34 protein-coding genes (1 of these 34 running past the window's edge) are annotated in these 41,302 nt (G+C 65.0%); 15 read left to right on the top strand and 19 right to left on the bottom strand.

Features of this window, described 5'->3' with window-relative positions; all coding sequences use genetic code 11:
• Nucleotides 1-428: 428 nt before the first annotated feature.
• The 6 genes from DIE17_RS01710 to DIE17_RS01680 form a co-directional block, all read right to left on the bottom strand.
• A complete protein-coding gene (locus tag DIE17_RS01710; protein ID WP_124920616.1) occupies nucleotides 429-785 on the bottom strand; it encodes an addiction module antidote protein in 357 nt (118 codons plus the stop codon).
• Nucleotides 786-787: 2 nt separating this feature from the next.
• Entirely contained in the window at nucleotides 788-1,084 is a 297-nt protein-coding gene (locus DIE17_RS01705) for a type II toxin-antitoxin system RelE/ParE family toxin (RefSeq protein WP_059449128.1), read from the bottom strand.
• Between the two features lie 503 nt (nucleotides 1,085-1,587).
• The gene (locus tag DIE17_RS01700; protein WP_124920615.1) at nucleotides 1,588-2,691 is read right to left on the bottom strand and encodes a hypothetical protein; all 1,104 of its coding nucleotides are present in this window, start codon (nucleotides 2,689-2,691) and stop codon (nucleotides 1,588-1,590) included.
• A gap of 55 nt (nucleotides 2,692-2,746) precedes the next feature.
• A complete protein-coding gene (locus DIE17_RS01695) occupies nucleotides 2,747-3,784 on the bottom strand; it encodes a DUF4062 domain-containing protein (RefSeq protein ID WP_124920614.1) in 1,038 nt (345 codons plus the stop codon).
• 499 nt (nucleotides 3,785-4,283) lie between these two features.
• Nucleotides 4,284-4,862, bottom strand: coding sequence for a chromosome partitioning protein ParA (locus DIE17_RS01685; RefSeq protein WP_260439189.1), 579 nt, complete (start codon nucleotides 4,860-4,862; stop codon nucleotides 4,284-4,286).
• A 34-nt stretch (nucleotides 4,863-4,896) separates the two neighbouring features.
• Nucleotides 4,897-5,526, bottom strand: coding sequence for a TetR/AcrR family transcriptional regulator (locus DIE17_RS01680; protein ID WP_124920630.1), 630 nt, complete (start codon nucleotides 5,524-5,526; stop codon nucleotides 4,897-4,899).
• Between the two features lie 477 nt (nucleotides 5,527-6,003).
• Between DIE17_RS01680 and DIE17_RS01675 the strand changes: the two genes are divergently transcribed.
• From DIE17_RS01675 to DIE17_RS01645, 7 genes are all read left to right on the top strand, one after another.
• Entirely contained in the window at nucleotides 6,004-7,170 is a 1,167-nt protein-coding gene (locus DIE17_RS01675; protein WP_124645823.1) for an efflux RND transporter periplasmic adaptor subunit, read from the top strand.
• A complete protein-coding gene (locus DIE17_RS01670) occupies nucleotides 7,167-10,337 on the top strand; it encodes an efflux RND transporter permease subunit (protein ID WP_124920612.1) in 3,171 nt (1,056 codons plus the stop codon). Before DIE17_RS01675 ends, DIE17_RS01670 begins: the two co-directional genes overlap by 4 nt.
• Complete coding sequence (locus tag DIE17_RS01665; RefSeq protein ID WP_185735355.1) at nucleotides 10,337-11,803, top strand: efflux transporter outer membrane subunit; 1,467 nt, start codon at nucleotides 10,337-10,339, stop codon at nucleotides 11,801-11,803. Before DIE17_RS01670 ends, DIE17_RS01665 begins: the two co-directional genes overlap by 1 nt.
• A 129-nt stretch (nucleotides 11,804-11,932) precedes the next feature.
• A complete protein-coding gene (locus DIE17_RS01660; RefSeq protein WP_124570004.1) occupies nucleotides 11,933-13,267 on the top strand; it encodes a paraquat-inducible protein A in 1,335 nt (444 codons plus the stop codon).
• 39 nt (nucleotides 13,268-13,306) lie between these two features.
• The gene (locus DIE17_RS01655; protein WP_124920610.1) at nucleotides 13,307-14,902 is read left to right on the top strand and encodes an intermembrane transport protein PqiB; all 1,596 of its coding nucleotides are present in this window, start codon (nucleotides 13,307-13,309) and stop codon (nucleotides 14,900-14,902) included.
• A complete protein-coding gene (locus DIE17_RS01650; protein ID WP_124920609.1) occupies nucleotides 14,899-15,600 on the top strand; it encodes a membrane integrity-associated transporter subunit PqiC in 702 nt (233 codons plus the stop codon). Before DIE17_RS01655 ends, DIE17_RS01650 begins: the two co-directional genes overlap by 4 nt.
• A gap of 105 nt (nucleotides 15,601-15,705) precedes the next feature.
• A complete protein-coding gene (locus DIE17_RS01645; RefSeq protein ID WP_260439188.1) occupies nucleotides 15,706-16,167 on the top strand; it encodes a TetR/AcrR family transcriptional regulator in 462 nt (153 codons plus the stop codon).
• A 163-nt stretch (nucleotides 16,168-16,330) separates the two neighbouring features.
• Here the strand turns inward: DIE17_RS01645 and DIE17_RS01640 are convergent, their stop codons facing one another.
• The 8 genes from DIE17_RS01640 to DIE17_RS01605 form a co-directional block, all read right to left on the bottom strand.
• A complete protein-coding gene (locus DIE17_RS01640; RefSeq protein WP_124484811.1) occupies nucleotides 16,331-17,056 on the bottom strand; it encodes an OmpW family protein in 726 nt (241 codons plus the stop codon).
• 119 nt (nucleotides 17,057-17,175) lie between these two features.
• Complete coding sequence (locus DIE17_RS01635) at nucleotides 17,176-18,231, bottom strand: amidohydrolase family protein (protein WP_124484812.1); 1,056 nt, start codon at nucleotides 18,229-18,231, stop codon at nucleotides 17,176-17,178.
• 45 nt (nucleotides 18,232-18,276) lie between these two features.
• Nucleotides 18,277-19,341 (bottom strand): 4-hydroxy-2-oxovalerate aldolase, encoded by a 1,065-nt coding sequence (gene dmpG, locus DIE17_RS01630; protein ID WP_124920629.1) that lies wholly within the window; start codon nucleotides 19,339-19,341, stop codon nucleotides 18,277-18,279.
• Between the two features lie 11 nt (nucleotides 19,342-19,352).
• On the bottom strand, nucleotides 19,353-20,300 hold the full coding sequence (locus DIE17_RS01625; protein ID WP_124920607.1) for an acetaldehyde dehydrogenase (acetylating): 948 nt from the start codon (nucleotides 20,298-20,300) through the stop codon (nucleotides 19,353-19,355).
• Entirely contained in the window at nucleotides 20,297-21,097 is an 801-nt protein-coding gene (locus DIE17_RS01620; protein ID WP_260439187.1) for a 2-keto-4-pentenoate hydratase, read from the bottom strand. Before DIE17_RS01620 ends, DIE17_RS01625 begins: the two co-directional genes overlap by 4 nt.
• Nucleotides 21,098-21,132: 35 nt before the next feature.
• On the bottom strand, nucleotides 21,133-22,899 hold the full coding sequence (locus tag DIE17_RS01615; RefSeq protein ID WP_124920605.1) for a bifunctional 3-(3-hydroxy-phenyl)propionate/3-hydroxycinnamic acid hydroxylase: 1,767 nt from the start codon (nucleotides 22,897-22,899) through the stop codon (nucleotides 21,133-21,135).
• Complete coding sequence (locus DIE17_RS01610; protein WP_124920604.1) at nucleotides 22,896-23,906, bottom strand: VOC family protein; 1,011 nt, start codon at nucleotides 23,904-23,906, stop codon at nucleotides 22,896-22,898. The genes DIE17_RS01615 and DIE17_RS01610 overlap by 4 nt, the downstream gene beginning before the upstream one ends.
• 16 nt (nucleotides 23,907-23,922) lie before the next feature.
• A complete protein-coding gene (locus DIE17_RS01605) occupies nucleotides 23,923-24,786 on the bottom strand; it encodes an alpha/beta fold hydrolase (RefSeq protein WP_124920603.1) in 864 nt (287 codons plus the stop codon).
• 155 nt (nucleotides 24,787-24,941) lie between these two features.
• Between DIE17_RS01605 and DIE17_RS01600 the strand changes: the two genes are divergently transcribed.
• Nucleotides 24,942-25,643, top strand: a complete 702-nt coding sequence (locus tag DIE17_RS01600; protein WP_124519548.1) for a TetR/AcrR family transcriptional regulator — start codon at nucleotides 24,942-24,944, stop codon at nucleotides 25,641-25,643.
• A 92-nt stretch (nucleotides 25,644-25,735) separates the two neighbouring features.
• Here the strand turns inward: DIE17_RS01600 and DIE17_RS37775 are convergent, their stop codons facing one another.
• Nucleotides 25,736-26,050, bottom strand: coding sequence for a hypothetical protein (locus tag DIE17_RS37775; protein WP_260439185.1), 315 nt, complete (start codon nucleotides 26,048-26,050; stop codon nucleotides 25,736-25,738).
• Between the two features lie 171 nt (nucleotides 26,051-26,221).
• Nucleotides 26,222-26,971 (bottom strand): TetR/AcrR family transcriptional regulator, encoded by a 750-nt coding sequence (locus tag DIE17_RS01590; RefSeq protein WP_124484818.1) that lies wholly within the window; start codon nucleotides 26,969-26,971, stop codon nucleotides 26,222-26,224.
• A 149-nt stretch (nucleotides 26,972-27,120) separates the two neighbouring features.
• On the opposite strand from DIE17_RS01590, the gene DIE17_RS01585 reads away from it, so the two are divergent.
• The 7 genes from DIE17_RS01585 (at nucleotide 27,121) to DIE17_RS01555 (ending at nucleotide 36,262) form a co-directional block, all read left to right on the top strand.
• Nucleotides 27,121-27,429, top strand: a complete 309-nt coding sequence (locus tag DIE17_RS01585) for a hypothetical protein (protein WP_124519454.1) — start codon at nucleotides 27,121-27,123, stop codon at nucleotides 27,427-27,429.
• 12 nt (nucleotides 27,430-27,441) lie between these two features.
• A complete protein-coding gene (locus DIE17_RS01580) occupies nucleotides 27,442-28,512 on the top strand; it encodes a VOC family protein (protein WP_124920602.1) in 1,071 nt (356 codons plus the stop codon).
• Nucleotides 28,513-28,548: 36 nt separating this feature from the next.
• Nucleotides 28,549-29,505 (top strand): fumarylacetoacetate hydrolase family protein, encoded by a 957-nt coding sequence (locus DIE17_RS01575; protein ID WP_124920601.1) that lies wholly within the window; start codon nucleotides 28,549-28,551, stop codon nucleotides 29,503-29,505.
• Complete coding sequence (locus DIE17_RS01570) at nucleotides 29,502-31,496, top strand: acyl-CoA synthetase (RefSeq protein ID WP_124920600.1); 1,995 nt, start codon at nucleotides 29,502-29,504, stop codon at nucleotides 31,494-31,496. The genes DIE17_RS01575 and DIE17_RS01570 overlap by 4 nt, the downstream gene beginning before the upstream one ends.
• A 115-nt stretch (nucleotides 31,497-31,611) precedes the next feature.
• On the top strand, nucleotides 31,612-32,349 hold the full coding sequence (locus tag DIE17_RS01565; protein ID WP_124484823.1) for an OmpW family protein: 738 nt from the start codon (nucleotides 31,612-31,614) through the stop codon (nucleotides 32,347-32,349).
• 54 nt (nucleotides 32,350-32,403) lie between these two features.
• Nucleotides 32,404-35,382 (top strand): molybdopterin-dependent oxidoreductase, encoded by a 2,979-nt coding sequence (locus DIE17_RS01560; RefSeq protein ID WP_124920599.1) that lies wholly within the window; start codon nucleotides 32,404-32,406, stop codon nucleotides 35,380-35,382.
• Between the two features lie 10 nt (nucleotides 35,383-35,392).
• The gene (locus DIE17_RS01555) at nucleotides 35,393-36,262 is read left to right on the top strand and encodes a 4Fe-4S dicluster domain-containing protein (RefSeq protein WP_124920598.1); all 870 of its coding nucleotides are present in this window, start codon (nucleotides 35,393-35,395) and stop codon (nucleotides 36,260-36,262) included.
• Nucleotides 36,263-36,401: 139 nt separating this feature from the next.
• Here DIE17_RS01555 and DIE17_RS01550 read toward each other — a convergent pair whose 3' ends face one another.
• The 3 genes from DIE17_RS01550 to DIE17_RS01540 all read right to left on the bottom strand — a co-directional run.
• Entirely contained in the window at nucleotides 36,402-37,847 is a 1,446-nt protein-coding gene (locus DIE17_RS01550) for an NAD-dependent succinate-semialdehyde dehydrogenase (protein WP_124920597.1), read from the bottom strand.
• A gap of 182 nt (nucleotides 37,848-38,029) precedes the next feature.
• Nucleotides 38,030-39,358, bottom strand: a complete 1,329-nt coding sequence (locus DIE17_RS01545; RefSeq protein ID WP_185500285.1) for a cytochrome c — start codon at nucleotides 39,356-39,358, stop codon at nucleotides 38,030-38,032.
• 16 nt (nucleotides 39,359-39,374) lie between these two features.
• A protein-coding gene (locus DIE17_RS01540) for a xanthine dehydrogenase family protein molybdopterin-binding subunit (RefSeq protein WP_124920596.1) crosses the window boundary here: on the bottom strand, nucleotides 39,375-41,302 show its 3' portion. 292 nt of this gene lie beyond the right edge of the window; the window shows 1,928 of its 2,220 coding nt (coding positions 293-2,220); its start codon lies beyond the right edge, outside the window; the stop codon is at nucleotides 39,375-39,377.

The following is a 41,302-nucleotide window of genomic DNA, read 5'->3' as shown; positions in this document are numbered from 1 at the left end:
GAACCGGCCAGCATACCGAGGTCAAAACACGACATTTCTAAGTAGCCAGAACACGACATTTCTAAAAAGCTACTACACACCAGTAATATCGATAATTCACGTTATGTCAACTACGAGGGCTGACCAAACCGATGCCCCGATTCGGCAAAAACTGACGCCCGACGAAATGCTCGCTTGGCTCGGCGTGCACGCGTCGCATTACCTTTCGAGCCAGCGCAACCTCGTGCACTACGTGCGTGGCAGGAACGTCGTCGACGCGATTCGCGCGCGAAGCACGACGGCCCATTCGCCGCCGCCCTCGCGCGGTGATTGAACGACTGGCTCGACGAAGAAGTCGTGAGCTTCGATCCATACGCCATTCCGCCGGCCCAGCCGGCTGCATAGACCACGGTGGACCGGCGCGACATTCGCGGTCGGCCCCGGTGACGCTACGCATGCGCCGCAGTGCGGGCGCGCGTTCGTGTCGGAGCTGGCTCCGGCGTCGCTTCGGCCGCCGACTGTGCCGGCGCAACGGTCAGATGCAATCCCAACGCGCCGACAACCTTCATGATCGTTGCAAACTCCGCGTTCCCACCTTCCGACAGCGCACGATAGAGTGCTTCGCGCTTTACGCCGGACTCGCGCGCCAGCGCGGTCATGCCGCGCGCTTTCGCGACGTTCCCGAGCGCGGCCTGGATCAGGCGCGGATCGCCATCTTCGAACGCTTGCGCCAGGTAGTGACGAATCGTTTCCTCGTCCTTCAGGTACTTCGAGCCGTCGAATTCGGCCAGTTCGCTGATTTTCATCTTCAATCCTCCAGTTCACCGGCGATTTGCTTCGCCGTCTTGATGTCCTTCTTCTGCGTCGACTTGTCCCCGCCGCACAACACCACGACGATGATTTTTCCGCGCCGCACGAAGTAGGCCCGGTATCCCGGCCCTACGTCGATCTTCATTTCGTTGACGCCGTCACCGACTGCGCGCCACTGGCCGAGGTTGCCGAGCTTCGCCCGCTCGATGCGCAGGCTGATTGCCGCGCTGCCGACCGGATCGCGAAGCCCATCGAGCCAGCTATCAAATTGGGGGGTGGTCAGGACTTTGAACATGAATGGATTGTAACCTATAGGGGACACTATAGCTACTGCTTCGTGCGGTTCGCCTGATCGGCGCTCGCCACTGTCGGACGCGGCGAGAGGCGGCCGAACCCGCGGCCGCTCGCGCATCATTTCCGCACGGTTTTTCGCGTTATGCGTAGGGGCGCGTAGATGCGCCTACACCGGGTTGCCTGTTGACTGGCCGCCGAGCCGTGCGACGCGTCAGCGAAGCCGCTGTAGGGCTGATGGCGCGCAGATCGAGCCCCCTAGACGGACGGCTGGGGGTATCGGCCCGCCGGCAGCGCCGGCGCAGCTGCGCAGTCCCCTCCCCGCCTGCAAGCTTCATTTATCAGGGCACTTTCTATGCACCTGGGCGGTTCCCAGCGGCCACCTCCTGGCGCGGGCTGCGGCCGGCTTCACCGTGCGGAATTTCTGTGCACTTCCCTGCATACTTTTTGCACCGTGATGCCGCCGCCATGCACGAAGCGGAAACATCTGCCCCTTCCGCTTTAGTCTCATTCAAACGTGAATTGCCCTTCGTATTTGTATATTTTCTTCAGCGCTGCCTGCGCCCCTTTCATAATATGTTCGTCCCCGTTCATGTAGCGAATCAGATCAGCATTCGACGACATTAGATGCAATTCAATATCCCCTTCCTTGCCCCTAAATACCTGGAGTTTGTCTGACGAATAATCCTCCCAATCCAAGAGCATCCACCATATCTCCGAATCAAGTTCTTCGCGAAATCTCGGCAATAGAACATCGGTTTTTGCTGGGGACGACAATACATCAGTGTAAAATTCTTTCAGCTTGTCGCGCGCGATTATCTTGTTTGCCTCGTGCAACCTGCCAAAGTCTTCCAAAATGCGTGGAAATGCTTTCTTCGTGCAAAAAATGATATTTGAAGAATCGTTCTTGCCATTGAATATGTAGCTTCCCACATAATGAACAATATCCAATTCTTCGGCGGAGATTTCGTCTTCAGTGAAATTCAGTTTTACGAATTGGGTTTCTGCCAAGGAAACGAGGTTGAATTGATAAAATCGCGGCTCATCACGCTTCACTTTCCCCCTTGTCTCCAACTCATAGAACTGCGCTTTCATAAGCGACATCACGGAACCAAACATCGAAGCATCACCTTTCGGAAATCCCTCCTGATCTTTTTTGTTCGCGCCATTCGCCATTTCCTGAAGAGCGAAAACTCTATAGTCAGGATCAGCCATCACCTCCGTGACGCCGTGCTTTTCCGCATTTTCATGGTAATAGTCGGTCCATGTCGGCTTCTTCATTATGAAATTCATCGCAGGACTATCCGACCAAAAATGAACTGGGTCGGCGGTCATGTTGGGGTCATCTCGCTTTACCGGACGCGTCAAAAATGTCCAATTTGCATGATCAGATTTTTTGCAGCTTATTATTAATGCCGTAATGGCTTTCACATCGCCGGCGCCAACCCGATAAGCAATGATATCCATTTCGCGAGGTTCGTCTCGGTCCGAGTCAATGTAGTATCTATTGCTTATTATTGTCCATCCGGCCTTCTCCAAAATGGCGACCGTCTCTGCCTCCAGCGGGAATCCTGTTCTCTTAATTCCATCAATATAGTATTTGAGTTCCATCGGTGTATGCGGTAAATGTTGTTGACTAATTATACGAGCGCATGCCCATAAGCCATCAGCCTGCGGCATCTTCCGACGGAGCGCCACTTGATCGACGAATTAAACGCGTTTCGCGCATCAAGCGTTCGCCTGCCTTGGTGATTTGCCAAAACAACGCATACGCACCACTGGTGCTTTCGGAGTAGCTCGTGTTAACCAGTCCATACTCCTTGAGCTGGAGCGCAATTGTTCTGAATGCCTGCTCTTCAACGACTGGCGAATATCCATCCCGATCTGCGGCCTTGAGGGCATACGCCCCCAATTTGGCATTTACCAGCTTGTCGTTAGGAATAGACTCTAGAAACGGTGATATTCCCGCGAAAATTGAGCGCCACGTCATGGTCGCCGTATGATTAAATTTCGTTGCCGTTCCAGTCTTAGAATACCGCACCTCGAACGAAAACTTATCATCGAGGCTAGCCATATCCCTGCCTTTTTCTTCTCTCTTTGTCGCAATGGAAATCTGCGTCTCCAATGTGGCCACTTGCTTAATCAGCCTTTCTCGTTCGTTCCGAAGATTATTGATTTCCAAAAGAATTTCTGCGCTCGCGGCTTGACTGGCTCGAACCCAGCCAACAGCTGGGTATAACATGATTGTTTTGTTTAGACTGAGTGCAACTGCGCCCGGCAATTCCTTTGCATCGGTCCAATACTTAACCAGCCTCCCGCTTGAGACTTTTTCAATAAATACCTTCAATTTTTCCCGTCGAGTCGGGTCTTGCTCGGATTTGTCGAATGATATGTCGTTCGGCTTTCCGTGGATTAGGGCGACAACTTTGATTCCTTTTGATGCCGCGTAATCGAATTCCTTTTCCGTATAACTGATGCCATCCGGCGCCAGTGATCCGTATCGATTTCCGATTATCAGTATGTAGTAGTCGCAGTCATCGATTACCCTTTTTATAAACTCCCACTGCTGCTCATCCGCAGCCGGAAAAAGCTCCATTCCGGCCGGGATGCAGTCCATTTCCATAAGAGCTTGGATGACGTGTTGTCGTTCGTCCTTCAAGTCCGTGTACGTCGAACTAACAAATACCTGATATTTTTTCTGCATGACCCCTCGCCACCAAGACCCCGTAACGTCTGCAGTGCCGGGGCGCCACTGCCCGAGCACTGCGCGACCCTCTCGACACTATCGAGTCGATAGTAGGATGATATCGGTTTGGTGGCTCGAGTTCGATACTGACTAACTTGGATGCAGAGCCGGCACCCAAATAAAGATCGAAATGATTGCTATTTGCGCTCGTTCAATAAGCGCGCGGCAGCCATCGCAAGAGCTGCGTTTCTCGAAATGCCCGACGCGCGCGCAAAGTCATCAAGACGCTGTAATAGGGACGGATCGATATCAATACTGATTTTCCTTTTCATCTGACGGGGAACCGTACAATTTACGCCTAGCGTAGGCGGCCGGGCGTCTGGTGCTCCGTGGATGAATGAGTCGATGGCAGATGCCGCCAGCATCGCGGGCCTTCTCGTTACTGACATATGAACCCCTATCGTCTTGGTATCGCTTCGGTTGCTGGTTGACCGCGGCTCGGTGTCGGCCGGCTAGATTACGTTGAGCGGTGCCCAATTACTCCAAACACCGCGTCTTGCAGTCGCTCAATTTCCGCGCACGCAGTCGTATCGCGGCGCCCCATTTCCTCGACGTGCAAACCGGCCGCGCTGGCGTTGGCGTACACCTTGCGCCGATACAAACGGCACGGCAGGAGGTCGAATGCGTCGTCGCTGGCAATAACCGCTTCCGCGTCGCCGTTGTCGGCGCCCTGGTAGTCCGCCGCATTCAGGAAGGCGAGCGCGCGGACCTGGTTCACCTTGCGCGCCTCGCCGAGCAGCTTCGTCATGTCGTCCAGCGCCCACATATCGAACGAGCGTGGCATGACCGGAATTAGCACCACGTCGGCGACCGCGAGCGCGGCACGAAATGCGGTCGAATCGCGCGCGCCGATATCGATCACGACGTGGTCGAATTTACCCGCGTTCGCCTGGATCGTCCGGTGCAGTTCCTGGCCGTCATCGCAGAACAGCGACGCCAGGCCAGCGCGGCCGGCATCACTACGCGCCAGCGCGGCGCCGGCGCTTGAGCCTTGCGGATCGCCGTCGACCAACCACGCGCGCTGGCCCGCCAGCATGACGCCGAGCGAGAGTTGTACGGCGACCGTCGATTTACCTACCCCACCCTTCGGTGAAGTCGCCGGGCGGCAATGGTCGGTTCGCCACGTCCTTTGCTTCGGCGCGCGTCAGGCCTAGCGTCTGCAACACCATCGCCGCGGCCCGCTCGGGGAGCCGGCCTTCGTCTCCCGCCGGCTTCCTCGCTTCGCCCTCAGCCGTGTCGGCCGCATAGCACTCCGCCGCGATCGCCGCCAGGATCGTCCCCGTCATCGCGAGCACGCTCATGAACGGATCGCCGACGACGAAGCGGCGTGCCGCGATTCCGCGCTCGCTGTCCCGCCGCAAGTGCCGGCCCAGCCCGTGGTCGAGCGCACGCGCGGAAAAGCCCTCCCGCATCAGGAACCGTCCCCAGAGCCGCTCGCGGCGCGCGCGCATCAGCGTATGACGCACGCAAACCGACACGACCTCGGCCGGATCCGACAAACCGCTCGCAAGACGCTCGAGCCCGTCCGCGAAATCGTCGAACACCCACTCGGTCAGCGCGGCGAAGATGCCGTCCTTCGATTCGAAGTGGTAGTAAAACGAGCCGAACCCCACATCCGCCGCCTCGGTGATCTCGCTGATCGCGACGTTGTCCCTGCCCTTTTCCGCCATCAGGCCGAACGCCGCCCGCAGCAAGCGCATACGTGTCGCCTCCTTGCGCCGGGCGCCGCGCGGTTGACGCTGTTCCGCTCCGGCCACTGACGCATTCGGGCGACGCGGCCGGACCGGTTTGTCGTCCACGAGCGCACCTTCCCTTTCCATAAGAATTTTCTGCATGACGCAATTCTAGATGACTCACTCATACTTGACAACATTATCAGTTATGAGTCTAATCTCGAAAATAGCAGAACCGGTTCCTGTCCGGACACTGTTCCGGACCCACGCCAGCGAGCGTCGGTGACGCGCAGGCGGCCCCGTCGGCACACTCGGCGGCCATCGTCGTGCGCAAGCCGTGTCATGTCGGCAATCGGAACGATCTGCACCTCGAACATCGGAGTACTGATTGATCGTCATGCGCACCGTCGGCGGAGACGCCCTCGCGCGCCTGCATAAACCGGGGTGACCCGCCGTGGTCGCCGAACCATTTTTAGTTTGACCCTCACTTGTCTTGGAAACATCGTGAAATCACCCGGACTTGACGCGCGGACTTCAACGCGCCCGTTTCTGACACGCATCGCGCCACCGCTTCGGCGCGCCCCGATCGCATTCGCCTGCTGTGCGATTCTTCTCGCGGCTTGCCACTCGCACGAGGCCCCGGCGCCCGAACTGCAACCGGTGGTCGCGCTGCCGGTTCATGCGGACAATGGCGCCGTGCAGCGCGTGCTGCCCGCGCAGGTTCAGGCGCGATATTCGACGCCGCTGTCGTTCCGGGTCGGCGGCAAAATCGTCGAGCGGCGCGTGCGAATCGGCGACACCGTCAAGGCCGGCCAGACCCTCGCGATGCTCGATCCGGCCGATCTGCACAACACGTTGCTGAACGCGCGCGCGCAGCTCGATGCCGCCGAGCATCGCCTCGCCTATGCGAAGCAGCAACTGGATCGCGACCGCGCGCAGGCTCAGGCCAACCTGATCGCGCCCGCGCAGCTCGAGACAACGCAGGACGCGTATGCATCGGCGGTCGCGCAACGCGATTCCGCGCTCGCGCAAATGGCGCTCGCGGGCGATCACCTGCGCTACGCGACGCTGGTCGCGGATCACGACGGCGTCATCACGTCGGAGGATGCCGATACCGGGCAGAACGTCGAGCCCGGTCAGGCGGTGTTTCATCTGGACTGGAGCGGCGACCTCGACATCGTCTGCGACGTCGCGGAGCGCGATCTGCGCGATCTCGCGGTCGGCCGCACCGCGCACGTCAGCCTGACGGCACTGCCGGGCAAGGTGCTCGACGCACGCGTGCGCGAAGTCGCGGCGGCCGCTGATCCGCAAAGCCGCACCTGGCGCGTGAAGCTGACGCTGGTCGCGCCGGGGCCGGACGTCCGCTCCGGGATGACCGCCAGCATCTCGTTCGACGGCGCCGCCGACACCGCCGTGGACCACGCGATCACGCTGCCGGCCACCGCACTCTTCCATCGCGGCGAAGCGCCGGCGGTCTGGGTCATTCGCAAAGGCAGCGACACGCTGGAATTGCGCCCGGTAACGGTCGGACGCTACGACGAGCGTACGGTCACGGTCACGTCCGGCCTCGCGGAAAACGAGCGCGTCGTGATGCAAGGCGTCCATACGGTGAGTACCGGCCAGCACGTGCGCGTGGTGCCGCCGCTGCATGCGGAGGACTTCGCATCATGAACGCTCCAGAACACCGGTCCTCGATGGACGGTGCGCTCGGCGCACAAAGCGGTGCCGCGTCGCGCGATGACGGCGGTTTCAATCTGTCGGCATGGGCGCTGAAGCATCAGCAACTGGTGATCTTCCTGATCGGCCTCGCGACGATCTTCGGCATGATCGGCTATACGCGCCTCGCGCAATCGGAGGATCCGCCGTTCACGTTCCGAACCATGGTGATCCAGACCTATTGGCCTGGCGCCACGGCGCGCGAAGTGCAGGAACAGGTCACGGACCGGATCGGCCGCCAGCTCCAGGCCGCGCCTTACGTCGATAACATCAAGAGCTATTCGCGCCCCGGCGAGTCGATGATCTTCTTTGCGATGAAGGATTCGGCGCCGGTCGACCAGGTGCCGGAAACCTGGTATCAGGTGCGCAAGAAGGTCGGCGACATCCGGGCGACGCTGCCGAAGGGCACTGTCGGCCCGTTCTTCAACGACGAATTCGGCGACGTCTATACCAACATCTATGCGCTCGAAGGCGACGGCTACTCGCCCGCGCAACTGCACGATTACGCGGACAAGCTGCGCACCGTGCTGTTGCGCGTGCCGGGTGTCGCGAAAGTCGACTACTTCGGCGACCCCGCCCAGCACGTATTCGTCGAGATCTCGAACGCGCAACTGACGCGGCTCGCGATCACGCCGCAGCAGCTCGCGCAGGCCATCGACGCGCAAAACGCCGTCGCACCGGTCGGCACGATCACGACATCGGACGACCGCGTATTCGTGCGGCCGAGCGGTGCGTTCAAGGACACGCAGGCGCTCGCCGACATGCTGATCACGGTGAACGGCCGGACGTTCCGGCTCGGCGACGTCGCGAAGGTCACGCGCGGCTACGACGATCCGCCCGTCACACAGATGCGTACGAACGGTCACGCGGTGCTCGGCATCGGCGTCACGATGCAAAAAGGCGGTGACGTGATCGACCTCGGCAAGGCGCTCGACGCGAAGGCAGCCGAGCTCCGTGCCGGCTTGCCGGCCGGACTGAAGCTGGCCGCGGTGTCGAGCATGCCGCATGCCGTCAAGCACTCGGTGGACGACTTCGTCGAAGCGGTCGGCGAAGCCGTCGCGATCGTGCTCGTCGTCAGCCTCGTGTCGCTGGGCCTGCGCACCGGCATGGTCGTCGTCATCACGATTCCGATCGTGCTCGCCGTGACGGCACTGTGCATGCACGTGTTCGGCATCGGCCTCGACAAGGTGTCGCTCGGCACGCTGGTGCTCGCGCTGGGGCTGCTGGTGGACGATGCGATCATCGCCGTCGAAATGATGGCGGTGAAGCTCGAGCAGGGTTGGAGCCGCGCGCGCGCGGCGGCCTTCGCCTACACGAGCACGGCGTTCCCGATGCTGACCGGCACGCTCGTCACGGTATCCGGCTTCCTGCCGATCGCGCTCGCGAAATCGAGCACCGGCGAATACACGCGGTCGATCTTCGAGGTGTCCGCGATCTCGCTGATCGTGTCGTGGTTTGCGGCCGTCGTGCTGGTGCCGCTGCTGGGCTACCACATGCTGCCCGAGCAGCAGCATCACGACGCTCATGCACATGGGCAGGACGTTTATGAAACGGGCTTTTACCGGCGGCTGTCCGGATGGATCTCGGCGTGCATCGAGCGCCGCTGGGTGGTGCTGGGCGTAACGGCCGTGCTGTTCGCGATCGCGATGGCGGCATTCACGCGCGTGCCACAGCAATTTTTCCCGAACTCGGAGCGCCCCGAGCTGCTGGTCGACCTGCGGCTGCCGGAAGGCGCTTCGTTCGACGCGACACTGCGTGAGGCCACGCGGCTCGAGAAGGTGCTCGACGGTCGGCCCGAAATCGATCACGTCGTCGATTTCGTCGGCACCGGTGCGCCGCGCTTCTACCTGCCGCTCGACCAGCAGCTCCAGCAGCCGAACTTCGCGCAGTTCGTGATCACGGCCAAGGACGTCGAATCGCGCGACCGCTTGTCGCATTGGCTCGAGTCGACGCTGGCAAGCCGCTTCCCGACCGTGCGCACGCGCGTCGCGCGCCTCGAGAACGGGCCGCCCGTCGGCTTTCCGATCAAGTTCCGCGTGAGCGGCGACGACATCGCGACCGTTCGCGGCATTGCCGAAAAAGTGGCGGACAAGATGCGCGCCGATGCCCGCACGCGCAACGTGCAGTTCGACTGGGACGAGCCGGCGGAGCGATCGGTGTCGTTCGAAATCGATCAACTGAAGGCACGCCAGCTCGGCGTGACGTCGGAAGACGTGTCGAGTTTCCTCGCGATGACGCTGTCCGGCTATACGGTTACGCAGTATCGCGAACGCGACAAGCTGATCGACGTCGACCTGCGCGCGCCGAAGCGCGAACGGATCGACCCGTCGCAGCTCGCCGGCCTGGCGATCCCGACGCCGCACGGCCCCGTGCCGCTCGGCACGATCGGCCACGTGCGCGACACGCTCGAATACGGCGTGATCTGGGAACGCGACCGCCAGCCGACCGTCACGGTGCAGGCCGACGTTCGTGGCGAAGCGCCGAGCATCGGCGTGACGCGCGCCATCGACGGCACCCTGGCGACGCTGCGCGCCACGCTGCCGACCGGTTACCGGATCGAGGTCGGCGGTGCAGCCGAGGAGAGCATGAAGGGCCAGACGTCGATCAACGCGCAGATGCCGCTCATGATCATCGCGGTGCTGACGCTGCTGATGATCCAGCTCAAGCGCTTCTCGCGCACCTTCATCGTCGTGCTGACGGCCCCGCTCGGCCTGATCGGCGTGGTCGCGGCGCTGCTGCTGTTCGGCAAGCCGTTCGGCTTCGTCGCGCTGCTCGGCGTGATCGCGATGTTCGGAATCATCATGCGCAACTCGGTGATCCTGGTCGACCAGATCGACCAGGACATCGCGGCCGGGCAGCCACGCTTCACCGCGATCGTGGGCGCGACCGTGCGCCGCTTCCGGCCGATCATGCTGACCGCCGCGGCCGCCGTGCTCGCGCTGATTCCGCTGTTGCGTTCCGGCTTCTTCGGCCCGATGGCCACCGCGCTGATGGGCGGCATCACGATCGCGACGGTGCTGACCATCTTCTTCCTGCCGGCCCTCTATGCGACCTGCTTCAAGGTGCGCAGCGACGAACGCGAGTCGCACGCAATGGACGTCGCGTCCTCGGAGACATGCTGATGAAATTTCCCCTTACCACGTCGGTGCTCGCCGCGAGCGCGGCGCTCTGCCTGAGCGGCTGTGCAATGGCCCCGAGCAGCACGCCGCCCGCGATGCCGTCGCCGGCGCACTACGGCGCGACGCCTCAGGCGCCGCGCACCGCCGAAGCGGCAGGCGTCGCGCAGCAGTTCGACGTCGGCGCCGCGCCCGTCCCGCAATGGTGGCGCCTGTACCGGTCCAGCGCGCTCGACGCGCTGGTCGACGAAGGCCTGCGCGCGAACCCGACTCTGGCCGCGGCGGAAAAGACGCTCGCCGCCGCGCAGGAGGAGCTGCGCGCGCAGATCGGGGCGTCGACGCTGCCGTCGATCGACGCGAACGCGCAGGTGGCCCGCACGCGCACGCCCGACATCTCCGGCGCGGGCGCGCAAAGCCTGCGCTACAACGTCTTCGTCGGGCAACTGCAGGCGCATTACACCTTCGACCTGTTCGGCGCCACGCGATATGCGAACGAGGCGAGCGCCGCGCGCGTCGACGTGCGCGGTTGCGAGCTCGAAGCGGCAAGGCGTGCGCTGGCGGCCAACATCGTCGGCACCGCCATCCGCGCCGCGACGCTCGACCGCCAGATCCTGCTGACGGAGCGCCTGGTCGCCGTTGCCGAGGCATCCGCGCTCGAAGACCAGCAGCGTTACGCGCTCGGCGCGGTGTCCCACGTGCAGGCGCTGGCGTCGACGCAGGGCGCGGCGTCGCTCGCCGCGACGCTGCCGCCGCTGCGCCAGCAGCGTGCGAGCGCGGTTCACTCGCTGGCGATCCTGCTGGGCCGCACGCCCGACGCGCCACCGCCGGTCCCCTCCTACACTGGACTGTCGCTGCCGGAACACGTGCCCGTGGTCGTGCCGTCCGACCTGCTGAAGGCACGGCCGGACATCCGCGCGGCCGCGGCAGCCGTGAAGGCGGCATCGGCGGACGTCGGCGAGGCGACCGCCCAGTTGTTCCCGAGCCTGTCGCTCACCGCGACGATGGGGCGCGGCGGCTTCAGCTGGCCAGCGCTGTTGTCGGGCGCGGGCGGGCTGTGGGCCGTCGGCGCCGGGCTGTCGCAGCCGATCTTCCACGGCGGTGCGCTGCTGGCTCACCGGCGGGCGTCGCGCGATGCGTACGACGCCGCGGTGCTGCAGTACAAGGCGGCGGTGCTGTCCGCATTCGGCGATGTCGCCGATTCGCTCGCCGCGCTGGACAACGACGCGCAAGGACTGGCCGCGAACGAACTCGCGGCGCGCGCGGCAGGCGAGGCTTTCCACGAAACGGCGCAACGCCGCACATTGGGTGCCGTTCCGATGTCCGCGCAACGGTCGAGCGAACAGCTCTATCTGAACGCGGAACTCGATGCGGTGCGTGCCGCGAGCCGCCGGATGACCGATACCGCGGCGCTGCTGCAGGCAATGGGCGAACTGCCGCCCGCCACCGGCACGACGGTCGCGGCCCGGCAATAGCCGCTGCTTGCGTCGATGGACCGGCTGCGCGCCTTCGGGCCGCACCGGTCCGCAGTCTCGAAGCCCGATGCCCGGCGTACCGTGCATCGCGCGGCGCCGGGCCTTCATTACCCGCATGGTTGATTCCCGATGAAATCCGACAACCTGGTCGCTTGCCACGAATGCGACCTGCTGATTCAGCGTCCGCCGCGCCTGCGCGCGCTCACGGCGCACTGCCCGAGATGCCACGCGCGCGTGAGCGGTGCGGCGCACGGCCGCCGCTCGCTCGACCGGCTGTGCGCATTGACGGTCGCCGCGCTGGTGACGTGTTGCGTCGCGCAGGCCTTTCCGATCGTCGCGCTCGATGCGGCCGGCATCGCGTCGCATGCGACGCTCGGTGACGCGGTTCGCGCGCTATGGTCGAACGGTCAGCCGCTGGTGGCCGCGCTCGTGTTCTGCACGACGATGCTGTTTCCGATACTGGAGCTCGCCGCATGGCTGTACCTGCTCGCGCCGTTGCGCGCGGGCCGCGTACCGCGCCACTTCGCGCAAGTGCTGCGCGGCATTCACCGATTGCGGCCGTGGAGCATGGTCGAGGTGCTGATGCTCGGCGTGCTCATCACGATCGTCAAACTGACGAGCCTCGCACACGTGCTTGCCGGGCCCGCGCTATTCGCGTTCGCCGGGCTTACCGTGATGCTCTGCGTGCTGTCGACGATCGAACCGGCCCGACTGTGGGAAGCGCACGACGAACTCGTCGCACTGCGGCCAGGCGATGCCGAGCGTGCGAAACCGCCCCGCCCCGACACGACGCGACATGCGGCGCCCCGGGCCGCGGAAAGCAGCGGATCGGCGGGCATGACGGCCCGCGCCGCGGGATGGATCGCCTGTCACCTCTGCGCGCGCGTGCAGCCGGCACACACATGCGGCGAGCGCTGCACGCGCTGCGGATCGCCGCTGCACGCGCGCCGTCCGCACAGCATCGCGCGCACGGGCGCGCTCGTCGCTGCCGCTGCGTTGCTCTATATCCCGGCGAACCTGTTGCCCGTCATGCACGCGACCTCGCTCGGCCGGGCCGAGGACGACACGATCCTCGGCGGTGTCGCGTACTTCTGGACGTCCGGCGACTGGGCACTCGCCGTCATCGTGTTCATCGCGAGTGTGCTCGTGCCGATGCTCAAGCTTGCGGCCCTCGCATTCCAGGCGATCGCCGCCCATCGCGGCGTGCGATGGCGGCCGCTCGAACGAGCCCGGCTGCATCGGCTGGTCGAGCGCGTGGGGCGCTGGTCGATGCTCGACGTATTCGTCGTCGCGCTCACGATCGCGCTCGTGCATTTCGGCTCGTTCGCCGACATCACGCCCGGCCCCGGCGCGCTCGCGTTCGGCGCCGTGGTCGTGCTAACCATGTGCGCGTCGATGCAGTTCGATCCGCGGCTCATCTGGGACGGCGCGCCCCGCCCCGCCGCTGCCCATCACCAACCTTGAACCGGCGCAAGCGCCCGCTTTATTTCGAATTCCAAAACGATGTCTTCTTTCGATTTTTCGCCACCCGAGATCCGGCCGCGCAGCCGCTGGATCCCGTCTCTCGTCTGGATCGTGCCGCTCGTGTGCGCGCTGATCGGGCTGTCGCTCGTGATCCGGACCGTCACCGCCAACGGTCCGACGATCACGGTCACGTTCGCCAACGCCGAGGGCCTCGAAGCCGGCAAGACCAAGGTCCGCTACAAGGATGTCGATATCGGCACCGTCCAGACCATCACGCTCACGCCCGACTTCAAGCGCGTGGTCGTCGGCATTCAGCTGACGCACGAGGCCGCGCGCTTCGCGAACCGCGACACGCGCTTCTGGGTCGTTCGACCGCGCGTCGGTGCCACCGGCATTTCCGGCCTCGGCACGCTGCTCTCCGGCGCATTCATCGGCGCGGATCTTGGCCGCTCGTCGCAGAAGCAGACCGATTTCACCGGTCTCGAGACGCCGCCCGCCGTCACCGCGGACCAGCAGGGCCGACGCTTTCTGCTGCACGGCGACTCGCTGGGCTCGGTCGACATCGGCTCGCCGGTGTTCTACCGGCATGTGCAGGTCGGTCAGGTCGTGGGATTCTCGCTCGACAAGGACGGTACGGGCGTCGACGTTCAGGCGTTCGTGAAGGCGCCCTACGACAAGTACGTCGGCGTCAATACGCGCTGGTGGCACGCGAGCGGCGTGGATCTTCGGCTCGATTCGAGCGGCCTGAAACTCAACACGCAGTCGCTGGCGACCGTGATCGTCGGCGGTCTCGCGTTTCAGTCGCCGCCTGGACAAGCGGACGCGCCGCAGGCAGCCGACAACACGCCGTTCCGGCTCGCCCCCGACGAAGCCGACGCGATGCGCGACCCCGACGGCACGCCGCTGATGGTCGTCATGCGCTTCGACCAGTCGCTGCGCGGGCTGTCGGTCGGCGCGCCAGTCGATCTGCGGGGCATCGTACTCGGTCAGGTCACGAACATCGGGATCGAGTACAACGAACACACGCGCAACTTCAGCATGAAGGTCGCGATGGCGCTGTATCCGTCGCGACTGAGCCGACACAGCGATACGGCGCTGCCCGCGCCCGATACGGCCGGCGGCCACGAACTGCTCCAACACCTGGTGCTCCAGGGGCTGCGCGGGCAGTTGCGTACCGGCAGCCTGCTGACCGGTCAGCTCTATGTGGCGCTCGACATGTTCCCGAAGGCGCCGCACGCGAGCGTCGACGCGCGCCGCACGCCGGTGGAACTGCCGACCGTGCCCAACACGCTCGACGAACTGCAGGTGCAGATCGCCGACATCGCGCGCAAGCTCGATCAGGTGCCGTTCGACCGGATCGGCAACAATCTGAACGGCGCGCTCGCGCATGCGAACCAGTTGTTCGGTCACCTCGATGAGCAGGTCGTGCCGCAGGCGCGCGACACGCTGGCCGCCGCGCAACGCACGTTCAGCGCGGCAGAGTCGACGTTGGGGCAGAATTCGCCGATGCAGTCGGACGTTCATGAGGCGATGCAGTCGCTCACGCAAACGCTGCAGTCGTTGAATGCGCTTGCGGACTATCTGGAACGTCATCCCGAATCGCTGCTGTTCGGCAAGAAGGGAGGCCGGCAATGAAAGCGCGTTCGTTTGGTCGTCTCCGTATGCCGGCGCGCATCGCGACGTGCGTCGCACTCGCGGTGCTGAGCGCGTGCGCGTCGCCGCCGGTGCATTTCCATACCCTCGCGGTGGCGGACGATGCGGGTGCCGAGGCCGCCGCATCGCATCCCGCCTGGCTGATCGACATCCAGGCCGTGCACGTCGCGGCGCCTGCGGACGGCAACCGGCTCGTCGTGCAACGCGGCCCCGATCGGACCGACATCCTGGAGCAGGAGCGCTGGGCCGCGCCGCTCGGCGACGAGATGCGCGGCGGACTGTCGACGCGCGTCGCGTCCCGGCTCGGCACGATCGATGTTCATCGCGTCGCCCACCCGGACGGCGCGCCCGTCTACCGGGTCGCGGTGGACGTCCAGCGAATCGAATCCTGGCCGGCATCGCACGTGCTGCTCGATGCAACGTGGAGTGTGAGTTCCGGGTCCGGACAGCCGGCACTGACGTGCCGCAGCATCGTGCGGTCCGGTGCGTCGACGGGCTACGAAGCACTCGTCGACGCGCAGCGTCGCGCGCTCGATGCGCTCGCGCTCGGGATCGCCGCGGGCATTCGCGCGGCGGCTGCGCACGCCGCGCCACCGGCAGATTGCCGCGCGGGCGCACCCGGGCGCCCGATCGCACGCCCCGCTGTCGATCGCGGCGCGCCGGACGCGCTCGACGATTGAATCGGCGCCGTGACGACGCGACATTTCCCGCGGCGCGACGTTGCGCCACTTCAATCATTTCCACCGCACGGACAGCACAGGATGAAAACCGCCCGCCTGACCCGCATGCAGCGCCGGCTCGACACCCGCGAACGGCTCATAGCCGCCGCTCGCGAATGCTTCATCGCGAAGGGCTTCGCCGATACGACCGTTGAGCATATCGTCGAGCGCGCGGGTTACACGCGCGGTGCGTTCTATGCGAACTTCGGGCACAAGCGCGAGCTGTTGATCGAAATCCTGCGTCGCGACCGCCCGAAATTACTGGCGAAAATGCGGCCGGCAGCGCATGAGCACCGAGGCTCCCGCACCGCCGGCTCCGCGGACATCGCCGCCGGCTGGGAATGTTTCCCGCTGTGGGTCGAGGTGCACCTGTACGCGCTGCGCGATGCCGGGATCCGGCAGATCGTCGACCGGCTGCACGCCGAGCCGGCTGCGGCGAGCGGTGCGGCGGACACCTCGGAGCGCATGCCATCGTCGGCCGAATGCGCGGCAGTGCTCGGCGTCGCACTGATGCGTGCCGGTGCGTAATACGCACGTTACGACGAGCCGACGCAAGACACCGTGATGCGCGCCGTTCGGGCGGCCGCCCGGTCCATCAATCCGACCGTCCCGAACGAGTATCCGCACAATGGCGGACGCCGGCCTGCCACACAGGCTGGCTGTCGAATGGGCGCCAGCTGCTTGATCCCGTTCAGAACCGATACCCGACCGACACGAAAGTCGTGATCGGATCGATCTTGATCCGCGTCGAACTGGTCACGGTTCCGACCGCGGATCGCGTGCTCAGGTCGGCTTTCGTCGACAGCCACACGTAGGCGACCGACACGCCGACCGACCAGTGCGGATCGATGTTGTACGTGAGCCCGGCGTTGACGATCGGCGCAAAGGAATGGCTCAGCGCCACCGACGTGGGGCCCTCCAGGCGATTGCCGAGCGTCGGCGAATACAGGAATGCGCCGCTCGCGACCTTGTCGCTCAGCTGTACGTCCCTGAACCATACATAGGTGAGGCCCGCGCCGACGTATGGCCGAAACCGGGCCGACGGTTCGCCGAAATGATATTGCGCGAGAATCGCCGGGCTCCATGCGCGAGCCGTCCCCAGTTCGCCGAGCGACGACAGGGAGCCCGTGCCGCTCAGATGCAATTTCGGCGGAATGCCCAGGATCGTCTCGACTGCGACGTGATCCGTGACGAAATAGGTCGCCGTCAGCGCGAACGTATCGGTATCGGCCACGCTCGCGCCGCTGCCCGGTACGGTGCCCGAGCGCCCGAGCGCGTTGACCGTCAGCGGCTCGCTCGAATCCTGCGGCGCCATGTGCAGCCATCCGGCGTTCATGACCCACTGACCGGCCGATTGCGCGCGGGCGCACGACATCGCCGCGATCGACAGAAGAATTGCCGCGCTCGTATGCTTCATGGTGTCTCCGATTGTTGTGATGTGCAGGATGGCGCCGCCGGGGAACGGCGGCATGCGTCGCCGCCGGACGGAGGTCATCCGCCCGGCATGCGCGTCCAGGGTTCCGGACGAAACGGGATTCAGCGGTCTCTGAGCCGGTCGATCAACCGGACGCCCGCGCCGGCAGCCGCACGCCTGAGCGACGCCAGCGGGCCGTCCTCGGGCGAGGGCGTACCGGCGACACGCTCCGCGCCGCCGGCAAAACGCGGGAACAGGCGCAATGCGTTGCCGCGCTCGATGCCGGCGCGCGCGTCGGTATCCCAAACGGGTGACCGTTCGAGCGTGTCGCGCTGCATGGCGGTGACCGGTGCCGGCGCGAACGGGAAATCGCTGCCGAAGAGGATCTGCGTCGGCTCGACCAGTTCGCGCAATGCGGCCTGCGGATACGCGGCTGGCGACAATGCCGTGTCGAAGTGGAATCGACGAATGGTCGTGAGCACGCCGTCCGGTACCGCAGCAAGGTATTCCGGCATCAGGTTGGCCAGCGACACGCGCCACGCGACGTAAGGCAGGAATCCGCCCGCATGCGCGAGAATCCAGCGAATGTTCGGGTAACGCGCCAGCGTCCCCGTCAGCAGCAGATTGACCGCCGCGCGCGTCGTATCGCACAGGAATTCGATCAGGAATCCCGGCGCACCCAGCCCGAGCGCCTCGCTTGTCCGATGCAGGTTCGGATGCACGAACACGACGGCCTGCCTGCGATCGAGTTCGGCCATCAGTTCGTCGAATTCCGGCGCGCCGAGAAACTTTCCTTCCGTACTGCCGAGCAGCACGACGCCGTCCGCCTTCAGCACGTCGAGCGCATGAACGGCTTCCGCGCAGGCCAGTTCGGTAAACGGCATCGGCAGAACCGCGAACGAACCGAAGCGGCCGGGATGCGCATCGCAGAGCTGCGCCGAATATTCGTTACATTGACGAGCGAGCGTGCGTGCCTCTTCGACGTCGCCGAAATACACGCCCGGCGCCGAGATCGACAGCAGTGCCGCCTGAATCCCGTTCACGTTCATCACGTCGAGCGACGCTTGCGCATGCCATTCCGGCAACGCCGCGCCGGCGACCTTCTGTATGCCATGCCTGGACATGGCGTCGCGATAGGCCGGCGGAACGAAATGATGATGGACGTCGATTCGGTGCACGATCTGCTCCGGCGCGAAACATTGATATGGATGACAAAATATTATTCAGGCGCGTCTTCGCGCAAAACGAGTCGGTCGCAAGGTCGCATGCCCGGATGCGGCCCGTGCGTTCGACAGATCCAGCGCAACATCGACGATCATGTCTTCCTGCCCACCCACCATGCCGCGTCGCCCCAGCTCGACGAGGATATCGACCGTGCCGAGGCCATACTTTCGGGCGGCCAGTTCGGCATGGCGCAGGAAGCTGGAGTACACCCCGGCATAACCGAGCGCGAGCGTTTCGCGGTCGACGCGCACCGGGCGATCCTGCAGCGGCCGAACGATTTCGTCCGCCGCATCCATCAGCCGGTACAGATCCGTACCGTGACGCCAACCAAGGCGCTCGGCCGCCGCGATGAATACCTCGAGCGGCGCGTTCCCCGCCCCGGCTCCCATCCCCGCCAGGCTCGCGTCGACGCGATCGCAGCCCTCCTCGACGGCGACGATCGAGTTCGCCACACCGAGACTCAGGTTGTGATGCGCGTGAATGCCCACCTCCGTTTCCGGTTTCAGCACGTCCTTGAACGCGCGGACGCGATCGCGCACGTCGTTCATGTTCATCGCGCCGCCGGAATCCACGACGTAGCAGCACGTCGCGCCATAGCTTTCCATCTGCTTCGCCTGCTCGGCGAGCCCGACGGGCGTGTGCATGTGACTCATCATCAGGAAGCCCACGGCCTCCATGCCGAGCTCACGCGCGGATTCGATGTGTTGGCGGGAAATGTCGGCTTCCGTGCAATGCGTGGCGACCCGCACGATGCGCGCGCCCGCGTCGTACGCGGCGCGCAGATCGTGCACGGTGCCGATACCGGGCAGCAGGAGCGTGGCGACCTTCGCGTGGGTGACGGCACCGGCGACCGCTTCGATCCATTCGACATCCGTATGTGCGCCGAAACCGTAGTTGAAGCTGCCGCCCTGCAGGCCGTCGCCATGCGCGACCTCGATCGAATCGACCCGCGCAGCGTCGAGCGCCATGGCGATTTTCCGCGCCTGCGCGATGCTGTACTGGTGGCGAATCGCGTGGCTGCCGTCGCGCAATGTCACGTCGGAGATGTAAATCTTCTTGTCCATGGTCGGGAATCTCACGTTGCGTCGCGCAGCATGCGGGCGGCGACCCGTTCGGCCATCGCCATGGCTGCGCTCGTCATGATGTCGAGGTTGCCGGCGTAGGCAGGCAGGTAGTGGGCGGCCCCCTCGACTTCGAGGAAGATCGAAGTCTTGAGGCCCGACATGCATTCGCCGACGCCCGGAATGCGGATCGGCCGATCGGATTCGATGCGATCGAACTGCACGCGCTGTTTCAGGCGATAGCCCGGCACGTACGACTGCACCGCTTCCACCATTCGCGCGACGGAGGCTTCGATGCGCGCTTCGTCGGCGAAATCGCTGAGGGCGTACACCGTATCGCGCATCATGAGCGGCGGCTCGGCCGGATTGAGTACGATGATGGCCTTGCCTCTCGCGGCGCCACCGACCGTTTCGATCGCGCGCGCCGTCGTTTCGGTGAATTCGTCGATATTGGCGCGGGTACCCGGCCCTGCGCTCCTGCTCGAGATCGATGCGACGATCTCGCCGTAGCGAACGTTGGCGACCTGCGACACCGCCGCGATCATCGGGATCGTCGCCTGTCCTCCGCACGTCACCATGTTGACGTTGGGCGCATCCAGATGGCGCTCGCCGTTCACCACCGGTACGCAGTACGGGCCGATCGCCGCCGGCGTCAGGTCGACCATGCGGAGGCCGGGCTTGAGCGCACGCAGGAACGCATCGTTGTGCGCGTGGGCCGACGCCGACGTCGCGTCGAACACGATGTCGATGTCGCCGAAGCCCGGCATCCGCGCAAGCCCTTCGACGCCTTCGTGCGTCGTGGCGACACCCATCCGGGCCGCACGCCGCAGCCCGTCCGACGCCGCGTCGATGCCGACCATCGCGCCCATCTCGACGTGTTCGCCGTGCCGCAGGATCTTGATCATCAGATCCGTGCCGATGTTGCCGCTGCCGACGATACCGACCTTGAGTTTCCTGCTCATCGCGACGCTCCTTCGCCCAGGCGGCAATGCACGCTGCCGAGCGCGCCGATCTGCGCGCGAATGACGTCCCCGCTCGCCACCGCCACCATCGGGCCGAGCGCGCCGGACAGGATCACGTCGCCCTCGCGCAGCCTCTGTCCGTGACGCGCGATCGTGCAGGCGAGCCAGTAAACCGCGCGCAACGGATGGCCGAGACAGGCGGCGCCGACGCCCGTCGATACCACTGCATCCTGTTTCGTCATCGTCATTCCCAGTTCGCCGAGCGAAAGCCGGCCGAGTGCCACCGGCTGATGACCGAGCACGTATGCGCCGCACGACGCATTGTCGGCGACGGTGTCCTCGAGCGTGATCCGCCAGTCGGCGATTGCGCTGTCGACGATCTCGAGCGCCGGCAGCGCATAGGCCAGCGATGACAGTACGCGGCCATAGCTCGGCGCGTCGTCGTCGAGATCGCGCCCGACGACGAATGCGATCTCGGCCTCGATCTTCGGTTGCAGCAGACGATTCATCGGCACATCGTCGCCGTCGAGATGCGCCATGTCGTCGAACAGCACGCCGAAGTCGGGCTGATCGACACCGAGTTGCCGCTGCACCGCGCGCGACGTCAAGCCGATCTTCCTGCCGACGATGCGTGCGCCGGCGGCGATCCGCGCCGCCGTGTTCGTTTCGGCCACCGCATACGCGGCAGCGACCCCGGCAATGCCGAACCGCTCGGCAATCGGTTCGATCGGGATGCGCGTCGCGCGCGCACCGCGCAGCGCGTTGGCGGCGGCATGAATACGGGAGTTATCGGGCAATGGACACATGATCGGCGGATTGAGAGAGTCGGAATTCAGGCGGCCCTGGCGAGCGACGATGCCTCGGCCGGCGTGGCTGCACGGGTGCCGCTGGGGGTATTCGGCACACCGAGCTGGTCGCGCAGGCGCGCCACGGTGCGATCGAGTTCGGTCACGGGCACGACGGCGAATACGAACCGGTCCGGCCGCAGGATCGCCACGGCCTTGTCGCGAAACCCGGCCTTCGCGAACCACGCGATCATGTTGCCGTCGATGTCCTCGACCTCGGTTGCGCCGCCGTTGCAGTTGTCGCGTTCGACGCCTTCGAGCCCTTGCGGACGCCCGCCGTACGGATAGAGCGTGACGTACCGTACCGACAATGCCTGCAGCGCTTCGGCGGACGCATCGTCCAGATACCGTGCGGGATCGACGTTCAGGCCGACGAGCGAAAACCCGCGCCCGAGCACGTCGTCCATCCGTTGCCTCGCGCCGTCGAACCGGCGCACGTCGGGTTGCGGGGCGAGCGCGCCCTCCGGGCCGTTGCGGCGCCGCCGCGGCAAGCCGACGTACGCGTTCTTTTTATAGACCGGCGCCGGCTTGAAGCCCCCCTCCTGGAACCAGCGCTTGAGCGGAGGGATCATCCGGATGACCGCGAGCGAGGTGTCGCGCACGAGCGTGCCCAGCGGATTGCGCACGGACACGACGTTCTTGAGCAGCACGGACACGTCGATCATCGCCTTGGCGTGCGCGTGGCGCTCTGACTGATAGGTGTCCAGCAGTGCGTCGCCGGCGGCGCCGCGCAGCACGAGGTCGAGCTTCCATCCGAGGTTGTACGCATCGCGCACACCGGAACTGGCCCCCTGCCCCATGAACTGCGGCGTCATGTGTGCCGCGTCGCCCGCGAGCAGCACGCGGCCGACCCGCCATTTGGCCGCGATCAGCGCGTTGAACGTATAGACGAGCTTGCGCTTGACGACGAACTGGTCCGGATCGACGAACCGGGACAGGTACGCGCGCACCGTCTCCGGCCGTTCCATGTTCTCTTTCGTTTCACCTGGCATCAGCATGAATTCGAAGCGGTGGAACTTGTCGGGCTGAACGCAGCTCACGACCGGCAGCTTCGGGTCGACGACGAAATTGAAGTACGGCAGGTGACGCAGCGCGTCGGTACCCGGCTTGCGCTCGATGTCCACGACGAGCCACGGCTCGGGAAAGCTCTTGCCGGCCATGTCGATGCCGAGCCGCGTGCGAACGATGCTGCGCCCGCCGTCCGCGCCGACCATGTACCGCGCCCGCAACGACTGCACGTCGGGATCGTTGTTCATGCTCGTGCGCGCATCCGTCGCATCGCTGAAGCGCGCTTCACGCGTGGCCTGGTGCACGATGCCGACGCCGTCGGCGTCCTGCGAGAAATCGACGACTTCGCGCCCGCGCCGGATCGTGACGTTCGGATAGCGCGACAGCGTGTCCGACAGCGTCGTTTCGAGATACGGCTGGTAGAAGAAGTTGATGATCGGCCAGCCGAGCGGCCGCTTGCGCGGCATGTATTGCGTGATCGGCGTGCCGTCGGGGCGCACGAGCTGCACCGGCGTTTCCATCATCATCCGTGCCTGCAATTCGTCGGCTACCGCCAGATGCTGGAAGATCCGCATGCATTCGTCGTCGGTATAAACAGCGCGGGCATTGCCGTAAAACACCGGCTCGCGCTCGAGCACCACGACGCGATGGCCAGCCTGGCCGAGCAGGTGCGCAAGCACGAGGCCGGTCGGTCCGAGCCCCACGATCGCGACGTCGCACGCATCGTCCTGATGCACTGCGTTCATGGTTGGTCTCCCTGGATGATGAATTCCGGATGCAGCAGCGATGCGAACGCGCGCCGGGCACGGCCCAGCCGGCCGCGCAAGGTCAGGTTCTCCGGGCGATGGCCCCACACGCTGATCCCCTGGTAGGTCGTCGTGCGCCACGCGCGCTCGTCCACCACGATCGGGTTCCAGCCCAGTTCGATCTCGAAGCCCGACGGTGTCCGAACGTAGAACGACAGCTCGCGGTCGTTCGGATGCTGGCCGATCGCATTGGCGATCGGGTATCCCATCGACCGGCATCGCAAGTAGGCCTGAGTCACGTCGTCCAGCGATACGCACTGAAGATTCAGGTGGTGGATCTGCGTGCGCAGCGGATTCATACGGATGCCGCGCGTCGACGCGGTTGCAAGCGAATGGTGGCGCTCGTTCAGTCGAAGAAACGCGAAGTCGAGATTCAGGCCGTCGATCTTGTCCTCGATCTCGTCCGACAGGCGTGCGTCGAACACCTTCTTCCAGAACGCCTGCATCGCTTCCGGCCGACGCGTCGTGATCGCGACGTGCCCCAGGCCGGATGCGCCGGTCACGAATCCGCTCGCCTTCATCTGCAATGGCGAATCGCTCAGCACCGCATCGGTGAACAGCTCCGTGCGCAGCCGCTTCGGTCCGGTGAAGTACCAGAATCGCTGCACGCCTCGCAGCGCGGCTTCGTTCGCGCTGCCCTGCCGGACATCGATGCCGAGCGCGGACAGCCGCGCGAGCACGAGCTGCAACGCCGCGTCATCGGCCAGTTGCCAGCCGATCGCGGTGACGTCTTCCGCTTGCCCCTCGTGGATAATCAATCGGCGCTGGTGCGCATCGATCCGACACGCGAGCACCGTGCGTAGCGGACGATCCGCATGCAGCCCGAGCCCCTCGGTGACGAACGTGCTCCATGCGTCCAGGCGGACGGACTGGATCAGCAAATAGCCGAGATGCACGCGACCGAACAAGCTGTCGGGCGCGGCCGGCGAACTGGCGATGGTAGGCATGGCGACGCGCTCCGGATCAGACGCGGCGGACGACGCGCGCGTCAACGCGGTCCTCGGCCAGAAACGCCACGACCATCGCGTTGAATTCGTCGGCGCGCTCCCACTGCACCCAGTGGCCGGTCTTGCTGAACAGGTGCACGTCGCAGTTCGGCATGCGCCGCTGCAGCGAGTGTGCGCCGCTTGGTCGATTGACCTTGTCCTCCGTTCCCCACAGCACGAGCGTCGGATTCTGTACGGCGGCCAGGCGCGGATCGCGCGTGAAATCGAGATTCCTGAAATTCGGAATGCCTTTGGGCCCGAGCAACGGCGGGCTGGCGACGACCTCCGGATCGATGCTGGACTGAAAGCGCTCCTGGAGCGTCGCATCGGATACCAGGCTGCCGTCGTAGACGAGGTCGCCCCGGATGAACGCCGCGAGCTTTTGCAGTGTCGGGCCTTCGCCCTTGTAATAGTTCAGCAGACGTTTGAGGCCGGGCGTGGGCAATGCGCGCGTCGTGTCCACGCCGCCGGGCCCCATCAGCACGAGGCGTCCCACCGCGGCCGGACGCTCGATCGCCATGCGTAACGCACATGCCCCGCCGAGCGAGTTGCCGAGGACGTGCGCGCGCTCGATGCGCAACGCATCGAGCATGCCGAGCATGCTCGCCGCCAGGTCGCCGAACGGATCGCCGCGATCCAGCCCCTTCGTCGATTTGCCGTAGCCCGGCATGTCGGGCACGACGACCCGGTGGACGCATGCGAGCGCGCCGACATTGCGGGCGTAATTGGACATGCCGGAAGCGCCGGGGCCGCCGCCGTGGAGCATGAGCACCACCGGACCCTCGCCTGCTTCGGTAAAGGAAATGGTCCGCGCACCGACCCGAACGGTACGTTGAATCATTGCGTGAGTCATGGACGGGGCATTCACGGCGTGGTCGCTCCAGACGGTTGATCGAACTTGCTTGGTGTTAATAATGAGATATTTGTCATCATGACAATATTCTCGTTTTTACCTAGCGCCTCGGAGCGCCTGCTGCGTCGCCTTATAATTCCGCCATGAATGAAACGACCGTTGACCATCGGACCCGTGTGGCGGCAGAGCGTCGCGAGCGCATGCGTGCCCGGCTGATCGAAAGTGCGATGCTGGTGTTCGCAGAAAAGGGCGTCGGCGCAAGCGTCATCCAGGACGTCATTGCGGCCGCGGACGTATCGCAGGGCACGTTCTACAAGTACTTCCGCACCAACGAGGATCTGCTCGCGGCAGTGACGCAGGAGCTGAACGACGAGTTGCTGCGCCTGATCGAAACGGAAGTCCACGGCTATCGGGATCCGGCGCTGCGCATCGCGTGCGGTGTGCGCATGTTCCTGCACGCCGCGCGCGCGTATCCGCTGCTGGCGCGCTTCATTTGCGCGGCCGGCTTGCATTCGGCGGGGCCGAGCAGCCTGATTTACGTGTTCCTGCCACCCCACATCGAACAGGGGCTGGCGCTGGGACGTTTCAGCGATGTCGGCGTCGGAACCGCACTCGACGTGATCGCCGGAACCGCACTCGCGACGATCCTCAGAATCACCAATGAAGGCCCGCAAAACGTCGTTCCGGAGCCCGTGGTCGCAGCAATTCTGCGCGCACTGGGCGTCGGGCACCTCGAGGCGGAAAAGTTGGTCGAAACGGCATTGCCGCCGATTGAAACGCCCGTTGCATCACTGCTCGAACGCGGACAGGCACGGATGCAGGCCCAGGCGCAGCCCGCGATCTGACCGTTTCGGGAATGCTCGGTCCGACACGAAGCGTCATGCTCGATGACGATCGCCGGGCCTCAGCCGTCGGCGACGAGTTTCGCGGTATGCCTTCAATCCTGGTAACGCGCCGGCCGAGCGCGATCGACGTGCATGGTGTCCGGCACGACGAGGACCTTGCCTGTATAGCGTGTTGCCATCTCGATTCGGCGATGCCAATCGTCGCCAGGTTCGCAGGTCCTGATTGATGCGAGATGGAGCGCGCGCCAGGCGCACGACCGGCAAACGCCGACTTGCCACGGCGAGATCCGGGAAAACGCTCCAAAGACAGCGATACGCTCGTCGGTAGTCACCGTCCGGCACTGCAAGAAACTGCGTGTGAGGTAGTCGTCGGTATTCGCGGGATAGTCGCGAAGCCGGTCTTTCATGCGACGCCCGCGTGGGTTGCGTCCGAAATGACGCCCACGACATCGCCGCGCGCTATTCCACTTCGACAAGCGCCGGCTGAACAGCGCAGGCGTCGCATCGCCCCCGTCAGCTGACGGGTACCGCACGAGCGCTCGGGGTGGCTTGGCCGCCGCCTGCGTCACCGCATTACGTCACTGCGCCGTCTCGGCCGCATCCACAACGGGCAGCGGCCGGCTTGCGATCTTCTCGGCTTCCGCACGCTTGAGCCCCAGCGTATGCAGCAGCGTCGCCGCCGTGCGTTCCGGAAAATGCTCTCCGTTGAAGCCGAGTTCCTTCAGGACACCGGCAGCCGGTGCGCCCGGAGCGACGAAGTTGAGTTCGGCGGCAATCGCGGTCAGCACCGTACCGCCAACCGAAAGGAAGCCGACGAATGGGTCGGCGACCACGAAGCGTTTCTCGGCGATACCGCGCTCCATGTCCCGCAGCAGGCGTTGACCCAGGCCAAGCGTCAGGACGCGCGCCGAAAAGCCCTCGCGTATCAGGAAGTGTCCCCACACCGGCTCGCGCCGCGCGCGCATCAGCGTATGTCGCACCGAGACGGAAATGATCTCCGCCGGGTCGGACAAGCCGCTGGCCAGGCGATCGAGCGAATCCGCGAACTCCTCGAATACCGATTCCACGAGGGTCGCGTAGATCGCCTCCTTCGATTCGAAGTGGTTGTAGAACGAGCCGAAGCCGACGTCGGCGGCCTCGGTGATTTCGTTGATGGCAACGCCTTCCATGCCCTTCTCGGCCATCAGTCTGAGGGCGGCATCCAGCAGGCGGGCACGGGTCTCCCGCTTGCGGCGCGCGCCACGCGGCTCGCGCTCTTCGGCGACCGCGGGACTGGATGCTTCCGGAGCGGAGCGCTTTGGTGTCCGGCGGCTCGGTGTATTCGTCATGACGTTTTCGATCCTTGTTCGTGCCCAAGTATAGATTCAAATGTCTACATTGACAAAGTCATCATCTATGATTTTAATGTCATCAAGGACGGCAGAACACGGCCTCGAGAACCGATCGAACGACGAATGGAGATACGGTGGAGACACACATGCACACGGGCGCCAGCGCGTCCATTCACAACAGCTCGCACGCGTCGCCGAAGTGCGGGCTGCCATCGATGCTCGGCGTATTGATCGCAGGATTCACGCCGGTCGGCGCCGCATCGGGCCATTTTTCGGCCAGTCACGGCGCCGGCGGCGAGGCGCGCCGCTCCCATGCGAAATCGACGAGCGACCTCGCGACATTCATGGTCCGGCCAGTGATGTCCTGCGACGGTGAGATTGCATGCCCGCCGTTGCGCGGCAAGCCCCTCGATGCGACGGCGCCCGCCTTCGCGATTGTCATTCGACCTGCCTGATTGTCATCCGCCATGAACCTGACCACCACACAACCGGCTCGCCACCCGCACCCCACAACGAAGGCATCGGCGCTCGCCTATCTGATCTTCGATCGCCCCGATCTCGACGAAGCAGAGCACTTTCTCAACGACTTCGGTCTCCGAACGGTGCTGCGGGATGACACGCAATTGCTGCTGCGCGGAACCGGCAGCGCACACTTCTGTTATGTCGTTCGCCACGCGCCGAAGGCCCGCTTCGTAGGCTTCGGATTGCAGGTCGACAGTCGTGCCGATCTCGAGGCGCTCGCCAAAATCCCTGGCGCGTCGGAGATCGAGGCATCGGATTGGCCAGGCGGCGGCCTCCGGGTGCGGCTCGCCGATCCGTCGGGTTTTCGGGTCGACGCGATTGCCGGCCAGACCCGGGCCGACACGTTGCCGCACCGTGCCGCGCTTTCATTCAACTCGGTCGACACGCCGTTGCGGATCAACGAAACGCAGCGGCCGCCGGCGAGCGCGCCCGAGGTCATTCGGCTCGGACACGTCGTGCTCGAGCTCGCCGACTACCAGGAAACCTGCGCGTGGTACACGCGGCATTTCGGGTTCATCCCCAGCGATGTCCAGGTGCTGCCGGACGGCTCACCCGCGGTTGCCTTCATGCGGCTCGATCTCGGCGACCGGCCGGCCGACCACCATACGCTCGCGCTCGCCCAAGGGTTCGTGCCGACTTATAGCCATAGCGCGTACGAACTGGTCGACGCCGATGCCGTCGGCATGGGCCAGCGCATGCTGCACGACAACGGATGGGCACACGCGTGGGGCATCGGCCGACACATTCTCGGCAGCCAGATCTTCGACTATTGGCAGGACCCGTGGGGCGACAAGCACGAACACTATTGCGACGGCGACCTGTTCACGGCCGACGAGCCGACGGGCGTGCACGCGGTCAGCCGCGAAGCGATGGCGCAGTGGGGCCCGACGATGCCGCGCAGCTTCACGAAGCCCCGGCTCACGCCGTCGAGCCTTGCGGCGCTGTTCCGCAACCTGCGCCGCAGTCCCGATCTGACGGTCGGCAAGCTGCTGACCCTGGCGAAGCTGTTCGCCTGATCCCCAACCGCCCATTCGACTCACGAGAGATCATTCATGTCACTGCATGTCCTGCACTTCCGGCATCATGGCCGCGCCCAATGGGGCGTGGTCGCCAACGGCGCCGTCACGCCGATTCCCGGCGACTTCGAGACAACCGCGAGCTTTCTCGCGGCGAATCCGGTTGAACGACTCGTCTCGCTCGACGGACCGACGATTCCGGAGTCGGACGTGGAGTGGCTGCCACCGGTGACCGCCAACCAGCAGTTCGTTTGCCAGGGGGCGAATTACCGTCGGCACATGATCGAATCCGGCATGGATCCGGACGCGAAAAAATTCAACATGATCTTCACGAAGGCGACGAGTTGCATCGTCGCCGCCGACTCACGAGTCGTGAAACCCCGGCACGTCCGGTTTCTCGACTACGAAATCGAGCTCGGCCTCATCCTCAAACGCGACATCACGTCTCATCAGCAGATCACGGACGCGAACCTGCACGACTATGTCGCCGGCACCGTGATCGTCAACGACTATTCTGCGCGCGATGTCCAGATCCCGCAGATGCAGTTCTACAAGGGCAAGAGCTTCCGGACGTTCGGCCCGGTCGGCCCCTATCTGTGCCTGCTCGAGCGGCATGACTTCCCGAAGCTGAAGACGCTCGACCTGACGTTGACCGTCAACGGCGCGGTGCGCCAGCAGGACTCGACATCGAACCTCGTCTACGGTCCGGCGGAAACGTTGACCGAGTTGTCGGGCGTGCACGACCTTCGCGCCGGCGACCTGCTCGCGACCGGCACGCCGGCCGGCTGCGCACTCAGCATCCCGTCGCCGCTCAAGCAGCGGGCCGTCGCGCTTTTCCCCGAATCCGTCAAATGGAAGATGTTCATGAAGGTGCAGGCGGGGCGAGCGCAGTATCTGAAGGCCGGAGACATCGTCGAAGCCCGGATCGCGAGCCGCGACGGAACGATCGACCTGGGCGTGCAACGTAACGAGATCGTGGACGAAGCAGCATGAACGGCATCGCGACCCAAGACGACGTGCTGGCGATCGAAGCGCCGGGCCTTCCGCCGGACCTTCCGGCCAGCACGTACGAGATGATCTGCGCCGGTGCGGCCATCGATCCGTCCGCCCCCGCCCTCTCCTTTTTCATGACCGCCGACGCGCACCGCGACGCCGAGTGCTGGACCTATCGCGAGCTGGTCCGTGACATCACGCGCACGGCCAACATGTTCGCGCGCCTCGGTGTGAATTCGCAGTCGGTGATCGCTTATGTGCTGCCCAATCTGCCCGAAACGCATTTCGTGATCTGGGGCGGACAGGCAACCGGCATCGTATGCGCGATCAATCCGCTGCTTGAAGGCGAAGCGATCGGTCAGCTGCTCAAAGCCGCCGGCGCCAGCGTGCTCGTGACGCTCGCGCCATTTCCCGGGACCGATCTCTGGCAAAAGGTCGCGGACATCCTTCATGAGGTCGAGCCGCTGCGGCATCTCGTGCTGGTCAACCTGGCCGATCGCGTGCGGGGCATGGCGCAGTCGGCGGCACGCACGCTCCAGCACGACGCGTGTGCGCACTTGTACGGCGCTGGCGGTTTGCGCAGCGCCGTGCCTGCGCACATCCAGATCCACGACTTCGGTACGGCAATCGCGCAGGAATCCGGTACGGCGCTCGACAGTGCGCGCCGCATTCGACCCGGCGACATGTCCTCTTACTTCTGTACCGGTGGAACCACCGGGTTGCCGAAAATCGCGATGCGCAGTCATGGCAACGAAGTGGCGAATGCCTGGAGCGCCGGCCGGTTCTTCGGCGACAGTATCGGCCCCGGCAAAACGACTTTTTGCGGCTTGCCGCTCTTTCACGTCAACGCCGCGATGGTGACCGGCCTCCTGCCATTCTCGCGCGGTGCCCATGTCGTGCTCGGCACACCGCAGGGTTACCGGGGCGACGGCGTCGTCAAACGCTTCTGGGAAATCGTCGAACATCACCACATCAATTTCTTCAGTGGCGTCCCGACGCTTTATGCTTCGCTGCTCGACATTCCCTCCGAGGATCATGTCATCGACTCGCTCGAATACGGCCTGTGCGGTGCCGCGCCGATGCCGGTCGGCGTCTTCAGGTCCTTCCAGGAAAAAACGGGCATCCGGATTCTCGAAGGTTACGGCCTGACCGAAGGAACGTGCGTGAGCAGCGTCAACCCGCCGAACGGCGAGCGTCGGCTGGGATCAATCGGGCTTCGCATCCCCTTCCAGGCGATGAAGGCGGTCGTCGTGGACGATGCGGGACGGTATCTGCGCGACTGCGCAGCCAACGAAGAGGGGTTGCTCGTCATCTCCGGGCCGAACGTGTTCACCGGCTACACGCGTCCCGACCAGAACGAGGCCCTGTGGCTCGATCTCGGCGACGGCAAGCGCTGGCTCAACACGGGCGACCTCGGCCGCTGCGACATCGACGGTTACTTCTGGCTGACCGGCCGCAAGAAGGAGTTGATCATCCGCGGCGGACACAATATCGACCCGGCGACGATCGAGGAACCGCTGCATCGACACCCGGCAGTCCAGATCGCAGCGGCGATCGGGCGCCCCGATGCCTATGCCGGCGAGTTGCCGGTCGCGTATGTTCAGCTCAAGCCGGGCATGACGGCTAGCGAACACGATCTGGAAGTGTTCATGCAGCAGGAGATCGCTGAACGCGCCGCCCTGCCGAAGCACGTCCGAATCGTCGAGGCGATCCCGCTCACCGGCGTCGGCAAGATATTCAAACCCGAACTCAAGCGCCGCGAGACGAGTGACGCACTCCGCGCGGCATTGGACCAGGGCGGAGCGCCCGGCGCATCAGTCGACGTCTCGACCAGTGATTCCGGCGGAATGTCGGTCTCGGTCGAGCTGAGCAATCCCGGGCTCGAGACTGCCGCGCGCTTCGTGCTGGGGCGTTTTCCGTTTGCGTTTTCGATCTCGTTCGCAGCGGAACCCATTCGGTCGTCCGGTCCGGCAGCAACAGATCTGCGGTGACGGAGGCGCGTGACTAGCCGCGACAACACAAATTCCGAGAGCGGCTTGTCACTATCAATAAGGTATCCAAATCAACTGTAGTTCTTTAATCGGACCGAGACAGAGGAGACGCAAAATGAAATTGAGGCGAACGACGAGTTTCGCAGGTGCGATGGTTTGCATCTGCACGGCTGCACTTGCCGACAACGCAGATGCGCAGACGGCCGGAAGCATCACTACGTCGGTTGGATGGCTGCACGTCGCGCCCCAGGGCGACGCGACGCCCCTGACCGTGCAAAGTGTCGGCGGCGTAACGGTGAATCAGCAAATGGGTGGTACCGGGGCGCATGCCAGCTCGACGGATACGATGGGCATCACCACCGAGTACTACGTCACCGACAACATTGGTGTCGCCATGCTGTTCGGACTGCCACTGACAGTCAATCTTGTCGGTGACGGGACGTTGCAGAAGTACGGAACCCTCGGCACGACAAGGCCGATGCCGCCCGCCGTCGAACTTCGATATCACCTGTTTTCAGCCGAATCGAAATTCCGTCCGTACGTAGGACTTGGCGTCAACTACACGTGGTTCACCCAGGTTCGGGCGACCAATCGCCAGTTCGTCACCGACAGCTTCGGGCCGGGCGGCTCGGCGCGCGCGACACTCAGTTCATCGTGGAACCCGGTGTTCGAGCTCGGCGCGAGTTACGCGATGACCAAACACTGGTCGGTCGGTGCTTCCGTCGGCTACATGCCGGTGAAGACCCACCTCACGTTATACGGACAGACCGCGACCGGCACGCAGATCGTTTCCACATCGACGCTCCGACTCAATCCCGTCAACGTTTTCCTGAACGTCGCTTACACGTTCTAGCGGGTGCGTCCCGATGCCAGCCCCCCGCATGGAAGCAACACTTTGGATCGAACGATGAAACGACAGGCTCTCAAGACCATTCTTTTTGCATTGCCCAAGGTTCTGGACCTGACGGCGCGCCGCTTCCCCGCCTACCGCGATCGCCTCAAGGAGCGCAATCTCGTCGCGTGGATCGGGCTCATGGATCAAAGCATCGGTCGCGCCATCGAGTTCAGGAATGGCCGCATTCGGTCGCGCGCCGGCAAGCATGCGCGGCCCGATGTGCGCATGGCCTTCAAGGACGTCGCCACCGCCCTGAAGTTCCTTTCCCCGAACCCGGACCAGGGCGAGATCGTCCACGCCGCCAAGAACTTCAAAGTGGTCACCGAGGGCGAGGACGAACTGCTGGTCTGGCTCATGCAAACCCTGAGCATGATGCGCACGGTCGGCCTGACGATGGGCACGCCCATGCGCGACGGCACCCGACGCTACACCACCTGCACCAATGGCGGCCCCCTGTTCGTCTACGTCAAGGATGGCCGCATCGTCCGCGTGACGCCCATCGAGCTGGACGATACGGATGCGTCAAGCTGGGTGATCGAGGCACGTGGACGCCGCTTCAGCCCGCCACGGCGCGGACTGGTCGCGCCTCACGCGTTGACCCTCAAGTCGCTGGTCTACTCCGACAAGCGCATCCTTCACCCGATGAAACGGGTCGACTTCGACCCGGACGGCGAGCGCAATCCCCAGAACCGAGGCAAGTCCGGCTATGTGCGTATCAGCTGGGACGAGGCCCTGAACATCGTCGCCAAGGAGATCAACCGGCAGAAGCGTGTTCACGGCCCCGGCTCCATCACTTTCCCGATGTCGTCCCACCACCAGTGGGGCAACGTCGGCTACTACCTCAGCGCGCTGACGCGCTTCGCCAACCTGATCGGCTTCACCCGGGTCGCCGCGAATCCGGACAGCTGGGAAGGCTGGTACTGGGGCGCCATGCATCATTTCGGCAACTCGATGCGCGTCGGCGTGCCCTCCGGCTACGGGGGCCTCGAGGACGGTCTCAAGGAAGCCGAAATGATCGTGTTCTGGTCCTGCGACCCCGAAAGTACCAACGGAGCCTACGCAGGATTCGAGGGAACCCCGCGCCGCCTGTGGGCCAAGGAACTCGGCATCGAGTTCGTTCACATCGACCCGCACTGCAATCCCACCGCACAGCTGCTGGGCGGGCGCTGGATCCCGATCCGGCCGCAAACCGATGCTGCCCTGGCAACCGCCATCATGTACGTCTGGACCGTGGAGGGCCTGTACGACAAGGATTACGTCGCGACGCGCACGACCGGTTTCGACGATTGGAAAGCCTACCTGCTGGGCGAAACCGACGGTACCCCCAAGACGCCCGAGTGGCAGGAGAGCGAGACCGGCGTGCCGGCCAAGGACGCCCGTGCGCTTGCGCGCCTGTGGGGGAAGAAGAAGGTGCATCTCGCCGTCGGGATGACCGGCGCGGGATTCGGCGGCGCAGGCCGCGGGGCGACCGGCGCGCAATGGGCGCGCTGCATGATCATGATGATGTCCATGCAGGGCTGGGGCAAGCCCGGGGTGAATTTCGGCTGCCTCGAAATCGGCGTCCCGCACGATCTCCAGTTCTACTTCCCCGGCTACGCGGACGGCGGCATTTCAGGCGACCTGGCGTGGACCGCCAATGCGGTGGACAACTACCAGCGCATGCCGCATATCCTGACCATGAATCCCGTCAAGCAAATGGTGCCGCGACAGCAGATGCCCGATGCGATCCTCAACGGTCACGCCACCGGTTATCTCTGGGACGGCATGTCGCAGGAAGCCCAGTTTGCACCGTTCACCTACCCGATGCCCGGCTATTCGCCGATCCACATGATCTATCGCTACGGCGGATCCGCGTTCAGTACCGTGACGAATTCCGGACGCTGGACGCAGGCCTACCGGCACTCGAGCATCGAGTTCGTCGTCAATCAGTCGATCTGGATGGAGGGCGAAGCCCAGTTCGCCGACATCATCCTGCCCGCGTGCACTTCGCTGGAGCGTTGGGACATCGGAGAATGGGCGAATTCGGGCGGCTACGCCCACCACGGGTATGGCACGGTCAACCATCGCATGCTGACGCTGCAGCACAAGTGCATCGAACCCCTGGGCGAGTCCCGCTCCGACTACGACATTTTCACTGCCATCCTGACCCGGTTGGGCCTGGGTGGCATTTTCACCGAAGGCTGCGGGGATCTCGACTGGGTCAAGCGCGTCTTCGACTCGTCGGATCTGCCCGATCACATTTCGTGGCGCGAATTTTGCCGCAAAGGCTATTTCGTCGTGCCGCCCGAAAAGCCCAAGTTGCGCCATCCCGTGGATATGCGCTGGTTTGCGGAAGACAGGAAGAAGGACCTGCCGGAACCTCATCCGCTGCCGTCACAGTTCTCGGAACGGTTCGGCAAGGGCCTGCAGACGCCGAGCGGCAAGCTGGAGTTCGTGCCCGAGTTGCTGAAGCGGCACACCGCGGACAATCCGGAGCGCCCCCCGCTCAACCGATATATCCCCTCCTGGGAGGGGTTGCGCTCGGACCTGGCCCCGCGCTACCCGCTGCAACTGATCGCCACCCACAGCCGCTACAGCTTTCATACCCACGGTGACGGAAAGAATTCCGCCGTGAACGGCATCGACGATCATCGCGCGCTGATCGCGGGGCACCGGTTCTGGCTGCTGAGGCTCAACCCGGCAGACGCCGCTGTTCGATGCATCGCCCATCGCGATCTCGTCAAAGTACACAACGACCGCGGCGCCGTGATCTGTGCGGCCGATGTCTCGCCCCTGGTGAACGCTGGAGTCGTGAAATCCTACGAGGCAAGCGCTGAATTTCAGCTGATCGAAATCGATGGCGAGCAAGTCGAGATCGGCGGCTGCATGAACATGCTGACCCCCGACCGGCCTCAGACCGCCGGCACCAGCAGCATGAGCCCGAATTCCTGCCTGGTGCAGGTCGAGAAATGGCGCGGTGCCGAGGCATTCATGCTCGGTCGCGCAGCGTGAGGAATGTCAAATGAGCAAGTGGAACCTGATCATCAACGTCGGCCGTTGCGAGAACTGCCAGAACTGCGTGATCGCCGCGCGGGACGAGCACGTCGGCAATGATTTCCCCGGCTACGCGGCACCCGCCGCGGCCAGCGCCGAGAGCCCCATCCGCATCCTGCGTCGTGTACAGGGTGCTTCGCACATGATCGAGACCACTTATCTGCCGGTCATGTGCAACCACTGCGACGACGCGCCCTGCATGCGTGTGGGCGGCAGCGCCATTCGCAAGCGCGCCGACGGCATCGTCATCATCGATCCGGACAAGGCGCGAGGCCGAAAGGACATCGTCAAGGCGTGCCCTTATAAGGCGATCGTCTGGAACGAAGAACTGCAACTGCCGCAGATCTGGATCTTCGATGCGCATCTGCTCGACCAGGGCTGGTCCCGCCCGCGTTGTCAGCAGTCGTGCCCCACCGATGTCTTCGAGACGGTCAAGCTCGATGACACGGCGATGGCCGACAAGGCCAGGCGCGAGGGACTCAAGGTATTGCGACCCAACCTGAGCACGAAGCCGCGCGTGTGGTATAGCGGCCTCGAACGGTGGGAAACGTGCTTCGTCGGCGGAAGTGTCAGTGCTCAGGCAGGAGACGTGGTCGAGTGTGTCACGGATGCGGTCGTCGTCTTATATGCAGGTAATCGGCAGGTGGCCGAAACCGTCTCGGACGGCTTCGGCGATTTCCGGTTCGACGGCCTGGCCAGGGGCAGCGGCCTCTACAGAGTCCAAATCCGGCATGCCCGCGGCAATGCCTGGCGCGAGTGCAGATTGGGCGACAGCGCCTACCTGGGCGAGATCAGGCTCAGTCAATCGACAAACGCCGTGGCGATGGAGTGCTCGTGATCCGGGCGAGACTGGACACTGCGGTGACCGACGGTGAACGAATCAGAAAAAACAAGGCCGGGCAGAACACCCGGCTCTCGGCAACGCCATGCCGCGTGCGCACCGCGTAAACGGCGGCACGCACGCGACCACCCGGTCATCAGACCGCCATCACCGTCACCGACTTCGTGACGAGATACGGCTCCAGCGCTTCCGGCCCGCCTTCCGACCCGTAGCCCGAATCCTTTACGCCGCCGAACGGCATTTCCGGCCAGGGCGTCGCCGGCTGGTTGATCCACAGCATCCCGACTTCGAGGCGCTGCGTCAGCAGGTGCACGTTCGCGAACGAACGCGTGAACGCATAGCCGGCCAGCCCGAACGGCAGGCGATTGGCTTCGGCGATCGCATCCTCGAGCTTGTCGAAACCGCGGATCGCCGCGACCGGGCCGAACGGCTCGTTGTTGAACACGTCCGCTTCGAGCGGCACGTTCGCGATCACGGTCGGCGCGAAGAAGTTGCCTTCCGAGCCGATCCGTTCGCCGCCCGTCTCGATGCTCGCGCCGACCTTGCGCGCGTTCTCGACGACCGACGCCATCGCGGTCAGCCGGCGCGGGTTCGCCAGCGCGCCGAGCGTCGTGCCTTCCTCGAGGCCGTTGCCGACCTTCAGCCCCTGCGCATGCGCGACCAGCGCACGCGTGAATTCGTCGCGGATGCTGTTGTGCACGAGGAAACGCGTCGGCGAGATGCACACCTGGCCCGCGTTGCGGAACTTCGCGCCACCGGCGGCCTTCACCGCCAGCGCGACGTCCGCGTCCTCGGCGACGATCACCGGCGCGTGGCCGCCCAGCTCCATCGTCGCGCGCTTCATGTGCTGGCCCGCGAGCGCCGCGAGCTGCTTGCCGACCGGCGTCGAGCCCGTGAACGTCACCTTGCGGATCACCGGATGCGGAATCAGGTACGACGAGATTTCCGCCGGATCGCCGTACACGAGACCGATCACACCGGCCGGCACGCCCGCGTCGACGAACGCGCGCAGCAGCGCGGCCGGCGATGCCGGGGTTTCTTCCGGCGCCTTCACGAGGAACGAACAGCCGGTCGCCAGCGCGGCGCTCAGCTTGCGCACGACCTGGTTGACCGGGAAATTCCACGGCGTGAACGCCGCGACCGGTCCGACCGGCTCCTTCACGACGGTCTGCTGCGCGCCGAGATTGCGCGGCGGCACGATCCGGCCATACACGCGGCGGCCTTCGTCCGCGAACCATTCGATGATGTCGGCGGCCGACAGCACTTCCACACGCGCTTCCGTGAGCGGCTTGCCCTGCTCCTGCGTCATCAGCTGCGCGATCGTGTCGGCGCGCTCGCGCACCAGCGCGGCCGCCTTGCGCATCGTCGCCGCGCGCTCGTGCGCGGGCACCTTGCGCCATGCTTCGAAACCGCGCTGCGCCGCGGCCAGCGCGCGATCGAGATCGGCGATGCCCGCGCGGGCCACCTTGCCGATCGCCTTGCCCGTCGCCGGGTTCACGACGTCGATCGTCTTGCCGCTCGCGGCGTCGACCCACTCGCCGTCGATCAGCAGTTGCGTATCCGTATAAGTCACGTTAGCCATCCAGACACCCCAGTTTTACGTCGATAAAACGCGCGCGGCCGCGAACGGCCGCACGCCGGTTGACAGAAAGAGCTGCGCCACCGGGCGCCCTGCACCCGGCAATGTGCGACGACCGGCGTGCGGCACGCATGCCCGTCGTCGTCCGCCACGGTCGGCCGCGCTCGGCGCTCGGCGCTCGGCGCTCAGCGCGCGGCCGCCGTCGCCTTGCGGAGTTTCGCGACCTCCGCCGCCTGCACGGCCGGCGCGCCGTTGTTCCAGCCGGCGCGCATGAACGTCAGCACGTCGGCGATCTGCTGGTCGTTCAGCTGGTTCGCGAACGCCGGCATCGGGTACGCGGACGGCACGCCACCGATCACGAGCGACTCGCTGCCGTTCAACGTCACGTTGATCAGCGACGCGGCATCGGCCTCGAGCACGTTCGGGTTGCCGGCGAGCGGCGCGAGCAGCGGCGCGTAGCCGCGGCCGTCCGCGCCATGACAATGCAGGCAGTAAGCGTTATACACCTTTGCGCCCGGATCGTTCGCCGGCCGGCCCAGCACGACCTGCGTCGCCTTCGGCTCGTAACGGTAAGGCGGCGCGCCCGTGCCGCCCGCTGCCGGCAGCGATTTCAGGTAGCGGGACATCGCCGCCAGATCGTCGTCGGTCAGTTCCTGCGTGCTGTGGTTGATCACGCTGACCATCGAGCCGAACGCGGTCGCATGCCGGTTCGCGCCGGTCTTCAGGAATTGCGCGATATCCGCATCGCTCCAGCGGCCCAGCCCGGTATTGTGCTCGCCGGTCAGGTTCGACGCGAACCAGTTGTCGATCGGCGCGCCCGACAGGAACGCCGAACCGCCCTCGTCCAGCGCCTTCTCCTGGAAGCCTACACCGCGCGGCGTATGGCACGATCCGCAGTGCCCGAGCCCCTGCACGAGATACGCGCCGCGGTTCCACATCGCGTCCTTGGCCGGCTTGTCGGCATAAGGCGTCGTATCGAGGAACACCATGTTCCACAACGCGAGCGGCCAGCGCATGTTGAGCGGCCACGGGATGTCGGACGCCCGGTTCGCCTGCTTCACCGGCTCGACGCCGTGCATGAGGTACGCGTACAGCGCCTTCACGTCGTCGTCCTTCAGCTTCGCGTACGACGGATACGGCATCGCCGGATACAGGTTGTGGCCGTCCTTCGCGACGCCCTTGCGCAACGCGTTCGCAAAATCGGCTTCCGTATAGCCGCCGATGCCCGTGTCCGGGTCGGGCGTGATGTTGGTCGTGTAGATCGCGCCCATCGGCGTGACCATCTTCAGGCCGCCGGCGAACGGCGTGCCGCGCGGCGCGGTGTGGCACGCGACGCAATCGCCGGCCTTCGCAAGATACGCGCCGCGTGCGACCAGCGCGCTGTCGGCGGCGGCCGCTTGCGCGGCGTGCGCCGTCGTGCCGGCCATCAGTGCGGACAGCGCGATCAACGACGTGCCGAACGTGCGAGCGGCGCGATTCAGGCGGTTCGGACGATTCGAGGTGAGGTTTCGCATGGTTCGTGTCCTCCCCTCAAGCCGTCTTCAGCTGGTTGCCGACCGGCAGCTTGCGCAGCCGCGTGCCGGTCGCCGCGAAGATCGCGTTCGACACGGCAGCCGCGGTCGCCGCGGTGCCCGGCTCGCCGATTCCGCCCGGCGCCTCGGCGCTTTTGACGAGATGAACCTCGATCGGCGGCGTCTCGTTGATGCGCATCACCCGGTAGTCGGTGAAGTTGCTCTGCACGACGCGGCCGTCCTCGATCGTGATCTCGCCATACAGCGCGCCCGTGATCCCGAAGATGATGCCGCCCTGCACCTGCGCCTCGATCGTGCTCGGATTCACGGCCATCCCGCAGTCGACCGCGCACACGGCACGCTTGACCTGCACTTCGCCGCCTTCCACCGCGACGTCGATGACGATCGAGAAGAAGCTGCCGAACGCGTGCATCACCGATACGCCGCGCCCTTGCCCCTTCGGCAGCGGCGTGCCCCAGCCGGCCGCCTTCGTCGCGACGTCGAGCACATTGCGCGCACGCGGCGTCTTGTCGAGCAGCGCGCGGCGGTACTGGACGGGATCGGTCTTGGCCTGCGCCGCGAGTTCGTCGATGAAGCTCTCGACGACGAACGTGCTGCGGGTCGGCCCGACGCCGCGCCAGAACGCGGTCGGCACGTGGCGCGGTTCCTGGCGCACGTAGTCGATCAACTGGTTCGGCAGGTCGTACGGCAGGTCGTTGGCAACCTCGACCGCGTCGGGATCGACGCCGTCCTTGAAGGCCGGCGGTGCGAAGCGCGCGAGGATCGACGAACCGACGATCCGGTGCTGCCATGCGACCGGCTTGCCGTTCGCGTCGAGGCCGGCCGAGATCCGGTCGTAGTAGTACGGGCGATACATGTCGTGCTGGATGTCTTCCTCGCGCGTCCACACGACCTTCACCGGCGCGTTGACCTGCTTCGCGATCTTCACGGCCTGGCCGATCATGTCCGTTTCGAGCCGTCGGCCGAAACCGCCGCCGAGCAGGTGGTTGTGCACGACGATCCGGTCGGGCGCGAGACCCGTGAGCTTCTGCACGGTGTCGACCGCCCGCGTCGGCACCTGCGTGCCGACCCAGATCTCGCAGCCGTCGCCGCGCACGTGCACCGTGCAGTTCACCGGCTCCATCGTTGCGTGCGCAAGGAGCGGCTGTTCGTAGACGGCATCGATGCGCGTCTTCGCGTTCGCGAACGCGCGGCCGACGTCGCCGTCCTTGCGCGCGACCGCGCCCTTCCCGTTCGCGGCGGCCTGCGCGAGATCGGCGACGATGTCCTTCGTCGACACCTTCGCGCCCGCGCCTTCGTTCCACTTCACGACGAGCGCCGACGCGCCGCGCTTCGCGGCCCACGTGTGATCGCCGACCACCGCGACCGCGTTGTCCGCGCGCACCACCTGGCGCACGCCGGGGATCTTTTTCGCGGCCGTGTCGTCGACGCTCGCGACCGTGCCGCCGAACACCGGGCTGTTCACGATCACCGCATACAGCATGCCGGGCACGCGCACGTCGAGCCCGAACTGCGCGGTGCCGTCGACCTTCTCCGGCGAGTCGAGCCGCTTCACCGGCTTGCCGATCAGCTTGAAATCGGCCGGCTGCTTCAGTGCGACGTCCTTCGGCACCGGCAGCTTCGACGCAGCGTCCGCGAGCTGGCCGTACGATGCGCGCCGGCCGCTCGGCGTGTGCTGCACTTCGCCGTTCGCCGCCCGGCAGGTGGCCGGATCCACGTTCCATTGCTTCGCCGCCGCCGAAACCAGCAGCGTGCGCGCGGTCGCGCCCGCGCGGCGCAGCGGTTCCCACGCGTAGCGCACCGACGTCGAGCCGCCGGTCAGCTGGCCGCCGAGCAGCGGATCGAGGAACAGCTTCTCGTTCGGGGGCGCATGGTCGAGCGTGACGTTCGACAGCGGCACCTCGAGTTCCTCGGCGATCAGCATCG

Source organism: Burkholderia sp. Bp9099, assembly GCF_003857805.1.
GTDB lineage: Bacteria > Pseudomonadota > Gammaproteobacteria > Burkholderiales > Burkholderiaceae > Burkholderia.
This window is presented reverse-complemented; position numbering and strand designations above follow the sequence as displayed.

What these genes read in the sequence shown, in the direction of transcription:
- DIE17_RS01645 (WP_260439188.1), top strand. Translation starts at nt 15,706, where the DNA reads ATGCAGCGCCGGCTCGACACCCGCGAACGGCTCATAGCCGCCGCTCGC.
- DIE17_RS01710 (WP_124920616.1), bottom strand. Translation starts at nt 785, where the DNA reads ATGAAAATCAGCGAACTGGCCGAATTCGACGGCTCGAAGTACCTGAAG.
- DIE17_RS01615 (WP_124920605.1), bottom strand. Translation starts at nt 22,899, where the DNA reads ATGAACGCAGTGCATCAGGACGATGCGTGCGACGTCGCGATCGTGGGG.
- DIE17_RS01625 (WP_124920607.1), bottom strand. Translation starts at nt 20,300, where the DNA reads ATGAGCAGGAAACTCAAGGTCGGTATCGTCGGCAGCGGCAACATCGGC.
- DIE17_RS01700 (WP_124920615.1), bottom strand. Translation starts at nt 2,691, where the DNA reads ATGGAACTCAAATACTATATTGATGGAATTAAGAGAACAGGATTCCCG.
- DIE17_RS01545 (WP_185500285.1), bottom strand. Translation starts at nt 39,358, where the DNA reads ATGCGAAACCTCACCTCGAATCGTCCGAACCGCCTGAATCGCGCCGCT.
- DIE17_RS01605 (WP_124920603.1), bottom strand. Translation starts at nt 24,786, where the DNA reads ATGATTCAACGTACCGTTCGGGTCGGTGCGCGGACCATTTCCTTTACC.
- DIE17_RS37775 (WP_260439185.1), bottom strand. Translation starts at nt 26,050, where the DNA reads ATGAAAGACCGGCTTCGCGACTATCCCGCGAATACCGACGACTACCTC.
- DIE17_RS01600 (WP_124519548.1), top strand. Translation starts at nt 24,942, where the DNA reads ATGAATGAAACGACCGTTGACCATCGGACCCGTGTGGCGGCAGAGCGT.
- DIE17_RS01565 (WP_124484823.1), top strand. Translation starts at nt 31,612, where the DNA reads ATGAAATTGAGGCGAACGACGAGTTTCGCAGGTGCGATGGTTTGCATC.
- DIE17_RS01575 (WP_124920601.1), top strand. Translation starts at nt 28,549, where the DNA reads ATGTCACTGCATGTCCTGCACTTCCGGCATCATGGCCGCGCCCAATGG.
- DIE17_RS01550 (WP_124920597.1), bottom strand. Translation starts at nt 37,847, where the DNA reads ATGGCTAACGTGACTTATACGGATACGCAACTGCTGATCGACGGCGAG.
- DIE17_RS01590 (WP_124484818.1), bottom strand. Translation starts at nt 26,971, where the DNA reads ATGACGAATACACCGAGCCGCCGGACACCAAAGCGCTCCGCTCCGGAA.
- DIE17_RS01585 (WP_124519454.1), top strand. Translation starts at nt 27,121, where the DNA reads ATGCACACGGGCGCCAGCGCGTCCATTCACAACAGCTCGCACGCGTCG.
- DIE17_RS01655 (WP_124920610.1), top strand. Translation starts at nt 13,307, where the DNA reads ATGTCTTCTTTCGATTTTTCGCCACCCGAGATCCGGCCGCGCAGCCGC.
- DIE17_RS01650 (WP_124920609.1), top strand. Translation starts at nt 14,899, where the DNA reads ATGAAAGCGCGTTCGTTTGGTCGTCTCCGTATGCCGGCGCGCATCGCG.
- DIE17_RS01570 (WP_124920600.1), top strand. Translation starts at nt 29,502, where the DNA reads ATGAACGGCATCGCGACCCAAGACGACGTGCTGGCGATCGAAGCGCCG.
- DIE17_RS01640 (WP_124484811.1), bottom strand. Translation starts at nt 17,056, where the DNA reads ATGAAGCATACGAGCGCGGCAATTCTTCTGTCGATCGCGGCGATGTCG.
- DIE17_RS01610 (WP_124920604.1), bottom strand. Translation starts at nt 23,906, where the DNA reads ATGCCTACCATCGCCAGTTCGCCGGCCGCGCCCGACAGCTTGTTCGGT.
- DIE17_RS01695 (WP_124920614.1), bottom strand. Translation starts at nt 3,784, where the DNA reads ATGCAGAAAAAATATCAGGTATTTGTTAGTTCGACGTACACGGACTTG.
- DIE17_RS01580 (WP_124920602.1), top strand. Translation starts at nt 27,442, where the DNA reads ATGAACCTGACCACCACACAACCGGCTCGCCACCCGCACCCCACAACG.
- DIE17_RS01680 (WP_124920630.1), bottom strand. Translation starts at nt 5,526, where the DNA reads ATGCGCTTGCTGCGGGCGGCGTTCGGCCTGATGGCGGAAAAGGGCAGG.
- DIE17_RS01555 (WP_124920598.1), top strand. Translation starts at nt 35,393, where the DNA reads ATGAGCAAGTGGAACCTGATCATCAACGTCGGCCGTTGCGAGAACTGC.
- DIE17_RS01670 (WP_124920612.1), top strand. Translation starts at nt 7,167, where the DNA reads ATGAACGCTCCAGAACACCGGTCCTCGATGGACGGTGCGCTCGGCGCA.
- DIE17_RS01665 (WP_185735355.1), top strand. Translation starts at nt 10,337, where the DNA reads ATGAAATTTCCCCTTACCACGTCGGTGCTCGCCGCGAGCGCGGCGCTC.
- DIE17_RS01660 (WP_124570004.1), top strand. Translation starts at nt 11,933, where the DNA reads ATGAAATCCGACAACCTGGTCGCTTGCCACGAATGCGACCTGCTGATT.
- DIE17_RS01705 (WP_059449128.1), bottom strand. Translation starts at nt 1,084, where the DNA reads ATGTTCAAAGTCCTGACCACCCCCCAATTTGATAGCTGGCTCGATGGG.
- DIE17_RS01560 (WP_124920599.1), top strand. Translation starts at nt 32,404, where the DNA reads ATGAAACGACAGGCTCTCAAGACCATTCTTTTTGCATTGCCCAAGGTT.
- dmpG (WP_124920629.1), bottom strand. Translation starts at nt 19,341, where the DNA reads ATGGACAAGAAGATTTACATCTCCGACGTGACATTGCGCGACGGCAGC.
- DIE17_RS01685 (WP_260439189.1), bottom strand. Translation starts at nt 4,862, where the DNA reads ATGCTGGCGGGCCAGCGCGCGTGGTTGGTCGACGGCGATCCGCAAGGC.